55 protein-coding genes and 1 riboswitch (2 of these 56 running past the window's edge) are annotated in these 57,671 nt (G+C 39.5%); of the genes, 20 read left to right on the forward strand and 35 right to left on the reverse strand.

Translation table 11 applies throughout. The annotated features are described in order from the left end of the window. From NSQ62_RS17960 to mutY, 7 genes are all read right to left on the reverse strand, one after another. Positions 1–1,618 carry the 5' portion of an ABC transporter substrate-binding protein gene (locus NSQ62_RS17960; RefSeq protein WP_341323971.1) on the reverse strand. It extends 26 nt beyond the left edge of the window, so 1,618 of the gene's 1,644 nt are visible here — the first part of the coding sequence; it begins with the start codon at positions 1,616–1,618; its stop codon lies off the left edge, out of view. A gap of 37 nt (positions 1,619–1,655) precedes the next feature. Further along, on the reverse strand, positions 1,656–2,633 hold the full coding sequence (locus NSQ62_RS17965) for a dipeptide ABC transporter ATP-binding protein (protein ID WP_341321434.1): 978 nt from the start codon (positions 2,631–2,633) through the stop codon (positions 1,656–1,658). Then, positions 2,608–3,624, reverse strand: coding sequence for an ABC transporter ATP-binding protein (locus NSQ62_RS17970; protein ID WP_341321435.1), 1,017 nt, complete (start codon positions 3,622–3,624; stop codon positions 2,608–2,610). Before NSQ62_RS17970 ends, NSQ62_RS17965 begins: the two co-directional genes overlap by 26 nt. Positions 3,625–3,983: 359 nt before the next feature. After that, the gene (locus tag NSQ62_RS17975) at positions 3,984–5,708 is read right to left on the reverse strand and encodes an ABC transporter ATP-binding protein (protein ID WP_341323972.1); all 1,725 of its coding nucleotides are present in this window, start codon (positions 5,706–5,708) and stop codon (positions 3,984–3,986) included. Between the two features lie 593 nt (positions 5,709–6,301). Next, positions 6,302–6,865 (reverse strand): DUF402 domain-containing protein, encoded by a 564-nt coding sequence (locus tag NSQ62_RS17980; RefSeq protein WP_341321436.1) that lies wholly within the window; start codon positions 6,863–6,865, stop codon positions 6,302–6,304. Between the two features lie 186 nt (positions 6,866–7,051). After that, positions 7,052–7,294 carry a hypothetical protein gene (locus NSQ62_RS17985; protein ID WP_341321437.1) on the reverse strand — a complete coding sequence of 81 codons (243 nt, stop codon included), beginning with the start codon at positions 7,292–7,294 and terminating at the stop codon, positions 7,052–7,054. A 57-nt stretch (positions 7,295–7,351) separates the two neighbouring features. After that, positions 7,352–8,410 carry an A/G-specific adenine glycosylase gene (gene mutY, locus NSQ62_RS17990; RefSeq protein ID WP_341321438.1) on the reverse strand — a complete coding sequence of 353 codons (1,059 nt, stop codon included), beginning with the start codon at positions 8,408–8,410 and terminating at the stop codon, positions 7,352–7,354. 136 nt (positions 8,411–8,546) lie between these two features. On the opposite strand from mutY, the gene NSQ62_RS17995 reads away from it, so the two are divergent. Further along, positions 8,547–9,536 (forward strand): metal-dependent hydrolase, encoded by a 990-nt coding sequence (locus NSQ62_RS17995; protein WP_341321439.1) that lies wholly within the window; start codon positions 8,547–8,549, stop codon positions 9,534–9,536. Between the two features lie 46 nt (positions 9,537–9,582). Here NSQ62_RS17995 and NSQ62_RS18000 read toward each other — a convergent pair whose 3' ends face one another. Genes NSQ62_RS18000 through recX form a run of 3 tightly spaced genes read right to left on the reverse strand, consistent with a single transcriptional unit; the run spans position 9,583 to position 10,985 of the window. Continuing rightward, positions 9,583–9,852: a YfhJ family protein gene (locus NSQ62_RS18000; protein WP_341321440.1), complete on the reverse strand. Its 270-nt coding sequence runs from the start codon at positions 9,850–9,852 to the stop codon at positions 9,583–9,585. A gap of 1 nt (position 9,853) precedes the next feature. Further along, on the reverse strand, positions 9,854–10,183 hold the full coding sequence (locus NSQ62_RS18005) for a YfhH family protein (protein WP_341321441.1): 330 nt from the start codon (positions 10,181–10,183) through the stop codon (positions 9,854–9,856). Then, positions 10,176–10,985, reverse strand: a complete 810-nt coding sequence (gene recX / locus NSQ62_RS18010) for a recombination regulator RecX (protein ID WP_341321442.1) — start codon at positions 10,983–10,985, stop codon at positions 10,176–10,178. Before recX ends, NSQ62_RS18005 begins: the two co-directional genes overlap by 8 nt. Before the next feature lie 107 nt (positions 10,986–11,092). Here recX and NSQ62_RS18015 point away from each other — a divergent pair, with 107 nt between their 5' ends. The 7 genes from NSQ62_RS18015 to NSQ62_RS18045 all read left to right on the forward strand — a co-directional run bounded on the left by NSQ62_RS18015 (position 11,093) and on the right by NSQ62_RS18045 (position 17,826). Beyond that, the gene (locus NSQ62_RS18015) at positions 11,093–11,992 is read left to right on the forward strand and encodes a TIGR01777 family oxidoreductase (RefSeq protein ID WP_341321443.1); all 900 of its coding nucleotides are present in this window, start codon (positions 11,093–11,095) and stop codon (positions 11,990–11,992) included. An 88-nt stretch (positions 11,993–12,080) separates the two neighbouring features. Beyond that, positions 12,081–12,842 (forward strand): polysaccharide deacetylase family protein, encoded by a 762-nt coding sequence (locus NSQ62_RS18020; RefSeq protein ID WP_341323973.1) that lies wholly within the window; start codon positions 12,081–12,083, stop codon positions 12,840–12,842. Positions 12,843–12,973: 131 nt separating this feature from the next. Next, complete coding sequence (rlmD, locus tag NSQ62_RS18025; protein ID WP_341323974.1) at positions 12,974–14,335, forward strand: 23S rRNA (uracil(1939)-C(5))-methyltransferase RlmD; 1,362 nt, start codon at positions 12,974–12,976, stop codon at positions 14,333–14,335. A gap of 173 nt (positions 14,336–14,508) precedes the next feature. Continuing rightward, positions 14,509–15,045 carry a sigma-70 family RNA polymerase sigma factor gene (locus tag NSQ62_RS18030; RefSeq protein ID WP_341321444.1) on the forward strand — a complete coding sequence of 179 codons (537 nt, stop codon included), beginning with the start codon at positions 14,509–14,511 and terminating at the stop codon, positions 15,043–15,045. Positions 15,046–15,050: 5 nt separating this feature from the next. After that, positions 15,051–16,163, forward strand: a complete 1,113-nt coding sequence (locus tag NSQ62_RS18035; protein ID WP_341321445.1) for a DUF4179 domain-containing protein — start codon at positions 15,051–15,053, stop codon at positions 16,161–16,163. 263 nt (positions 16,164–16,426) lie between these two features. Further along, a complete protein-coding gene (locus NSQ62_RS18040; RefSeq protein WP_341321446.1) occupies positions 16,427–17,482 on the forward strand; it encodes a 2,3-butanediol dehydrogenase in 1,056 nt (351 codons plus the stop codon). Between the two features lie 101 nt (positions 17,483–17,583). Continuing rightward, complete coding sequence (locus NSQ62_RS18045) at positions 17,584–17,826, forward strand: carboxypeptidase (protein WP_341321447.1); 243 nt, start codon at positions 17,584–17,586, stop codon at positions 17,824–17,826. A 109-nt stretch (positions 17,827–17,935) separates the two neighbouring features. Here NSQ62_RS18045 and NSQ62_RS18050 read toward each other — a convergent pair whose 3' ends face one another. Then, on the reverse strand, positions 17,936–19,108 hold the full coding sequence (locus NSQ62_RS18050) for an MFS transporter (protein ID WP_341321448.1): 1,173 nt from the start codon (positions 19,106–19,108) through the stop codon (positions 17,936–17,938). A 463-nt stretch (positions 19,109–19,571) separates the two neighbouring features. On the opposite strand from NSQ62_RS18050, the gene NSQ62_RS18055 reads away from it, so the two are divergent. From NSQ62_RS18055 to NSQ62_RS18065, 3 genes are all read left to right on the forward strand, one after another. Continuing rightward, complete coding sequence (locus NSQ62_RS18055) at positions 19,572–19,757, forward strand: SE1561 family protein (RefSeq protein ID WP_341321449.1); 186 nt, start codon at positions 19,572–19,574, stop codon at positions 19,755–19,757. A 186-nt stretch (positions 19,758–19,943) separates the two neighbouring features. Beyond that, positions 19,944–21,485 (forward strand): fumarate hydratase, encoded by a 1,542-nt coding sequence (locus NSQ62_RS18060; protein WP_341321450.1) that lies wholly within the window; start codon positions 19,944–19,946, stop codon positions 21,483–21,485. Between the two features lie 822 nt (positions 21,486–22,307). Continuing rightward, entirely contained in the window at positions 22,308–22,562 is a 255-nt protein-coding gene (locus NSQ62_RS18065; RefSeq protein WP_341321451.1) for a hypothetical protein, read from the forward strand. Between the two features lie 21 nt (positions 22,563–22,583). Here the strand turns inward: NSQ62_RS18065 and NSQ62_RS18070 are convergent, their stop codons facing one another. Then, positions 22,584–23,963 (reverse strand): cation:dicarboxylase symporter family transporter, encoded by a 1,380-nt coding sequence (locus NSQ62_RS18070; protein ID WP_341321452.1) that lies wholly within the window; start codon positions 23,961–23,963, stop codon positions 22,584–22,586. Between the two features lie 316 nt (positions 23,964–24,279). Between NSQ62_RS18070 and NSQ62_RS18075 the strand changes: the two genes are divergently transcribed. Beyond that, positions 24,280–26,181 (forward strand): heavy metal translocating P-type ATPase, encoded by a 1,902-nt coding sequence (locus tag NSQ62_RS18075; RefSeq protein WP_341321453.1) that lies wholly within the window; start codon positions 24,280–24,282, stop codon positions 26,179–26,181. Between the two features lie 43 nt (positions 26,182–26,224). Here NSQ62_RS18075 and NSQ62_RS18080 read toward each other — a convergent pair whose 3' ends face one another. Both NSQ62_RS18080 and NSQ62_RS18085 read right to left on the reverse strand, forming a co-directional pair. Further along, complete coding sequence (locus NSQ62_RS18080; RefSeq protein ID WP_341321454.1) at positions 26,225–27,160, reverse strand: YihY/virulence factor BrkB family protein; 936 nt, start codon at positions 27,158–27,160, stop codon at positions 26,225–26,227. A 22-nt stretch (positions 27,161–27,182) separates the two neighbouring features. Continuing rightward, the gene (locus tag NSQ62_RS18085; RefSeq protein ID WP_341321455.1) at positions 27,183–27,506 is read right to left on the reverse strand and encodes a YtxH domain-containing protein; all 324 of its coding nucleotides are present in this window, start codon (positions 27,504–27,506) and stop codon (positions 27,183–27,185) included. 303 nt (positions 27,507–27,809) lie between these two features. Here NSQ62_RS18085 and NSQ62_RS18090 point away from each other — a divergent pair, with 303 nt between their 5' ends. Continuing rightward, entirely contained in the window at positions 27,810–28,031 is a 222-nt protein-coding gene (locus NSQ62_RS18090; protein WP_341321456.1) for a DUF1128 domain-containing protein, read from the forward strand. A gap of 63 nt (positions 28,032–28,094) precedes the next feature. Here the strand turns inward: NSQ62_RS18090 and NSQ62_RS18095 are convergent, their stop codons facing one another. The 4 genes from NSQ62_RS18095 to motA form a co-directional block, all read right to left on the reverse strand. Further along, entirely contained in the window at positions 28,095–29,003 is a 909-nt protein-coding gene (locus tag NSQ62_RS18095) for a pseudouridine-5'-phosphate glycosidase (RefSeq protein ID WP_341321457.1), read from the reverse strand. Next, the gene (locus NSQ62_RS18100; RefSeq protein ID WP_341321458.1) at positions 29,000–30,091 is read right to left on the reverse strand and encodes a carbohydrate kinase; all 1,092 of its coding nucleotides are present in this window, start codon (positions 30,089–30,091) and stop codon (positions 29,000–29,002) included. The genes NSQ62_RS18095 and NSQ62_RS18100 overlap by 4 nt, the downstream gene beginning before the upstream one ends. Before the next feature lie 257 nt (positions 30,092–30,348). Next, complete coding sequence (motB, locus tag NSQ62_RS18105; protein WP_341321459.1) at positions 30,349–31,113, reverse strand: flagellar motor protein MotB; 765 nt, start codon at positions 31,111–31,113, stop codon at positions 30,349–30,351. After that, complete coding sequence (gene motA / locus NSQ62_RS18110; protein ID WP_341321460.1) at positions 31,097–31,897, reverse strand: flagellar motor stator protein MotA; 801 nt, start codon at positions 31,895–31,897, stop codon at positions 31,097–31,099. The genes motB and motA overlap by 17 nt, the downstream gene beginning before the upstream one ends. A gap of 197 nt (positions 31,898–32,094) precedes the next feature. Between motA and NSQ62_RS18115 the strand changes: the two genes are divergently transcribed. The 3 genes from NSQ62_RS18115 (at position 32,095) to NSQ62_RS18125 (ending at position 34,430) form a co-directional block, all read left to right on the forward strand. Further along, on the forward strand, positions 32,095–33,330 hold the full coding sequence (locus NSQ62_RS18115; protein WP_341321461.1) for an aminopeptidase: 1,236 nt from the start codon (positions 32,095–32,097) through the stop codon (positions 33,328–33,330). Between the two features lie 164 nt (positions 33,331–33,494). Continuing rightward, a complete protein-coding gene (locus tag NSQ62_RS18120) occupies positions 33,495–33,698 on the forward strand; it encodes a hypothetical protein (protein WP_341321462.1) in 204 nt (67 codons plus the stop codon). 165 nt (positions 33,699–33,863) lie between these two features. Further along, entirely contained in the window at positions 33,864–34,430 is a 567-nt protein-coding gene (locus tag NSQ62_RS18125) for a carbonic anhydrase (RefSeq protein ID WP_341321463.1), read from the forward strand. Positions 34,431–34,497: 67 nt separating this feature from the next. On the opposite strand, the gene NSQ62_RS18130 is transcribed toward NSQ62_RS18125, so the two are convergent. Then, a complete protein-coding gene (locus tag NSQ62_RS18130) occupies positions 34,498–35,055 on the reverse strand; it encodes a GNAT family protein (RefSeq protein ID WP_341321464.1) in 558 nt (185 codons plus the stop codon). 83 nt (positions 35,056–35,138) lie between these two features. Further along, positions 35,139–35,999: a polyphosphate kinase gene (locus NSQ62_RS18135; protein WP_341321465.1), complete on the reverse strand. Its 861-nt coding sequence runs from the start codon at positions 35,997–35,999 to the stop codon at positions 35,139–35,141. A 136-nt stretch (positions 36,000–36,135) separates the two neighbouring features. On the opposite strand from NSQ62_RS18135, the gene NSQ62_RS18140 reads away from it, so the two are divergent. Further along, a complete protein-coding gene (locus NSQ62_RS18140) occupies positions 36,136–37,113 on the forward strand; it encodes a papain-like cysteine protease family protein (protein ID WP_341321466.1) in 978 nt (325 codons plus the stop codon). 46 nt (positions 37,114–37,159) lie between these two features. Here NSQ62_RS18140 and map read toward each other — a convergent pair whose 3' ends face one another. Both map and thiT read right to left on the reverse strand, forming a co-directional pair. Continuing rightward, complete coding sequence (gene map / locus NSQ62_RS18145; protein WP_341321467.1) at positions 37,160–37,912, reverse strand: type I methionyl aminopeptidase; 753 nt, start codon at positions 37,910–37,912, stop codon at positions 37,160–37,162. A 700-nt stretch (positions 37,913–38,612) separates the two neighbouring features. Beyond that, entirely contained in the window at positions 38,613–39,173 is a 561-nt protein-coding gene (thiT, locus tag NSQ62_RS18150; protein WP_341321468.1) for an energy-coupled thiamine transporter ThiT, read from the reverse strand. A 101-nt stretch (positions 39,174–39,274) separates the two neighbouring features. Further along, positions 39,275–39,384, reverse strand: a riboswitch (TPP riboswitch). Between the two features lie 117 nt (positions 39,385–39,501). On the opposite strand from thiT, the gene NSQ62_RS18155 reads away from it, so the two are divergent. Together NSQ62_RS18155 and NSQ62_RS18160 are read left to right on the forward strand one after the other, a co-directional pair. After that, complete coding sequence (locus NSQ62_RS18155; protein ID WP_341321469.1) at positions 39,502–39,834, forward strand: DUF4870 domain-containing protein; 333 nt, start codon at positions 39,502–39,504, stop codon at positions 39,832–39,834. 68 nt (positions 39,835–39,902) lie between these two features. Continuing rightward, a complete protein-coding gene (locus tag NSQ62_RS18160) occupies positions 39,903–40,031 on the forward strand; it encodes a hypothetical protein (protein WP_341321470.1) in 129 nt (42 codons plus the stop codon). A 42-nt stretch (positions 40,032–40,073) separates the two neighbouring features. Here the strand turns inward: NSQ62_RS18160 and NSQ62_RS18165 are convergent, their stop codons facing one another. From NSQ62_RS18165 to nikC, 6 genes are all read right to left on the reverse strand, one after another. After that, positions 40,074–43,127: an SMC family ATPase gene (locus NSQ62_RS18165; protein ID WP_341321471.1), complete on the reverse strand. Its 3,054-nt coding sequence runs from the start codon at positions 43,125–43,127 to the stop codon at positions 40,074–40,076. A gap of 2 nt (positions 43,128–43,129) precedes the next feature. After that, positions 43,130–44,290: an exonuclease SbcCD subunit D gene (locus NSQ62_RS18170; protein ID WP_341321472.1), complete on the reverse strand. Its 1,161-nt coding sequence runs from the start codon at positions 44,288–44,290 to the stop codon at positions 43,130–43,132. Between the two features lie 167 nt (positions 44,291–44,457). Beyond that, positions 44,458–45,471 carry a dipeptide ABC transporter ATP-binding protein gene (locus NSQ62_RS18175; protein ID WP_341321473.1) on the reverse strand — a complete coding sequence of 338 codons (1,014 nt, stop codon included), beginning with the start codon at positions 45,469–45,471 and terminating at the stop codon, positions 44,458–44,460. Then, positions 45,443–46,480 (reverse strand): ABC transporter ATP-binding protein, encoded by a 1,038-nt coding sequence (locus tag NSQ62_RS18180; RefSeq protein WP_341321474.1) that lies wholly within the window; start codon positions 46,478–46,480, stop codon positions 45,443–45,445. The genes NSQ62_RS18175 and NSQ62_RS18180 overlap by 29 nt, the downstream gene beginning before the upstream one ends. A gap of 21 nt (positions 46,481–46,501) precedes the next feature. After that, the gene (locus tag NSQ62_RS18185) at positions 46,502–47,455 is read right to left on the reverse strand and encodes an ABC transporter permease (RefSeq protein WP_341321475.1); all 954 of its coding nucleotides are present in this window, start codon (positions 47,453–47,455) and stop codon (positions 46,502–46,504) included. Between the two features lie 13 nt (positions 47,456–47,468). Continuing rightward, the gene (gene nikC, locus NSQ62_RS18190; protein ID WP_341321476.1) at positions 47,469–48,365 is read right to left on the reverse strand and encodes a nickel transporter permease; all 897 of its coding nucleotides are present in this window, start codon (positions 48,363–48,365) and stop codon (positions 47,469–47,471) included. Between the two features lie 401 nt (positions 48,366–48,766). Between nikC and NSQ62_RS18195 the strand changes: the two genes are divergently transcribed. Then, positions 48,767–50,404, forward strand: coding sequence for a glutathione ABC transporter substrate-binding protein (locus tag NSQ62_RS18195; RefSeq protein ID WP_341321477.1), 1,638 nt, complete (start codon positions 48,767–48,769; stop codon positions 50,402–50,404). 388 nt (positions 50,405–50,792) lie between these two features. On the opposite strand, the gene NSQ62_RS18200 is transcribed toward NSQ62_RS18195, so the two are convergent. The 7 genes from NSQ62_RS18200 to NSQ62_RS18230 all read right to left on the reverse strand — a co-directional run. After that, a complete protein-coding gene (locus tag NSQ62_RS18200) occupies positions 50,793–51,644 on the reverse strand; it encodes an SGNH/GDSL hydrolase family protein (protein WP_341321478.1) in 852 nt (283 codons plus the stop codon). Between the two features lie 22 nt (positions 51,645–51,666). After that, the gene (locus NSQ62_RS18205) at positions 51,667–52,896 is read right to left on the reverse strand and encodes an aminopeptidase (RefSeq protein ID WP_341321479.1); all 1,230 of its coding nucleotides are present in this window, start codon (positions 52,894–52,896) and stop codon (positions 51,667–51,669) included. A gap of 3 nt (positions 52,897–52,899) precedes the next feature. Continuing rightward, complete coding sequence (locus tag NSQ62_RS18210) at positions 52,900–54,135, reverse strand: DEAD/DEAH box helicase (RefSeq protein WP_341321480.1); 1,236 nt, start codon at positions 54,133–54,135, stop codon at positions 52,900–52,902. 120 nt (positions 54,136–54,255) lie between these two features. Then, complete coding sequence (locus NSQ62_RS18215; RefSeq protein ID WP_341321481.1) at positions 54,256–55,437, reverse strand: acetyl-CoA C-acetyltransferase; 1,182 nt, start codon at positions 55,435–55,437, stop codon at positions 54,256–54,258. 25 nt (positions 55,438–55,462) lie between these two features. Then, complete coding sequence (locus NSQ62_RS18220) at positions 55,463–56,605, reverse strand: acyl-CoA dehydrogenase family protein (protein WP_341321482.1); 1,143 nt, start codon at positions 56,603–56,605, stop codon at positions 55,463–55,465. 140 nt (positions 56,606–56,745) lie between these two features. Then, positions 56,746–57,651 (reverse strand): N-acetylmuramic acid 6-phosphate etherase, encoded by a 906-nt coding sequence (murQ, locus tag NSQ62_RS18225; protein ID WP_341321483.1) that lies wholly within the window; start codon positions 57,649–57,651, stop codon positions 56,746–56,748. Continuing rightward, on the reverse strand, positions 57,648–57,671 hold the end of the coding sequence (locus NSQ62_RS18230; protein ID WP_341321484.1) for a BadF/BadG/BcrA/BcrD ATPase family protein. It continues 954 nt past the right edge of the window; 24 of the gene's 978 nt are visible here — the last part of the coding sequence; its start codon lies off the right edge, out of view; its stop codon occupies positions 57,648–57,650. The genes murQ and NSQ62_RS18230 overlap by 4 nt, the downstream gene beginning before the upstream one ends.

The following is a 57,671-nucleotide window of genomic DNA, read 5'->3' on the forward strand; positions in this document are numbered from 1 at the left end:
TATCTGAGCCTGTTGGATGGGGTTGGAACCCTTTCACACCAGCTTTTGCTGCCAATAACGGTGTCGAGTGCGCTAAAGGAACCCACGGCGCATCTTCGTGAATAATTTCTTGTGCTTTTTTGTATAGATCAATACGTACATTTTCATCTGTTTCTGATTGTGCTTTGATTAATAAATCATGCACTTCATCATTTGAATAGTATGAATAGTTATTTGAACCGATGTTGTCTTTATCTAATAGCGTATAAATAAAGTTATCAGCATCCCCGTTGTCACCTGTCCAACCAAGCATGAATGCATCTGCTTCACCATTTTTTGCTTTGTCTAAATATGTTGCCCATTCAAACGAAACAATTTTAGATTTCATCCCTACATCTTCTAAGTTCTTCTGAATAACTTCAGCCACTTTTGCTCCGTCCGGCATGTAAGGACGAGGAACTGGCATTGCCCATAGCTCAATTTCCTTGCCGTCATAACCAGCTTCGGCTAATAATGATTTTGCCTTTTCTGGATCATATGGATATGGCTCAATGGCTTCGTTGTAACCACTAATTGACGGTGGCATTGGGTTTGCTGCTACTTGTGCACGTCCTTCAAAGAACGCATCTACAATCGCTTGCTTATCGATTGCATAGTTTACCGCTTGACGTACTAATTTGTTGTCAAATGGTGCACGTGTACTTGTTAAGCCTAGGTAACCAATATTCATTGAAGGACGCTCGATTAATTGTAGTTCAGCATTTCCTTCTACTGTTTTACCGTCAGATGGATTAACCCCATCCGCTAAATCGATATCACCTGCTGTTAACGCATTTAAGCGGGCTGAGTTATCCGGAATTGAACGGAAAATAACTTTATCTAATTTCGGTAACCCTTGTTGCCAGTAGTCTGGATTTTTCTCAATTGTAATAGAATCGTTACGTTTCCAATCTGTAAACTTGAATGGCCCTGTCCCTACTGGATTGTCACCAAATTTATCGCCTGCTGCTTCAAATGCTGTAGGTGAAGCGATACCAAACGGACTCATTGCTAAGTTCTTTAAGAAAGGTGCTTGTGGGCGAGACAGTGTGAAGATTACTGTATAGTCACCATCAGCCTTTACATCTGTAATAATATCTGCACCCTCTGCTTTAAACATCGAGTTGAAGTAGTAGAAATCGTCCTCTGTTCCACCCTTCCAGCGGTTCACGTTTTTAATGACTGCATCGGCATTAAAGTCTGTACCGTCGTGGAATTTTACCCCTTCTTGCAATGTAAATGTGTACGTTAAGCCATCATCGGAAACAACCCACTCTTTCGCTAAACCAGGGTGAATCGTTGTATCTTTCTCACCAAAGTTCAATAATGTTTCAAATAAGTTTTGTGTAACCTTAAATGATTCACCATCTGTCACAATACCTGGATCTAGTGATACAGAATCTGCACCGCGACCGAATACTAACACTTGAGGTGTTGAAGATGTCGTGTCATCTGTAGTCTTGTTATCCGTTTCTGTACCTGAATCCGTATTACCTGAGTCCGGTGTTGATGAATCTGAGTCATCCGTATTACATGCTGCTAAAAATACGGTCATGGTTAAAAGTAAAATTAACGCAAGTAAATATTTTTTTCCTTTCATCAATAAAATACCCCCTATATGTGTTTGTTTGTTTATATCATTGCTGCTGATCATATAAATGACAGGCAACAGAATGACCCGACCTTACTTGCTGTAATTTTGGCACCGCGACTTTACAATGCTCCATCGCTTTTGGACAACGAGTATGGAACGTACAACCAGAAGGAGGTTTGGACGGACTCGGTATATCCCCTGTTAAAATCAGTTGCTCCCGTTCAAATTGTGGATCAGGTACCGGAACAGCTGATAACAGCGCTTGGGTATACGGATGAAGTGGTTCGCTGTACAGCAGCTCACTATCTGCAAGCTCAACCATTTTCCCTAAATACATGACACCGACACGGTCGCTAATATGGCGCACAACCCCTAAATCATGGGCGATGAAAATATACGTAAGTTGTAAATCATCTTGTAACTTTTGCATTAAATTTAATACTTGAGCTTGAATCGATACATCTAATGCGGATACCGGTTCGTCAGCGATAATCAGCTTCGGGTTTGTCATAAGCGCTCTTGCAATACCAATACGCTGCCGCTGCCCTCCACTAAATTGGTGTGGATATCGCTTAGCATAATGAGCGCTTAAACCAACAATCTCTAAATACTCGTGTACTTTCTTTTTACGTTCCTGTGAATTCCCCATACCATGAACAATTAGCGGTTCTTCTAATATTTTTTCAATGGTATGCCTCGGATTAAGTGAGGCGTATGGATCTTGGAAAACCATTTGAATCTCTCGCCTTGCTTTACGCATTGCCTCAGCATTTAACGTTGTCAGTTCTACATCATCAAAGGTAATCGAGCCCGCAGTAGGCTCATGTAGGCGCATAATTGCGCGACCTGTTGTCGATTTCCCACATCCTGATTCACCTACAATTCCTAGCGTTTCCCCTTCGAATAATTCGAATGAAACATCATCAACTGCTTTAACATCTCCTATGTGGCGCGAGAACATCCCATGACGAATCGGGAAATATTTTTTTAAATTTTCAACCTTCAGCAGCACTTTCGCCATGTAATACGCCCCCTTTTTCCTCTAATAAAAAGCATCTTGCTTTATGAACCGTCGATGCTTCATAGAGCATTGGATTTTCTTGTGTACAGCGGTCAAAGGCATATTCGCAGCGCGCTGCAAATCGGCAGCCTGTTGTGATCGAACCAGGCTTTGGTACGTTTCCTGGAATTGAATACAGTGAATCCTTTTTATAGCGCATGTCTGGAACCGATTGAATGAGTCCTTTTGTATAGGGATGCTGTGGGTTCTTGAAAACCTCATTAACCGGTGCTTCCTCTACAATTTGCCCTGCATACATAACAATGACGCGTGAGCAGGTTTCTGCTACAACACCTAAATCATGTGTAATCAGCAATACCGCCGTATGCAATCGTTCATTTAAATCGCGCATTAATTTTAAAATTTGCGCTTGAATCGTTACATCGAGCGCCGTTGTTGGCTCATCTGCAATAAGTACTTTCGGATTACAAACAAGTGCCATCGCAATCATCACACGCTGGCGCATGCCTCCAGATAATTGATGCGGATATTCTTTAATTAACTGTTCTGGTCGAGGTAGCCCAACAAGCTTCATCATTTCAATTGCCCGGACCGTTGCCTGTTTTTTAGACCATTTTGTATTATGGATTAAAATAGCTTCCACAAGCTGATTGCCAATCGTAAATAAAGGATTCAGTGACGTCATTGGCTCTTGAAAAATCATCGCCATGTCATTGCCCCGAATTTTGCGCATTTCTTTATCACTGTATTTCGAAATATCTTTTCCATTTAATAAAATTTCACCATGTGTAATTTTTCCTGGTGGACTTGGTACGAGCCCCATAATCGATAATGATGTAACACTTTTACCACAGCCGGATTCACCTACAATCGCAAGTACTTCTCCTTCATGAATAGAAAAGCTAATAAAATCCACCGCAGCTACATTTCCACTATCCGTAAAAAAGGTTGTTTCAAGCTCCTTTACTTCCAATATAGGCTTTCGTTTCATGTGACCACCTCGCTTCTACAATAATCAAATTCATTTATGATGCATGCTATTATTACAACTATTAAATTTCGATATCATTGTTATATATGCTCATTTTCTATCCATTAAGTACATATTTCGCATGAAACTATTTATTATTTAGAAAAGCGCTAAAGTGCCCTTTAAGCCCCGGCAGGCATTGGAGGGGCCGACTAGAAAGTAAGGGCTTCATCACTTTCGACGGCGGGACCGAAATGGCCGAGGGGCTGGCGCTTTATCCTAGACACACTAAAAGGGTAAAATTTTATACTTACTTATTCTTTAAACAAAAAAACTACCTTTCACCAATTTCTTTGGTAAAAGGTAGTTTCTTTATTTCATTAATCTAGTTTTTGAATTTGGAATAAATTATAGTAGGCACCTTGCTTATTCATTAACTCATCGTGTGTACCTGCTTCAGATACTTCACCATGTTCGATAACGATAATTTTATCAGCATGTGTAATCGTTGATAAGCGGTGGGCGATGACAATCGTTGTACGCTCATTTGCTAAACGATCCAGCGATTCTTGAATTAACGCTTCACTTTCTAAATCAAGTGCTGACGTTGCTTCATCTAATACTAAGATGGCTGGGTCTTTCAAGAACACACGCGCAATCGCCACACGTTGCTTTTGACCACCTGATAATTTCACGCCGCGCTCGCCGACTTTTGTATCATACCCTTGTGGTAAATTTAAGATGAAGTCATGTGCGTTCGCAGCTTTGGCAGCAGCAATTATCTCTTCATCTGTTGCATTTGGATTCCCCATTAAAATATTTTGCTTCACAGAATCACTAAACAAAATATTATCCTGTAAGACAATGCCGATTTGTGCCCGTAATGAGGCAAGTGTCACATCTTTTACGTCAATATCATCAATTCTTACCGCGCCCGCTGTTGCATCATAAAAGCGTGGAATTAAACTAACAATCGTTGACTTTCCGCCACCACTCATCCCGACAAAGGCAATGGTTTGTCCCGGTTCAATCGTGAAATCGACGTTATTTAAAATCATATTGCCGTCTTTTTCATATTCGAATGATACCTGATCAAATTGTAATTTGCCTTTTGCTGTTGGTAAGTTAATGGCATGTTCTTTATCCTGTACATCATACTTTTCATCCATTAACTCAAACATACGATCCATCGATGCGATTGATTGCGTTAATGTTGTCGATGAGCTGACTAAACGACGTAATGGGCCATATAGGCGTTCGATATATGCATAAAACGCGACCATTACTCCGATTGTGAGGCCCTCATTTAAATAAAGATAACCCGCATAACCAACGACGATTAGCGGTGCCATCTCAGTAATCGTATTGACGACCGCAAATGATTTGGCGTTCCAGCGTGAGTGCGCTAGTGCTTTATCTAAAAACTCACCGTTTGTTTCATCAAAGATTTTTTGTTCATGCTTTTCAAGTGTAAAGCTTTTAATAATACTCATGCCGGCTACGCGTTCATGTAAATAACTTTGTACTCCTGCAAGCGCCTGTGAACGGTCTTTTGTTAAACTACGCAGCTTACCGAAGAAGTACTTCACACTAATTGCGTAAAATGGTAGGACAATGAGCGATACAATCGTTAACTTCACATCCATTTTCAGCATAATCCCTATAACAATGAGGATCGTTACTAAATCTAACCATAAATTCATTAGCCCGGTCATGACGAAGTTTTTCGTTTGTTCTACGTCATTGATGACACGCGAAATGACCTCACCTGCGCGCGTATTGGCATAATATTTTAAGCTCAGTTTTTGTAAATGACCGTACAATTCTTTACGAATATCAAAAAGAATATTGTTACTTAAATTTTGCGCAAAGTATTGGCGATAATACTCGATTGGTGGGCGTACAACGAAAAATAGTACGAGTGCTGCACCAATCCATGTAAATAATTGCTTCGTTTTTTCATCTGTAGAAAGCGTGTCATTTAGTAACACATCATCTAAAATCACTTGCAATAGCCACGGTAAAAACAGTGGTATGGCAAACTTAATAATCCCGATAACAATCGTTAAAAATAATAAAAATTTATATGGCTTTACAAAGCGCATATAGCGTTTAATGCTGTCCAATGCAAAAACATCTCCCCTCAGAAAAATTTTGCAACAGGAACCATCATATCATAATTTTCCATCTTTTTATGCATGAGATGCTTATACTGGTTAACTCTTTTGTGCTACACTCCGGGGAAAATGCGTTGAATTAAGTTCATTTTAAGCTCATGTTCGTTGTACTGCGTTCCGAGGCACGCTTTTCTGAGGGCGTGGCTCCAACTAACTTTCGATGCCTCTTAGGCGGCATCTCGCTTCGCGGCACTCTACTTTGGTATAAAAGGCTTTTCTTTAAAAATAATGCGGATCCTTTTAAATCAACACTACCGATAAGCATCACCGAGTATTTCTACTCTCTACCGCCTCGCGTTAGCGCAAGCGGCTTAATTTTACGTTCTTCAACTTCATAACGAGCACAACAATTTGCGATTGGCGTGCCTTGCAAACGGCAATAAAGGCAGTGATAAAGACATGTATCACATGGCTTTAGCGCTGTCTTGCCGTAGCACGCCAATCAAGAAAGCAAAACTTTATACGAAAAATCCCAAAATTTAATTAAAGAGCACAAAAAAAGCCAAAGCAAACAGGATTGTTTACTCAGACTCTTCGATACTTTTATTCGCTTGAATTTCGCTTAGGAGCTCATAGCGGCTTGTCCAGGATTGAATGAAATCTGGTGCGAATGGACCGCGACGTTGTTCAATCCAACTAAGCAACGTTTTGACATTACGCTTTAAAATTTTATCAATCACTTCCGGGTAATCCATTTCCAATTTGTGCTGTTCGTATTCATCTTCATCTAATAACGCATAGGTCATATCAGGGAAAACTTTTACATCTAAATCATAGTCAATGTATTTTAAGCATTGATTATCAAACACAAATGGGGAACTAATGTTGCAGTAATAATAAACGCCATCTTCACGCAACATACAAATAATATTAAACCAATGCTCCGCATGAAAGTAACAAATCGATGGCTCTCGCGTTAACCAAGTACGACCATCGGATTCCGTCACAAGTGTTTTTTCATTCGCACCAATAATAATATTTTTCGTCGCTTTTAACACCATCGTTTCTTGCCAGACACGGTGGATATTACCATTGTGCTTATAACTATGTATTTGGATTGTATCTCCTTCAAACGGTAATGCCATTGTAAAGCCCACCTTTTCGTCTTAGCTAAAAATTCTAGCAGTCTTTATTGTATTATAGCAATGCTTTGGCAAAACTTGTAGTTCCAATACTATAATTTTCAATTTTATGTGAAAAAAGCGTCTTTTCCTTTTCGATTGATTATTTATATAGAAAAAGTGTGCCAACTAGTTGGCACACTCCTTCAGTTAGAAATTATTATTGTTACGTTTTGAAAATTGCGTGTTGCGTTGTTCTTGCTCGCGTTTTTGTTTTTGGCGTTGCTCTTCTAATTGTTCGAAGTTTTGATCGTTACCAAATTCCTCACGATTATTTTGATTTTGGAATTGGTTGTTTTGGTTGTTTTGGTTGTTTTGGTTGTTGTTGTTGAGGTTATTGCTGTTGTTGTTGTTATTTAATTGTTGGTTACGATTGTTTTCATTTCGCTTCATATTTGTCACCTCCACGCCCATTATTGTGGACGGTCGGCGCATAAATTATGCATGAAGCTAATTGATTTTTCTCCAAATTTTCAGCATCGGTACAGGCATCGGTAACTGTTCAATTTGTTCTTTCGTGAAAAATGCGGTGTTTTTCGGTAATTGTTCAGGTACTTGTAAAGCATCGACTAAATAGCTGTCGATTAACCATTTCAAATGCGAAAATACATGCTTAAAACTCTCAAGTGGTACTGCCAGTGCATGATCTAACAGCAGTCCATACTGCTGCTCTGCTTTCGAAAATGAATTTTCATCGGCTACACGTTCAATCATCACAAATTGCCACATATTCGCAAGTAAACCTTCTTCTGCTCGCTTTTCCATTAAAAAGCGCCCTTCTACGTCACGAATCACAAGTACATCATAATCGAGGTTTTTCGTTTTCACCTTTTTTGATTTCACCGGTAAACTTGCCGGATCTCCTTCATGAAACACGGTGCAGTAATCGTGGACCGGGCATAGCAAGCATTTCGGTGAAGTGGGCGTACATATTAACGCGCCAAGCTCCATTAAACCTTGGTTGAATTCAGATGTATGCGCCGGATCAATTAATGCGGTTACGGCCTCTTCAAATATTTTCTTTGTTTTCGGTAAGGCAATATCGGCATCAATGTTTAGTACGCGGCTTAATACACGCATCACATTACCGTCTACTGCATGCTCTGGCTTGCCATACGCGATACTTAAAATCGCGCCTGCTGTATAGGGACCGACACCTTTTAGTTTTGAAATATCATGGCGATTATCAGGTACTTTGCTGCCGTATGTTTCAACAACTTCCCTCACTCCTGCTTGTAAATTACGTACACGTGAGTAATAGCCAAGTCCTTCCCACATCTTTAATAGTTCTTCTTCTGGTGCATACGCTAAGCTTTCTGATGTCGGATATTTTTCCATAAAACGATTGTAATAAGGAATGACCGTATCGACGCGCGTTTGCTGGAGCATCACTTCTGATACCCAAATTCTGTACGGGTCCTTTGTGTGACGCCAAGGTAGGTCGCGCTGTTCTTCTTGAAACCATTCGACTAATGCTTGTCGAAATTGTGTTGTATAGGGATAGTTCACATTGTCCTCCAAAAATTCGATTTTATTTCACGTAAAAAGGGTATATTATAAGGATAAATAGTATTGTTAATTATTTCCGTTTAAGCGCCGTTCTTTTTTTACATGGAACAGCTTTGTCTACGAAAGGATGATCATTTTGGATTCAGGCACACATTTTGTTATGGGGATTGCTATTGGTGGCCTGGCACTTGCTGACCCTGTTGTAGCAAGCCATCCGATGACATTTGCCGCAGTGGTGGCAGGTACAATCATCGGGCAACAGGCACCTGATATCGATACTGTATTAAAGCTTCGTAATAACGCTGTTTACATTCGCCATCATCGTGGGATTACCCATTCGATTCCCGCTGTTTTACTTTGGCCATTGCTCATAACGGGCGTCTTGTCACTGTTACTACCTTCAGCAGACGTGTTCCATGTTTGGCTTTGGACGCAACTTGCCGTGTTTTTACACGTGTTTGTAGATATTTTTAATGCATATGGTACGCAAGCACTGCGACCTTTCTCGAAAAAATGGGTAGCACTTGCTGTTATTAATACGTTTGATCCGTTTATTTTCGGAATTCACTGCCTTGGTATTTTACTATGGGCGTTCGGTGCAGATCCTGTTATTACGTTTAGTATCATGTACGCGATCATTGTACTTTACTATTTCGTACGTTTTGCGCTTCAAAGAGCGGTTAAAACGGCGGTGCATAGCGAAATTAAAGACGAGGAATTCGTTATTGTTGCACCAACGATGAAGTTTTTCCAGTGGAAAGTTGCCGCAAAATCAAAAACACATTTTTACGTAGGCCGCGCTTATCGCCGTACGGTTAATATTTACGATAAATTCCCGATTGAACCGATTCCAAAAACGGACTTTGTCAATGCAGCGTTAAAAGATCCAAATTTAGATGCCTTTTTATCCTTTTCCCCAATTCATCACTGGGAAATCTCTGAGCTGGATAATGGGTTAACGGAACTTCGCTTAATCGATTTACGCTATCGTAGTAATGACCATTATCCATTCGTAGCGGTTGCGCATTTAGATCATGAGTTAAACATCGTGAATTCGTATACGGGCTGGATTTTCACCGAAGAAAAATTGCAGAAAAAGCTGCAGATTGGTGCTGGTAACGAATAAAATGAAGGGTGTGTTAAAGGTTTTTTGCCTTGAACACACCCTTGTTTTAATTTACTGTTTCATCGCCATCATTTAATAAATGTGCATACTTCGGATTTTTCGCTGCAAATAAATGCAACTTATCCCCATAGCTTTCGATTAATTGACTCACAAGCTTTGCTGTATATTCCGCCCCGCGGTAATCTACACCCGCTTTTGCTGATGTTGCTTCAAAGTCACTACATAAAAGCTCAACCCACGTACGTGCACGCCCTGTTGACAATGCTGGATTTTTTGCAAGTAGTTCCTCGGTTAATTTTTGATATAACGCTTCCATCTTATTTCCCTTCCTTCATTGGTCGTAAAATTGAAACCGGTAAGGCCTCTTCAAAACGGTCTGAACCTAAACGATGTCCCCATGCAAAACGTCCTTTTAAACGATCTACTTGGAAAAACTCACCCGGCGAACCTGTCAGGCGATACATTTCACCTGGAATAATTGTTGAAAGGTCTACTAAATACGCTTCTGCCATTAATGCTTTACGCTCATATACCGCGTATTCGTTGACGATTCCTAATTGCTCGGCTTTACGTGCAAGTTCGCGTAAGTTCGCTACTTCCTGACGTAGCTCTGCTTCTGACATTTGACTATATGTTAATTCATTCATCTTGTTGTTGCTCCTTTTGTTCGATAAATTCCGCAATCACTTCTGCTGGGAAGCCTTTTTGATACAGTGCCTGCTTTACCTTTTGATGCAGGTCAAAGCCTGTTAATTTGTTCGCATATTTGCGCCAAATTTTATCACCTTGATTTTCGATTAACGCACTCCACTCGTCTTCCTCGCGCTCTAACGTTAGCTGGCCAAAAATTTCTGAAACGATTGCATACGAATAGCCTTTGCGCAGTAAGACATCTTGGATTTTTTGCTTCACCTGTGAAGGTGTTTTATTTGTATTGCTGCGAATTGCCTTTTCTGCTAATTCCATTGCTAGCTGTAGCTGCTCTTCATGACCAAATGTTCCGAGTACTTCTTGCTGTAAGTCTTTCGCGATGCCTTTTTTCATTAAATCTTGGCGAATCGCTGCTGGTCCTTTTTTGGCGGTACGCTTTCTCGTTTCAAGAAGCGCTTTTGAATAGCTCTCATCATTTAAAAAACCAAGACGATTTAACTTATGAATCGATTCTTGAACAACTGCTTCGCCGTGCCCAGCCTGAAGTAGCTTTTGCTTTACTTCGTGCTCACTGCGCATTTGGTAACTTAAAAAGCCTAATGCCTTATTAAAAGCTTTCGCGATTTCATCTTCATATTGTATTTCATCAATTTCGATTTGCTCAAGTACTTTGCCTTTTTGCAAGCCAAACTTTATGAGTGTACCTTCATCCACTGCAAACGCGTACTGTTCATTTAAATAAATATTGTAACGCTCTTGATTACGTTTTTGACGACCTATTTTCGTAATAACTTGCAAACATGTACACCTCGCTTTACTTCTACGTACATTTTAGTATACATCTTTTTACTTCTAGTTTCATTGCACAGTATACTAGAGACAGGATATTTCGAGGAGGGATTAAAGTGAAAATTGCTATTGCAGGTGGTACAGGAATGGTCGGTAAAAAATTGACCGAGCTTCTATTAAAAAATAATCACGAAGTTATCATTTTAACACGTAGTGAACCGCGCACCGAAAACAACATTCACTATGTACAGTGGTTAAAGACAGGCGCACAACCCGAAACACAGCTTGAGCAGCTAGACGCATTTATTAATTTAGCCGGTGTGTCGCTAAACGAAGGGCGCTGGACCAATGAGCAAAAAGAGAAAATTTATAATAGCCGCATGGAATCAACCGATGAAGCCATCCGGATTTTACAAGCACTTGCGCACAAACCAAACGTACTCATCAATGCAAGCGCAGTTGGCATTTATCCTGTCTCCGAAACGGCCGTTTATACCGAAAGCTCTTCTGAACAAGCCGACGATTTCTTAGGGAGCGTTGTCGCAGACTGGGAACAAAAAGCCGCACAGGCAGAAAAATTAGGGATCCGCACCTGCTTCACGCGCTTTGGTGTTATTTTAGCAAAGGGCGAAGGCGCGCTACCGATGATGGTGCTACCGTATCAGTTAGGTGTCGGCGGTACGATTGGCTCTGGTCAGCAGTGGCTAAGCTGGATTCATGTTGACGATGTGGCACGTGCCATGGTTTTTGTCATTGAAAATGAACAATTACAGGGCCCGATTAATTTTACAACACCTAATGTCAAACGTATGAAAGCCTTTGGACAAGCAATCGGCAAAGCACTAAGCCGCCCACACTGGTTACCTGTACCAAGTATCGCGCTAAAACTGGCACTAGGTGAAAAAAGTATACTCGTACTAAAAGGACAGCACGTACTACCTGAAAAATTGGTAAATGCAAAATTTACATTTCACTACGCCTCTGTCGAAGATGCGATCCGTGATCTTTATAAATGAATAAAATAACTGTTTCCACGCAACCTACCTGTAACAAATATGTGAAAGGAGGTTGCTTTTTTTCGTGAAAAAACATGTGATTGGCATCATGTTCGTTGTTTGCGCAACGTTCATTTCCTATATGACCATTGCCAAAGCCGAAGAATTCCACTGGGGCTTTAAACCAAGCCGCAACGCCGAGCCCGTCGAAATTGGTGAACCATTAGAAGGTTTACTCGAAAATTATGGCGCCATTTATAAAGGAGACCCTGCTAAAAAGGTTATTTATTTAACGTTTGATAATGGCTATGAAAATGGCTTTACTGAAAGCATTTTAAATACGCTGCGCGCAGAAGAGGCACCCGCAACATTTTTCTTAACCGGCCATTATTTAACAAGTGCGACCGATTTAGTGAAAACAATGATTGAAGATGGTCACACAATCGGCAATCACTCAGATGGTCATCCGAATATGGCAAAGCTCACAGCAAACGGCATGAAAGAAGAATGGTTTCGTTTTGATGAAAAGCTCTATGAATTAACAGGCATTGATCGTACGTATTATGCCCGACCACCTGAAGGAATATTTAACGAAGAAGTATTAAAGGTAGGAAATGAGGTTGGTTATCGTCATATTTTTTGGTCCATTGCCTTTAAAGATTGGCTGAAAGATGAACGCCGTGGGTATGAATATGCCTATAATGCGCTTATGGAGCAACTGCACCCCGGGGCGATTATTTTAATGCACACCGTTGCACAGGATAACGCCGAGGCACTACCAAAATTTATAAAGGACGCAAAAGCTCAAGGCTACACGTTCGGTTCAATTGACGATTTAGTACTCGAATATGCACAAATTTCACCATACTAAAAGTGACGTTTCTTTTCTTTCAAGTCGTTGTCCGTTATAATGGAATGATGAAGAAAAACGACTCGGCTCGCACTAGATCTTAGTGCGAGTTGAAGTATTTAAAGGACGTGTAAAACTTGAGTGATGTAAAAATGGAAGTCGGGCAAAAGTTCCCGTTAACGATAAAACGCCTTGGGATTAATGGTGAAGGTGTAGGATTTTATAAACGTAATGTCGTATTCGTAAAAGGTGCGATTCCTGGAGAAGAAGTAACCGTTAAATTAACGAAAGTTTCACCAAAATTCGCAGAAGCAGAAATTCTAACGATTCGTAAAGCAAGTGAATTCCGCCAAGAAGCACCTTGCTCGGTCTACGCAGAATGTGGCGGCTGCCAATTACAGCATATGACGTACGAAGCACAGCTGATCAATAAGCGTGATATTGTTGTACAAGCATTTGAAAAGTTCGCGAAAGAAATCGGTGAAACAACAGAAATACGCCCTACACTTGGTATGGAAGACCCTTGGAACTATCGTAACAAATCACAATTCCAAGTACGTAAAGATGGTAAACGCGTGTATGCAGGTCTGTTTAGTGAAGGCTCACATCAGCTACTAAACATTAATGACTGCTTAGTACAACAACCGTTAACAACGAAAATTACCGTTGCCGTACGTAAGATTTTACAAAAATTAAATATTACAATTTATGACGGTAAATCATTAAACGGTTTAGTGCGTACAATCGTTGTTCGTACTGGTTTAAAAACGGGTGAAACACAAGTTTGTTTAGTAACAACGCGTAACGAATTACCACATAAAGCTGAATTAATCGAACGTATTAAAAAGATTGATCCATCAATCGTGTCAATTACACAAAACATCAACCGTGAAAAAACATCTCTTGTTTTTGGTGAAGAAACGATTTTATTAGATGGTCATGAAGCCATTCTTGAAAAATTAGGGGAATATGCGTTTGAATTATCAACACGTGCCTTCTTCCAGCTGAACCCTGAACAAACAGTGCATTTATATAATGAAATTAAAAAGGCTGCTGCGCTTACAGGTAAAGAAAATGTTGTCGATGCGTATTGTGGCGTTGGGACAATTGGTATGTGGCTTGCAGATGGTGCACGTGAAGTGCGCGGTATGGATAATGTTGATGAAGCCATTGCAGACGCGAAATTTAATGCACGTAATAATCCAAATTTACAGCACGTACGCTTCTTCCCTGGTTCAGCGGATAAATGGTTATTCCGTTGGTCAAAAGAAGGCTATCGTCCAGATGTTATTTCTGTCGACCCACCACGTACAGGTTTAGACCCAGGCTTCATCAAAACGGTACTAAACATTAAACCAAAGCGTGTTGTCTACACATCTTGTAACCCTTCAACATTAGCACGTGATTTAAAAGAATTATCAAAAGCCTATAACGTTGAATACATTCAACCTGTAGATATGTTCCCGCAAACTGCGCAAGTGGAATGTGTTGTGAAATTAACACTAAAAAAATAACGACTTGTTTATAGGAAGCATTCACTTCAATTCGAGCACTTTCGCTCATTTGAAGTGAATGCTTTTTTTAAAATTAAAAAGTCGAGAATAATTTTTAAAATTATTGATAGGATTTATATGGAAGAGCCGTATTACTATTTAGGTACCTAAGTAACTCAAAAAGGAGGGATACATTGAAGATATCCGATGAAAACGTTGTACAACAAATACAACTTAAAAACGAAGAAGCACTGAATTACCTCGTTATAAAGTTTGGTGGCTTACTCAACGGAATTATTAGGAAGTATATTAATAGCCATAATCAAGATATCGAAGAATGCTTTGCAGATGTGTTAGTTTCTATTTGGTTTAATATCGATTCATTTGACGCTTCTAAAAATGAATTCAAACAATGGATAGCTGCTATTGCAAAATATCGTGCCATTGATTATTTGAGAAAACTTGACCAGATAAAGCAACATACTACTACGACTGAAATAACTGACCGTCTCCTAAATCAGCCCGTTAGTAGTAATCATTCAGAGGATATATCCATTTTACTGAACAAATTAAACGATACCGAAAGAGCTCTATTTAACAAATATTATTTAGAGGGTATCTCTACCAACGAACTCGCAAATGACTTACAAGTAAAACCTTCATGGATTCACAATAAATTGTCTAGAGGAAGAAAAAAATTAAAAAACATTCTATTAAAGGGTGAGGTGTAAGTAAGATGTCTATTTTTAAAGATTTGAATCATATCAAGTTAGATGTGAAGGCGTACGAAGAAATTCCTCTTTCAGAAGTTGAACAAAAGCGACTTATTATACGTACACACAAAAAAATAAAGTCTACTAAGGCCAAAACTTTTAAGAGAAAAAAACGTTTTATTGCAGCTTTTGCGAGTATTAGTGCCATCTCATTGATTACTTTAAATATTGCATTTCCAACCTTCGCAGAAAAACTACCAACTCTCACTAATATTTTTGAATTTTTCACGGATAATGAACGCAATATTTTTGATAATTTCAGTGAACATGCAACCTCTATAGGGTTAACACAAGAAAACAGTGGCATTAGCATTACCGTTACAGATGCAGTTTATGATAAAGAAAATATTACAATTGCCTATAAGATTAAAAGTGAACAGGATTTAGGCGAACGGCCTGTATTATTAGGTGATATCATTGTTGATGAATTTGGGAATCAATACGAGCATTCTGGTTATTCCAAAAATTACCTTGTTAAGAAAATAGGAAATTATGAATATGCCGTACTATACGTATATGAATTAATTTCGGGTTCAAAGCCAGAAACAATCCATATTTCATGGCAAGGCGATAATGTACGAAATTTGAATAATGTAAGTCAATTAGTGGATGGTCAGTGGGATTTCGAATTTTCTCTACAAGCACTTGAAAATAGTGTTATAAATTTTACATCTCACAACATACATTCGCTTGATCCTGGTATTAAAATATCGCTCGTTGAAATGACACACTCTCCTATTTCAACAACGATTCAACTCGCCGAAAAAGTAGATGAGCGTCTCATCTCTCAAGAACAAGAAGAACTAAGGCTCGTTTTAATAGAATATTTAGTGTCTGATGATTTAGGAAATAACTACAACATTATTCATTATCGTGATACTGGGCATAGTACAGATTTTAATCCAAATCATATTAGCGCACCTCGAATCACAACGAATCTAATAAATAACGATGCCTCATTCATTACCATTACACCTATTGTAAATGTTTATAAGGTATCAAATAGTCAAGGGCATCTTGAACAAATAGTAAAACCATATGAAATCGAACCAATTCTTGTGCCGCTAAATAAATAACGTTCATTTTAAGCTGTCTGCTATGTATATAAAGTAGACAGCTTTTTTCTACTAGTCCAAGTTCTAGAAAAATTACATATTTGTTCGCATTACACAGTTATGTGAATATACCGAAGACGTCTTCTTTTTCAAGTGTTCCGTAAATAATACACCAAATAGATATAATAAAAATTAACATTATATCCATAAAATCCTTAACCTATAAGCTTTATAATGAAGGTAATACTACGATCCGTAGTAATACGAAATATGGAGTGATGATCATGAAAGCAGCACGTTGGTATAAGGCGAAGGATATTCGCGTAGAACAAATTGAAGAACCTCAAGTTACAGCAGGTCGCGTAAAAATTCAAGTTGCATGGACAGGAATTTGCGGTAGTGACCTTCATGAATATGTAGCAGGTCCGATTTTCGTTCCAGTAGATGCACCACATGCAGTAAGTAAAGAAGTTGCACCAGTTGTAATGGGTCATGAATTTTCTGGTACAGTCATTGAGATTGGTGAAGGTGTCACAAACGTCCAAGTTGGCGATCAAGTTGTTGTTGAACCGATTTTAGCATGTGGGGAATGTGCAGCATGTAAAAAAGGTAAATATAATATTTGTAAGCACTTAGGCTTCCACGGGTTATCCGGTGGCGGCGGTGGTTTCTCTGAATTCACAGTTGTGGATGAGCGTTGGGTACACAAAATGCCTGAAGGATTATCATTAGAGCAAGGTGCTTTAGTTGAGCCTGCAGCAGTAGCCTTACACTCCGTTCGTATGAGTAAATTAAAAGCGGGCGATAAAGCGGTCGTATTTGGTGTAGGTCCAATCGGTTTACTTGTTATCGAAGCATTAAAAGTAGCAGGTGCTTCTGAAATTTATGCGGTAGAATTATCGAAAGAGCGCGGGGCAAAAGCATTAGAACTTGGTGCTACTGCTGTCATTAACCCTGCTGAAGAAGCAGACGTTGTTGCAAAAATTCAAGAGCTAACAAATGGTGGTGCGGACGTTGCCTTTGAAGTAACAGGTGTTCCGGTTGTGTTAAAGCAAGCAATCGACTCGACTTCATTTGAAGGGGAAACAATTATCGTGTCGATTTGGGAGAAAGAAGCTTCAATTCAACCAAACAACATCGTATTATCAGAGCGTAGTGTAAAAGGAATTATTGCCTACCGCGATATTTTCCCAGCAGTTATGCACTTAATGACACAAGGCTACTTCCCAGCAGACAAGTTAGTGACGAAACGCATCACGCTAGATGAAGTCGTAACAGAAGGCTTTGAAACATTAGTAAATGACAAAGACCAAATCAAAATTTTAGTCGCGTCGAAATAAGTAACAAAAGCTGATGAATGGAAAAAATTCCATTCATCGGCTTTTTCATCTCCATTTCCTTACTATTTCATGTAAAATAGAGGGAGCTAGGAGGTATAAATATGAAAAACTTTCTTTTTGTAGTAGTAATATTCGCCATTTCTTACTTCGGAATTTCATGGCTGGGTAAGGTCATTTTCCCAAGCAACGATGAAGCTTCTGCTACATCCGCGAGCTCTTTGCAAGCCGCCGTTACGTTTGGTGGCGTGAACTATTTAAATGTCTTTATGTACATAATTTTAGCGTGTATCGTAACCGCAATTGTTTACTTTACAGCAAAAAGCAAGGATTTGTCCGAGAAGTAATTCTGGGACAAATCCTTGCGCCGAGGATGGTGAATTTATTCTGACCACCGCAGAAGCACCGCACTCAAGCGGATTCTTAATACATGTTATAGCCACTGACCTGATATTTTTACTTTTCGGAAAGAACGACTGCTTTTTTTGATTTCCCGAAGATAATGACAATGAGCGCAACGACAACTAACATCGACCCTACTAACAATAAAAATCCGTCATTTGGGAAGAACTCTAAATAAAGTCCGCCTAAAAACGGCCCACTCAAGCTTCCTAAGCTAAAGAAAATCCCGCACAGTAAATTTCCTGTTGGTAACAGTTCTTTTGGCGTTAAATCCGCCATATAGGTAATACCAAGCGAGAACATCGAACCAACACACATCCCGCCGACAAAGAATACCGCTGCTACGAGCATTTGCGAATATTCAACAAAATTACCGATTAAAAATACTGCACCACCTATAGATAGCCCCGTAATAATGACTTTGCGTCTTCCGATTTTATCTCCTAGCATCCCGAGTGGGAACTGCATGAAAATCGCACCAACTGAAAAACCCGCAAGCATAATCGACACAAACGTTAATTCGAAGTCTTTACGTAGCGCATAGACCGGAAATAGCGCATTTAGTGAGGACTCTAAAAATCCATAAACAAACGGAGGTAAAAATGCGACCCACCCATATTTTACTGCTAATTTATAGCGCGTTAAGCCCTTTTGGTTCGCATCGCCAGCTAAGGCTGCTGGTTTTTCGTTCTTCACGAAAAATACGAGTGACCACGCCACTAAACATAGTGCCGATGACACGATAAACGGCAACGTCTCTGAGATTTTTACAAGTGGCACGAATAACGGACCCACTGCAAAGCCTAAGCCAAATGAAATGCCGTAAATCGACATGCTTCTTCCTAATTTATGCGTCGGGGTTGTTGACGTAATCCATGTTTGCGTTGAGAAATGCAGGGCATGATCCCCGATCCCGATGAGCATACGTAAAACAAACCAAAACAGCACACTTTTCCATAATGGAAATAAAAATAATGAAACAAAAACGAGTGCCCCACCAAAAACAATAATGGGCTTATACCCATATTTACGTAGCGGCTGCTCGATAAATGGCGAAATTAATAAAGTACCTATGTAAAGGCCCGTTGCATTGAGTCCATTAAGTGTTGATGAAACCCCGTCCCCCTCAAAAATCACGGAAATGAGCGGTAGTAACATTCCCTGCGAAAAGCCTGAAATGGATACGATAATGACTAAAATGATAAACCGACGTTGTTCGTAACTCATAATATGTTCTCCTTTTATTTATACGTCTCACATCGTATCACAGCTTTTTATCCGTTGGGGAAACTTTTACAAACATAAAAACCCTAGCTAACTTTATCTCTAAAAGTTAACTAGGGCTTCAATTTTCACTTAATTCCATTTTTACTTTGCATAAACAATCTTTACCGGCAGATTTGCCGAAAAACGTTTAAACTTCCTCCTTTTCATATGGGTTTGCCAATACATATTTTTTTCGACCATCTCCCTCGTATTTAGGTATGACCTTACTTTATCATAACAATTTAATTAACGCAATATTCTAAATACAAAGAATTTTAAATTAATTAATAAGTGCTATACAATTTCCTATTATTTTAAGACTTCTTAATAAAATCCAATTGCATTTCCCTTAAGTTGTCCATTAACTTTTAGAATGGAACGTAGTATAATGTTGTTAAGCAAACACAAAAGGAGCATTACGCACATGAATCCAATTACAAACAAAGAACAACAAGTAACGTATTTAAAAGAACGTTTAGAAATCTTCCTTGAGGTGTTAGATGCTATCGATCCAGAAACAACCGAGTTAGAAGATATCGATCGCTTAATTCAAATGATGGACGATTTAGAACAAAAAATGGACCAATTCCAAACGCGCGAAGAACAATAATATTTCAAAGCAATGCTCCAGTTGGGCATTGCTTTTTTCATTATCTAACATAAATATGCTTTATAAATGGAATTTTTAATAATTTCATTTTCTATTATTGTAAGCGCTCTTTTTTTTCTAGTTTAAAAGAGTTATAATATGGGATGGATTTTAAAACAAAACTATTTTTCTGGGGGGAAAAATCAGATGACATACTTAGAAACTTTAGAGAAAAGTCTTTATTCTTTAATAACTGAAACATCTACGAACTTACCAAAAGACGTTCGTCGTGCAATTAAAGCAGCAAAAGCATCTGAAAACGCGGGTACTCGTGCAGCCATGACATTAGACACGATTACTACAAACATCGTAATGGCGGAAGACAACGTATCTCCAATTTGTCAAGATACTGGTTTACCAACATTTAAAGTATATACTCCGATTGGTGTAAACCAAATCGAAATTAAAAAAGCTATCCAAACTGCGATTGCTGCAGCTACTGGTGATGCAAAATTACGTCCAAACTCAGTTGACTCATTAACGGGTAAAAACTCGGGTACAAACATCGGCGCTGGTCTTCCAGTTGTGAAGTTTGAACAATGGGAAAACGACTACATCACAATTAAGTTAATTCTTAAAGGTGGCGGCTGTGAAAACAAAAACATTCAATACTCACTTCCTGCAGAATTAGAAGGTTTAGGCCGCGCTGGTCGTGACTTAGACGGTATTCGTAAGTGTATTTTACACTCTGTATGGCAAGCACAAGGTCAAGGCTGTTCAGCTGGTTTCATCGGTGTTGGTATCGGTGGAGACCGCTCTTCTGGTTATGATCTTGCAAAAGAACAATTATTCCGTCACGTTGAAGATACAAACCCAATCGAAGACTTAGCAAAATTAGAAGATTACGTTGTAAAAACAGCGAACACATTCGGTGTTGGTACAATGGGCTTCGGCGGTGAAGCAACACTTTTAGGCTGTAAAATTGGCGTAATGGACCGCTTACCTGCATCATTCTTCGTATCTGTAGCTTACAACTGTTGGGCTTACCGTCGTATGGCAATCGATATCGATCCAGCGACTGGTGAAATCACAAACTGGCACTACCAAGATGGCGAAAAAATCACGTTCAAAGACGAAGAAAAAGAAGAAGCTTCTTCTAATAACAAAGTAGTTGAACTAGTTGCACCAATTTCTGAAGAACAAATTCGTTCATTAAACGTTGGTGACGTAGTAAAAATTTCTGGTCGTATGTACACTGGCCGTGACGCAATCCACCACCATTTAATCGGTGAAGGCGTTGAAGCACCAGTAGACTTAGACGGTCAAATTATTTACCACTGTGGCCCAGTAATGGCGAAAGACGAAGCAGGCAACTGGGTTGTTAAAGCTGCTGGTCCAACAACTTCAATTCGTGAGGAGCCATACCAAGGCGACATCATGAAAAAATTCGGTATCCGTGCAGTTATGGGTAAAGGCGGCATGGGTCCAAAAACATTAAAAGCACTTGGCGAGCACGGCGGCGTTTACTTAAACGCAATCGGTGGTGCGGCTCAGTACTACGCAGACTGCATCAAATCAGTTGACGGCGTAGACTTAATTGATTTCGGTATTCCGGAAGCAATGTGGCACTTATCAGTTCAAGACTTTACAGCAGTTGTAACAATGGACTCTCACGGGAACTCATTACACGCTGATGTAGAAAAATCTTCATTAGAAAAATTATCATTACACGCTGAGCGCGTATATTAATTTAAAAAGTGCTAAAGCGCCCGTTCAGCGCCGATAGACATTGGAGAGCCCAACGCAAAAGTAAACGATCCACCACTTTTGCAGGAGGGTTCGAAATGTCCGAGGGGCTGGCGCTTTAGCCTAGACAAGAAATAGCAAAACGACTCGTCCCTTTATTGGAATGAGTCGTTTTTTAGTTGGTACATCACCGTAACAGGGGTTGCTTTTCTAATAAAGTTTTACTGGATTGATTGGCGTGCTACGGCAACGTGATACGTGTCTTTATCACTGCCTTTATTGCCGTTTGCGAGGCACGCCAATCTCAAAATTTTTCCCTCGTTATAAAGTGAAGGAAAAAAAACCTCAATTAAGCCGCTTGCGCTAGCGCGAGGCGACGAATGGTGAAAAATTGATTCTTTCTTTATTGAATATGCTTAAATCAATACTTTGCTGATTGAAAAGTCATTTATCGAAAGAGTTCTTTTTTATTAGCGTTGATTATAAATAGCGCTATTTTAAAAAGAAATACTTTGCTTCACAATTTTTTACAGAAGCTTACCTAATGCCAAAATAGAGTGGCGCGGAGCGAAGGCGGCAGACTCCTGCGGGAACAGCACGAGCGGAAAATCCATTTTTTGTGCCGCCGTTAGAGGCACAAAAAATTAGTTGGAGCCGTGCCCAGCGTCCGCCGTAGCGCAGTAGAACGGACTCAATTAGAAGAGATTATTGTATTTTTATCCTCATCCTTAATTTATGTTGATTAACTCAAATTACGGTAATAGGCCATGAATTCCCTTATCGTACATGCTATACTGAAAAAAAGTAATTTAGTGGAGGGGAACTATGTTTTTTGTAAAGCTACTCATTAACCTACTATTTATTGGCACACAAATTCACGTTAGTACAAAATATAAGTGGAAACGTAGTCTTGCCATCGCGCTATTATTTACGATTTATACAATCATCATGTTCCCTCACGTAAAATTCCACTTTTTCTATCTTTATCTTTGTTTATTTTTATGGGCATTTTTTGTTGCTGCATTTTTTCAGCGCGACAGACTCTATCAATCTAAAAAAAGTCGTACAGAACCTCAATGATTCTGTACGACTTTTCATTTTTTAAACTAGCGGTGCTTTATCCGCTGGTTGATTGTATACTTCTGTATCTAATTCACCTGTTGCACGGCCTGATACGATTCCAGAAACCATTGAGCCACTTACGTTAAGTGCTGTACGACCCATGTCGATTAATGGTTCTACTGAAATTAAAATACCCGCTAAGGCAATCGGTAAGTCCATTGCCGATAATACGATGATTGCTGCAAATGTCGCACCACCACCAACACCTGCTACACCGAATGAGCTAATTGCTACGATTAAAATTAATGTCGCGATAAAGCCTGGTGATAATGGATTAATGCCCACTGTTGGTGCAATCATCACAGCTAGCATAGCTGGGTAAACACCCGCACAGCCGTTTTGTCCGATTGATAAACCAAATGAGCCAGCGAAGTTCGCAATCCCATCTGGAACACCAAAGCGTTTTGTTTGTGTTTGGATATTAAGCGGTAATGCACCTGCACTTGAACGAGATGTAAAGGCAAATAATAATACTTCCGCTGATTTTTTTACATATTGCACTGGGCTTAAACCAGTTAATGCAACGATAATTAAATGAATGATGAACATCACAATAAGCGCTGCATAAGAAGCTACTACAAACTTACCTAAGTCCATAATCGCCCCTAAGTCACTCGTTGCTACTGTACGTGCCATAATTGCTGCTACCCCGTACGGAGTTAAACGTAAAATGATACGTACAACACCCATAATTAAACCGTATAAAGCGTCGATGCCTTTTTTCACGTTGTCTGCTGTCTCTTCTTCTTTACGACGAAGTGTTAAATAACTAAAGCCTAAGAATGCTGCAAAAATTACAACACCAATTGTCGATGTCGCTCGTGCGCCTGTTAAATCTGAGAATGGGTTCGCTGGGAACATCGATAAAATTTGATCTGGCAGCGTTGTTACCTCAGCAGATTTCTCTACCATTGATTCGCCGCGCGCGATTTCAGCGTCCCCTTGCATAATTTGGTTTGCATCTAAATCAAAAACAACGGTTGCCGCAATCCCAATACCAGCTGCTACTGCTGTAGTACCGATTAAGATTGATAAAATAATTGCTGCTGATTTACCAAAGTTTTTACCAATCGTTACTTTCGTAAATGCTGCTAAAATCGAAATGAAAACTAAAGGCATTGAAATCATTTGTAATAATTTCACGTAACCTGTACCTACGATATTGTACCAAGGTACTGTCTCCGTAATCGCATCTGACCCTACACCGTAAGCAAGTTGTAAGCCAATACCAAGTAAAACCCCTAAACCTAAAGCAATAAATACACGATTTGAAAATTTAACATGCTTTGTTTTTAGGAAATATAAAAATGCAATGACAAGTAGTAGCACTGCAACGTTAAGTAAAACGAATAAGTTCACTGTCTATTCCTCCATACTAATTAAATGTACTTCTAATCTTACTTTATAATCCCTATAAGTCAAGTATGATTTAATATTTTCTTATATTATTAGCAGTTTTCATCTAACTATTGCAAATTAGTAAGCTCTTTTTCTAAACAATTTCAAAAAATAAAGAAGTGAAATCAAGTCAGTGTAATGAATTCTATTATTGTTTTTTATTTACAAACTAAGCAACTTAGATTATAATAATTCTAAATAAGAAATAATTATAATCTAATTGAAATTAATTATCAGTTGCCCTAACAATGATATTCATTATCAAGGAGGTACACCCATGAATTCTAATCGAGAAAACTTATCATTAAATGAGAAAATAAGCGAACATAAAGAATTAATCGCCGCGCTTGTTGCTGGCGTAATCATTTTAATTGCATGGCGTATGGAATCGACTGGCCAGATGACCGCAGCAATCATGGCGTATTTATCCGCCTTTGTGATTGGTGGATACGCAAAAGCAAAAGAAGGCATTGAGGATACGTTAGAAAACAAATCCTTAAATGTAGAAATGCTCATGATTTTAGCTGCAATCGGTTCAGCGATTATTGGTTACTGGACAGAAGGCGCCATCCTTATCTTTATATTTGCACTAAGTGGTGCACTTGAAACCTATGCGATGAATAAAAGTCACCGTGAGATTTCTTCCCTAATGGAATTACAGCCTGAAGAAGCGTGGTTAGTGCGTGGTGGCTTTGAACCAATTAAAGTGTCCGTAAATGAATTAAACGTAAACGATCATATTTTAGTAAAGCCTGGTGAGCGCATCCCTGCTGACGGTGCGATTTTCAAAGGAACATCAACAATCGATGAAGCAGCAATTACAGGCGAATCAATGCCCGTTTCAAAAAATATTGGGGATGATGTTTTTGCTGGAACGGTCAATTTAAATGGTGTTTTAACAATCAACGTCACAAAGCAAAGTTCGGATACATTATTCCAAAAAATTATTACCCTTGTGCAATCTGCGCAAAGTGAAAAATCACCTTCACAGCAATTTATCGAACGCTTTGAAGGCGCTTATGTAAAAGGTGTATTACTTGCAGTCGCGTTAATGATGGTAGTACCCCACTATTTACTAGACTGGGACTGGACAACAACGTTTTACCGCGCCATGGTACTATTAGTAGTTGCTTCCCCGTGTGCCTTAGTTGCATCAATTATGCCAGCAACCCTTTCAGCGATTTCAAATGGGGCTAGAAACGGGATTTTAGTAAAAGGCGGCGTGCATTTAGAGCACCTAAGCGTATTACGCGTATTAGCAGTTGATAAAACAGGAACCTTAACACAAGGAACACCTGCAGTCACAGACTTTATCGTTCGTGATGACTTAAACGAAGAACATACATTAGCCATGATGGCGGGAATCGAAGCACAATCCAATCACCCACTCGCTCGCGCCATTACAAACTATGCAAAAGAGCAGCAAGTCGTTATTCCACATGGTCTTGAAATTGAGGATATTCCTGGTTTTGGGTTAAAGGCCATAGTTGAAGGTCACAAGTATGCAATCGGAAAGCCAGACTTTGTCGGGAAAGAACTCGCAATAAATTTTAAAAATGGTGCATTGCAAACATTAGCCGAAGAAGGTAAAACGGTAGTGTTCTTAAAAGATGAACATGGAATCGCCGCACTCGTTGCACTAAAAGATGTCGTACGTGAAGAAGCAAAACAAGCAGTTGCTTCTTTAAAAGAACTTGGCATCGATGTCATAATGCTAACAGGCGACAACGAAACAACTGCAAAAGCAATTGCACAAGAAGCAGGCGTGACAAGCTATGTTGCGGAATGCTTGCCTGAAACGAAAGTAGAGCATATTAAACAATATAAAAAGGACTATGAACACGTGGGGATGGTCGGTGACGGCATTAATGACGCCCCAGCTCTTGCAACAGCTTCTGTTGGGATTGCAATGGGTGGCGGAACAGACGTGGCACTTGAAACAGCAGACGTTGTATTAATGAAAAACGACTTATCAAAAATCGCCTATGCCGTTAAGCTATCACGTAAAATGCAGCGAATTGTAAAGCAAAATGTGATCTTTTCATTAGCTGTTATTACGCTACTCATTATCTCAAACTTTTTCCAAGCGATTAGCCTCCCATTTGGTGTGATTGGCCATGAGGGTAGTACAATTATAGTTATTTTAAACGGCTTACGCATGTTGAGTAAAAAGATTTAATCAAAAAAGTGGCTTTGATTGAAATTCAATCAAAGCCACTTTTTTAAAATACGGGAGATTTTGCGTTTTCTTTGCTTTTTTTCGCCAATTGACGCCTTTGTGATGAGGCATTCAACAGCCCACCAAATATTAAAATCATCCCCGTAAAATACAACCAAAGCATTAAAATAATGACGCCACCAATACTACCGTATGTCGCACTATAATTCCCAAAATTATTAATATAAAACGAGAACCCATACGTTAACGCAAGCCAGCCAAGTGTCGCAAAAAGTGCACCTGGGAATACACTAATAATCGTTAAACGCGGGTCGGTATTTGGCACGATCCAATACATCACTATTAACACTAAAACAATTAATGCTGGTGGTGTAATCCAGCGAATAAACGTCCAAATCGTTTCAAACGATTCGGCCACCCCAAAATAACCGAAGATTAAGTTACCGATTTGTTGACCGAATACGGGTAATACAAGTGCAATTAAAATAACCGCCACTAATGAAACCGTAAAAACAAGGGACCATAAACGATTTAGAAAGCCCGCTTTCCCATCGACATCATAGGCACGATTTAATGCCTTCATCAATGCGTCTACACCCTTAGAGGCTGACCAAATCGTCCCAATTACCCCGATTGACAGTAACCCGCCATTTTGACTGCTTAAAACTTGCGTTAAGGTACCTTCAATTAAGCTATATACCTCGTCTGGCATAATATCACTTAAAAAATCAAATACTTGTCCTTGCTCTAAATTTAAATACGGTAAGAGCGTGACCATAAAAATGAGCATTGGAAAAAAGGATAGTAAGAAAAAGTAGGCTAATTGTGCGCCCATTCCTGACATATCCACTGTTTTTGTACGAAGAATTAAATCCTGGAAAAACCCCTTCGTTGTGAGTATGTTAATTTGCGATGCTTCTGGTGCTACCAATGATTTTATGAGTGCCAGCTTTTCACTTTGTTGAATTTTGTTTTTCATCTAGCCACCACCTTCATGGTTTTCAGCTTATTTGATCATCTTTTTTTGAAAAGGCACTGATTGTTTCTGATACCATACTTTGAATTGTCGCTGGCATTTGTTGCATATCACTTTGCATTAAGGCTTGTACATTGTTGTTTACCGTGCCGTATAGTGACTGCGCTTGGGTTACTTTTGATTCGACTAAAGCGACTAGTTCATCATTATTTTCTGCATAGTAGGCGACCGTGTCCTTTGCCTTTTTAGCTGTTTCGACAGTGTGATCACGCGTTTGCTTGTCTAACATACTGATTGCTGCGCCAACTAAAGCACCTATTGCGATGAACGGTAATAATTTACTCTTCATATGAAATCTCCCCTTTGTATATAATTTGTACATTCCCTTAAAAAATTCCTGTAAAACTTGTTTAATTCATTTTAACGAATGTTCGCCATTTTTAAAAGTATTCACTCAACTTTAACTTCTTTCCGCTCCTGTCCAAACATTGGCTGAAAGAAGTTAAAGCCTCCGGCGGATGAAAGGCGTTCTTTGTACGAGCACAAAGCCAAATCCGGACGTAATTATGCCGAGGTATAATTGAATGGTTGACAACAAGCACGCCTCATGGAATGATAAATTTGTATACTTTGAAAGGTAGGGCACTTAACTATGGATTTATCCAACCCATCATTAGAAAATATCACGTACATGATCGAACAAATTAAAGACAAACTTCGTATGGCAAATGCTGACGCGATGCAAGCAGACGTATTTGATGAAAACCAATACGAAGACCTACAATATTTATATGAAATGGTTATGAAACGTACTTCATTCAGTCCAAGCGAAATGAACGCGATTGCTGCTGAATTAGGTTCACTACGTAAGTAATCAGAACAAAAGCTCGTCGAGAAAATTCGACGAGCTTTTTTGGTATTCCCCAGGAAATACAAATTATTTATTTAATTCAACAGCAATTTTCGCACCAACACGTGCGTTGTTTTTCACTAATGCGATGTTTGCTTCTAATGATTTACCTTCTGTTAATTCTTTTACTTTACCTAATAAGAATGGTGTTACGTTTTTACCAGCAATTCCATTTGCCGCAGCTTCTTTTAAAGCATTTTCGATGATGCCGTTAATGAAATCTGCTTCCATTGAATCTTCCACTGGAATTGGATTTGCGATTAATGCACCACCGCGCAGTCCTAAATCCCATTTCGTACGTAAAATCGCAGCCGTTTCTTCTGGTGAATCTACGCGGAAGTTTACATCGAAGTCGCTTTCACGTGTGTAGAATGCTGGTAATTTATCCGTCGCGTAACCGATTACTGGCACACCTTTTGTTTCTAAGTATTCTAATGTTAACCCAATATCTAAAATTGATTTTGCCCCTGCACATACTACCGCAACATTTGTCATCGCTAATTCTTCTAAGTCAGCAGAAATATCCATAGTTGTTTCAGCATCGCGGTGAACCCCACCAATACCGCCTGTTACAAATAGCTCAATGCCAGCTAACTCTGCACAGATCATTGTAGCTGCTACTGTTGTCGCACCAATTTTTTTCGTTGCAAGTAAGTATCCGATATCACGACGAGATGCTTTCGCTACCCCTTGCGTGTTACCGAACATTTCTAATTCTTCGTCTGATAAACCAATTTTAATTTGGCCGTCGATCAGTGCGATTGTCGCTGGAACCGCACCACCATCACGAATGATTTGTTCTACTTCACGTGCAGTTTTTACATTTTGCGGATAAGGCATACCGTGAGAAATAATTGTCGATTCTAATGCTACGATCGGTAAACCCTTTTCTTTTGCTTCTAATACCTCTTGTGAATATGATAAATATTGTTTCATAATAAATTCCTCCAATTAGTTAAGTTTTCTTTTGTTAAATCCGTACGTACTGTTTTGTCTGACTGCAATGTTTTCGATGCATTGACTAAGCCGAGCTGTACCGATTCTTCTAACGTTTCATTATTTAACATCCCGTATAAAAAGGCACTAACAAATGCATCGCCTGCACCTGTTACGTCAACAATATACTCTGTTGCTACTGCTTCATAATGTGTAATGTTATCTTGATGCCCTACAATGACACCTCGATCACCTAATGTTAACAGTGCGTATTCGGCACCTTTTTCAAGCAAGCCTTTCACTGCCTGCTCATAGTGTTCGAACGTTTCTACTTTTTGCTGTAAGTAGGTTTCCGCCTCGTCCCGATTACAAATCATATAATGTACACCGTGTAAATCACTTGGCATATGAGACATTTTTGGTGATGATACTGGGATAATTGCTAACGGAATCGTACGCTCTTTTGCAAAATCCTTTACAAATTGTACTGTCTCAAGCGGACAATTTAAATCAATGATTATACAGCTCGCATTTTGCAAAGTTGCTTCATGCTGCTGCAACATACTTGGTAGTAATTTATCGTAAATTGCCATGTTTGCCATTGCGATGACTAATTCACCTGTGTGATCTAAAACGGCTGTATAAGAGCCTGTTGCTTCACTTTTTAGTTTTTCGGCTAAATCAAAATTCATGTACGCATCGCTAGACTGTTCGATTAACAAACCATCATGATCCTCACCTAATGTCGTCAATAAAGACACACGATTTCCTAAACGCCCTAGATTCTCGGCTATATTACGGGCAACCCCACCAACACTTTCAGAAACCGATGCTGGATTAGATGTTCCGAGCTGTGTGTTGCCTTCAATTGAAAATTTCCGGTCAACATTGGCACCACCAATGGCGATAATTTGATTTTTTTCGGGTAAAACATAAGCACGACCTATAATTTCACCGCGCTTGATTAACGTCGAAATCATATTTGCTAGCGCTGGCCTTGACATGCCTAACTGCTCCGCCATTTCTAACTGTGATAAATAAGGATTTTTTTTGATTAGTTGAAATACTAATTTTTCTTTTTCATTCAATAGCCTCACCTCACAATCAATTTCTCTTAAATAAACATTTGTTTAGAATTATAAACAAATGTTTAAAGAATGTCAAAAAAAGTGCTTGACCAGAAAACATTCTGGTCAAGCACTTTTTGCGCCGAGGATGGAGACCAGCATAATGCTGGTCATGAATGCGTGTCACAGGATGTGACGTTCTTAGCATTCGTTTTTACTTCTGACCACCGCAGAAGCACTGCACGGAAAGTAAATACTTTTCACACAGCCTCTTTTTTCTATTCTACAATTACTTCACCAGATTCTGTTACACGTGGTTGAACGAGTACCTCAACACGACGGTTTTTCGCGCGCCCCTCTTCTGTGTCATTTGAAGCGATTGGGCTAAATTCACCAAAGCCTTTTACACTGAAGTATTTTGGGTCTAATTCTTCATTACCAGCAACAACTTCTTTCATGAAGTTAACTGCACGCATAACTGATAACTCCCAGTTTGAGTCGAATTCGTTTGTATTAATTGGCACATTATCTGTATGTCCTGTAATAACAATATTACGTGGTGGATCGAACATTAACAGCTGAGACAGCTCATCTGCAATCGTTGCATATTCTGCTTTTAATTCGGCACGCCCCATATCAAATAATACACTATCTCGAATGGTAATCAGTAAGCCTTCATCCGTCATTTTCGTCTCAAATTGCTTTTCTAATTCATTAATCGCGATAAATTCTTCAACGCGATTTTGTGATTCTTTTAAGCGATCTTGGTCTTCCATATATTTAGAAGCACCCGTTTGGAGTTGTGATGTAGAACCATTTTGTGTTTGGACCACGGCTGGGTTATCCATAACGCCTGTCCCACTTGTAAAGATGTCATTGAAGACAGCGGACATTTGGTCCAATTTTTCTTGATCGACTGAACTTGAAGCAAAAAGTACGATGAATAGCGCTAATAATAACGTTAAAATATCGGCGTAGGGTACTAACCATGATTCATCGATATGTTCCTCATGCTTTTTATGTTTCTTATGCTTCTTTGCCAAGGCCACCCGCCCCGCTTTCCGTAATTTGCTTACGCTCTTCCATTGGTAAGTACGAAGCTAATTTTTGTTCGATGACACGAGGTGCTTCCCCTTCAAGTACTGATAGAATCCCTTCAATCATCATGTTCTTTTGTTTTACTTCTGCAGCAGATTTACGTTTTAACTTGTTCGCAAATGGATGCCATAAAACGTAACCTGTAAAGATACCAAGTAATGTCGCAACGAAGGCTGCTGAAATGGCAACCCCTAACTTAGCGATATCCTGCATATCCTTTAATGCCGCAATCAGACCTACTACTGCACCTAATACACCTAGTGTTGGCGCGTATGTACCTGCTTGTGTGAAAATCGCAGCACCACTAGCATGACGATCTTCCATCGCTTCTACTTCTTCAGTTAATACATCACGAATATAATCTGCGTTTTGCCCATCAATCGCTAATGTTAATCCATTTTTTAAGAATGCATCTTCGATTTCTGCAGCTTTTCCTTCTAATGCAAGTAACCCTTCACGACGTGCTAAATCAGCCCATTGTGAAAACATTTTAATTAATTCAATATCACTTGCTAATTTTGTCTCTTTGAATAAAATTTTAAAAAGTTTTGGAACCCGTTTTAATTCCTTCATTGGGAATGCGATTGTTACCGCAGCAATTGTACCAAAGATAATGATTAAAATTGCAGCCGGATTCAATAATGCGTCTGGTGTTACGCCCTTCATAAACATCCCTGCTAATAGGGCAACGAAGGCGACAATAACGCCAACAACTGATGAAATATCCATATGTATTACCTCCAATTACTATGTCTTTTCTTATTTCGGTCTATTTAACTTTTTATTAACTTCCTATACACTAGTATAAAGGCAAAAATTATATTTTTCGATGCATTATTGGATTTTTCTGTCCTTTAAAGTAATTTTGATTACAATGTATCAAAAATAGCCAATTTTTTTAGACAACTATTGGAGGAATGATTCAAATGAACTCAATTTTTGAAAGAAATTTAGCAAAATATGCCGAATTAGCAGTAAAAATCGGTGTAAATATCCAACCAAATCAATATTTATACATCGCCGCTTCAATTGAGGTAGCGCCCTTTGTTCAAAAAATCGCTAAAATTGCCTACGAGAACGGTGCTAAACAAGTATTTGTAGATTTCGCAGATGATGTTATTTCACGTACGCGTTACGAATTGGCTCCTGAGGACTCTTTCGACTTTTTTCCACCATGGAAAATCCAAGAGCGTGAATGGTTAGCAGAGCAAGGCGCTGCATTTATGAGCATCGTGTCGCAAAGCCCAGATTTACTATCAGGGATCGATTCTAAAAAGATTGCTAGCTTCCAAAAAGCGGCTGGTACTGCATTAAATAAATATCGTCAATATGTACAAGCCGACAAAATCAGCTGGACTGTAATTGCTGCACCTTCTGAGCAATGGGCAAGTAAAGTATTCCCTGAATTACCGCAGGAAGCGCAAGTAAATGCGCTGTGGGATGCCATTTTTAAAGCCACTCGTTCAGATTTAGAAAACCCTGTTCAAGCATGGGCAGATCACAATGACAACTTACACGAAAAAGTAGATTACTTAAACAATAAAAAATATACAAAATTACATTATACAGCGCCAGGAACAGACCTTACGATTGCGCTTCCAAAAGGCCACTTATGGTGTGGTGCTGGTAGCGTCAATGAAAAAGGCGACGAATTCATGGCTAATATGCCCACGGAAGAAGTATTTACGGTACCGCATAAAGACGGTGTAAACGGCTATGTATCAAGCACAAAACCACTTAGCTACGGTGGGAACATTATCGATAACTTCAAAATAACGTTTGAAAACGGTCGCATCGTAAATGTAGAAGCCGAGCAAGGTGAAGAAGTACTGAAAAACTTAGTCGCAACCGACGAAGGCTCTCACTACTTAGGTGAAGTTGCATTAGTACCATTTAAATCACCAATTTCTCAATCGAATATTTTATTCTATAACACATTATTCGACGAAAATGCATCAAACCACTTAGCAATCGGCAGTGCGTATGCGTTCTGTTTAGAAGGCGGTAAAACGATGTCACGTGAAGAATTACTAGAAAACGGCTTAAATCAAAGTATTACACATGTTGACTTCATGATTGGCTCTGACCAAATGAATATCGACGGGATTGCTGAAGATGGTCAAGCTGAACCGGTATTCCGCAACGGCAACTGGGCATTTTAATCAACTCGTCATTATAGAGGACATTTAAGAAAGCATCTTAAATTTCAAGATGTCGCCATATTTACAATTTATTCTAGGTCAAATCCATAAAACCCCCTACAATGTTCCAATTGATTAGGTTATAATTGGTTAATGATTCTAATTATAATGTAGAGAGGAGTTTTATGATGTTTGATCACCGTCATCCATTTTTATCTGACTACTACACATTAGTATTTGGATTCTCTATCGTAATTCTTGTTTGTTTAGTTATGTTCATTCAATATTTACGTATGGGCTTACAATCTCACGACTCTGTTGTAGTAGATTCAAAAGCTGGTGCATTCGCGCCAAACGAAAAATCAAAAGATGGCCACGCCCATCATTAATTTTTCATAAACAATCGTCTCTTAATGAGGGACGGTTGTTTTTTTACCTTTTTCGACAAAAGTTCTCTCTATTTTTCCTAGTATTCACTTTAAATGTGTCAATTAATTTGAATTATTCAAATAATATTCTAAAATATAGAGTAGTCGAAAGGGGATAACAAACTTATGTCAGCTTTACAATCAATTCTAGAGTATAACCAACAATTCGTTGATGAAAAACAATACGAAACGTATGCGACAACAAAATATCCTGATAAAAAAATTGTTATTTTATCATGTATGGATACACGCTTAGTTGAATTATTACCAAAAGCCATGAATTTACGTAATGGCGATGTAAAGGTTGTCAAAAGTGCGGGAGCCATTGTCAATCACCCATTTGGCGGGATTATGCGCAGCTTACTTGTTGCCGTCTATGAATTAAAGGCAGATGAAATATATATTATTGGGCATTATGATTGCGGTATGAGTGCCGTTGATCCAGACGTAATGGTCGGTCACATGCTTGAGCGAGGGATAAAGCAAGAAACACTGGATATTTTAAATTTCTCAGGTGTCGATTTATATGACTGGTTACGCGGCTTTGGCGATGTTAAAACAAGCGTATTAAAAAGTGTCGATTTAGTGAGACGCCATCCGTTAATGCCAGCAACTGTACCTGTACACGGTTTAGTAATCGATCCACAGACAGGTAAATTAGACTTAGTCACTGATGGCAATATAGATATATAAGAAAAGCGCTAAAGCGTCCTTACAAAAAGGATTGTACGAAAAATAGTTATTTTTCGTACAATCCTTTTTAATATCTATTTTTAAAATCATTTTGCAGTATGGCGTACATATAATGATCAACCCACACACCATTGATAAAGAGCAACTGCCTTAGTAAGCCCTCACGTATAAAACCTGATTTTTCCAACACCCGTACTGATGCTAAATTTTGTGGGGCAACGTAAGCTTCAATACGATGAATATTTAACGTTTGAAAGCCAAATTCCAGCACTAACTGCACCGCCTCTGTTGCAATCCCTCTTCCAGCAAAACGTTCATCCATCGAATAGCCGACAAAACAGCTTGAATAGGGTAAACGCTTCACCGAATAAAGTGAAATGTGGCCAATTAATTGTTGTGAATCATCATCAAAAATTCCAAATGAAAATTCCCGATTACTTTGAAGAAGCTGTAGGCTCTCTAAAATTTTTTTATACTGTACCTCTTCTGTATAAAACTCGTCTCGATGTAACGGTTCATAAGTAGACCAAAAAAATTTATTGTCTGCTAACAGTTTGGCTAATGCTTTTGCATCCGATGGTGTAAATGTACGTAACGAACAACGTTGCCCATTAAGTTGTACCATTGGACCCTCCTTCTTTTTAAAAAGTTTCAATAGGCTTCTCACGGCGATTCATCCTCACTAAATAATTGAACGATTTCCGAATGTTATTTAGATTTTTTCTTTTTAGCCTTTTTTCCCTTTGAAGCTTCTGTGGCAGTGATTTCTTCTGTAGCCGCTACTTCCATCATTTCAAGCTCATCTATTTCGTCTTGCTCAGGTGCTTCTAATACATTCGTCAGGTGTAACCCACGGCGCTTAGCTTCCTTTTCAATATGAGCAATGACTTCTTTTAATACTTGTACGCGCGCATATAGCTTATCATTCCCAGGAATTAAAAACCAAGGTGCATTTTCTGTATCTGTTTTTGCGAACATTTCATCTGCCGCTTCACTATATAAGCCGAACTTTTCACGGTTGCGCCAATCTTCATCCGTTAATTTCCAAGCTTTGTACGGATCTTGTGCACGGTCATTAAAACGTTTTAATTGTTCTGCTTCGTCGATATGAATCCAGAATTTGATGACAATATAATCTTCATCTGTTAATTGCTTTTCAAAGTCATTAATTTCATCATATGCACGTTTCCACTCTTCTTCTTTCGCAAAGCCTTCAATGCGCTCTACTAAAACACGACCATACCAAGAACGGTCAAAAATCGCGATTTGTCCGTGTTGCGGTAACTTTCTCCAAAAACGGTGCATATAGTGGTAACGTTTTTCATGTGGTTGTGGAGCAGAAATAGGAGTTACCATTAAGCCACGTGGGTCAACTCGCTCTGTTAAACGTTTAATGGCACCACCCTTACCTGCTGCGTCCATTCCTTCAAATGCTACAATTAACCCAATTTTGTTGTTAAATAAAAATTGCTGTGCGTTGAGCATTTCGTATTGCAGCATTTTAATTTTCTTTTTGTACATTTTTTTGTCTAGTTCTAATGATAAATCTAAATCATCTAATTTCTTCATTTATGATTCCTCCTAAACAGTATTACTTCTATTTTACTTTAAAGTGTATGGAAATGGTAATTGATGTTGCACTTAGTTTATCTTCCACTAATTTCTTGTCTGAAAAATACATAATACGCGAAAGGCGGAGTGATAAATGAAAAAAACCCTTACAGCAGTTTTATTTTCTGCACTATTATTAGGAGCATGCTCTGAAGATGAAGCAAAAAATAACGCGGAGGCAGAAGTAGAAACAAAAGCATCAGCCGAAACTACTGTGGCAGTTAACACAAACACAATTAAAGGCGAGGATTTTAATGAAGCTGGCGGTGCAGATGCATACGCAAACGCTGGTGACAATGCGGACTCTCGCTACTACCAAGCACCTGACTTTTTTAATTTAAAATCAGATGAAAACTTAACAATTTTAGAAAAATTCCAAACGATGCAACAAACGGCGGAATGGTCATGTGGCCCTGTTACTGCTTTAATGGTAGCTAATCACTTTGGCTATAATGAAATGACGGAAATGGATATTGCTGTTGCGATGAAAGCTATGACGGATTTAGATGTGGAAGATGCCTTACCTGGCTCAGCAAACAATTTCCACGAATACGGCTCAGACGTAACACAATTATATGAATTCTTTTCAGGTTTAGAAGGCTTTGAAGTCGTTGAATCAAGCTTCCGCGCTGACTATACAGACGCAGATCTAATTCAAGCTGATTCTGGTACGACTGGTGCTAACGTAGGCAACTTACCTGAAACATTTTTATGGAACAGCTTATATGCATCTGAAAATACAGCAGATACTGAAGCTTGGGTAAGCGATGCAAAAGATAGCTATTTCGTAAAATGGTTAACAGGCCATTTAGACAACAATCGTCCAATTATGGTTGAATGGGGTGATTGGGGTGGCCACTGGCAAGCAATTATCGGTTATGACAACAACGGTACACCTGGTATCGGTGATGACATCATCATTTTTGCAGACCCATATGATACATCAGATCATTCACAAGATGGCTACTATTTCTATCCGCTAGAGCGTTGGTTCGGTATGTGGAATGACCGCAATATTGCGCCAAAACCTTTCCAATTACAACCGTACATCGTTGTTGATTATAATAATTAAAAAAAACGTGAAATGCTTTTCTAAGCACTTCACGTTTTTTTATTGATTAATCTTCTAACGTCGTTAAAATAATTGGTTCGCCTTTTGTTACGATAATTGAGTGTTCAATTTGTGCAACTAATGACTTGTCTGGTGTTACAAATGTCCAGCCATCACCTGATTCAACAATGTGTTCAGCTTTTGCAGAAATGAATGGCTCTACTGCTAGCACCATACCTTCTTTCATTAATTGGCCATCAGTTGGATCGTAATAGTTTAATACATGGTCAGGTGCTTCGTGTAATGATTTCCCTAAGCCATGTCCTGTTAAGTTCATAATTACCGTTAAGCCATGCGCATATGCTTCACGCTCAACTGCTTTACCAATTTGGTTTAATTTTGAACCGGCTTTTACTTTTGTCATCGCACGGTCAAATGCTAATTTTGCTACTTCACAAAGTTTCTCTTTGTCCTCGTAGCCTTCACCTACAACGAAAGAAATTCCTGTATCGGCGAAATAACCATCTAAAGAACCCGATACGTCAATATTTACGATATCGCCTTCTTGAATCACTTTGCTGCCTGGAATCCCGTGGGCAACTTCGTGGTTAACTGAAATACATGTGTAGCCTGGGAAATCATATTCGCCTTTTGGACCTGAAATAGCACCCGCTTCTGCAAACATACGCCCAGCAATTTCATCTAATTCTTTCGTTGTCACACCTGGTACTGTCGCAGCTTTCATCGCTTCACGAATTTCAGCACAGATGCGTCCGATTTTTTTAAACGCTTGGATTTCTTCTTGAGTTGTAACAATCATTGTTAAACTTCCTTCCTCTTAAATCTCTACCCTTAACTATAACATACTTGAAATTTGTTGTAAGGATTCATGCTTTTTTTGTACGATTCGTTTATGTAGAAATTTGAAGGGAATATAAAAGGAACTAATTCAAAATAGAGGTGTCAGTCATGCTGCCTATTTATATATATATGCTCACGTATATTTTACCGACTTTTTTACTTATTACTTTAGCAACGTATGTCATTTTACACAATAATCGCGCTGTTGAAAATCGTTTAATCTTTGTGCTCCTCATGATGTTCTGTGTTACATTGGTTGGGGAATTTTTGCGTCATGTATCACCTTTTTCGTACAATCCACGCATCGCTGTTTATGTCGTTGGGTTTAGTACCAGTATTGCAATGGCTATTGTTTTCCATTTACAATTTATTTTACTTAAGCAGCATTGTCCTATAACTATTCATCCACTTGTGCCTTTTTTAGGCTATCTATTCATATCTTTACATGCCATTATTACACTTTTTTTTGTAAAGCTATCCGTAGCTAATTTTTATCAATCAGGAATCTGGACCTATCGCGAAAATATGCTCTATAATTTATGGCTATATGGCATTGTCGGTGTTACATCCATCACTTCATTTTTCCCCTGCTGTATCCAAGCGCGTTATTTTAAAAAAAGGTGTAGCTCGTTAGAATCGAACTACACCTTCACCATTTTTTATTTCATTGTTTTTAATAAGCGTGGTGCTGCTGTAAATAATAACACAGCGACAAGCGCGGTTAACAGGGTTGCTGGTAACATGTAGGACCCATTGTAAATGATTGAATACGTCCATACATTATCTCCACCAGCGTATTCTTTAAAGAACACAACGCCGGCAAGCAAATGCGAAATGAAACGTAATGTTCCGCCAAGTAACGCACCGAGAATAATATAAATCGTCATTTTCTTTTTATCAAGCGCTTTTGCGGCTAGTAGTAACGGTTTACGAATGACTGCGACGAAGCCTACAACTGTAAAAGCTAGACCATAGTCTAAAATCGCCTGCAGCCAGTGCACAATATACGCACCGAACATCATTTGTAATACACCAATAATGAATCCCGTTGCCAAGCCTGCTGTTAATCCCCAGCGAATGGCCATAAGCATAATCGGCAGCATGACAAAACTAATCGAGCCTCCGTATGCCCAAAGCTTAAATGAAAACTGATCAAGCACAAGTCCGATAGCGGCAAAGATTGCAATTTCCACCAGCATTAATAATTTCTTTTTGTCCATAACAATGCTCCTCTCTTTTTTCCGATGTAACAGAAGTTCAGAAGGAATAGAAAACACAAAAAAGCGATAATTAGGATAAATTCCTAACCATCGCTCGAATAGTTGGTTTCTATCCACATCCCTACGCAAGTACTAACTTACAGGTTCTAAGAGTCAGCGCAAAATCCGTGCGCAATCTCAGCCGACTTAATCGGCCCCCCTTGTGGTACATCTCGATATAATTGTTTGAACATGCTCATTGTAGCTGATAATTTTCCAATTTTCAACTACTTTAGTTGAAACTAAGTTGGACATTTGTCCGTATATAGAAGTAAAGGAAGTGAATTTTATGGATCAAAACAAAGGGTTAAGTGCAGTAGGCTATTTAAGTTTTTACTTTATGCCATTTATTTTACCGCTCATTATTTTTTTCGTAGCAAAAGACGATGTAGTGAAACATCATAATAAACGCGCATTTATTTCACAACTTATTCCAATTATTTTAGGGATCGTTTATATCATTCTATTTTTTGTGTTCGCCTTTACAACACCCTCTAACGCGACGCTTGAAGTAAACTACTTATTCGAAAGTTGGATTTTTATCGGGTTTATCATTTTAGCGATTATTATTTTTGTTATTGCCATTTGGAACCTTATACAAGCAATCAAAGTATTGCGCTAATGTTTAGAGATGTACTGTATATGGGTATATTTTTACTAGAATTTACATCTTACTAAGGAGTGATATTCATGAAACTAAACAAAGTAATTAAAACAGCGATTAAATACGGACCAATCGTCTATCCAATCATAAAAAAAATACTTAATAATCGTTCAACAGCAAAGCAACCAACGCCAACACGGACTCCAAAAAGATGAAAAAATGGAGTACTTCATTTCCCAATGAAGTACTCCATTTTTTTATTTAATTAAAATTTCAGTTGTACTATGACCCTCTTTTAATTTCTTCACGTGCAGGATTGCCGGCATCGCAGCCTTTAACTCTGCAACATGCGAAATCACGCCGATTAATCGGCCTGTTTGCTGAAGGTCAATTAAAATATCAATCGCACGTCTCAGTGCCTCTTCGTCAAGCGTACCAAAGCCTTCATCGATAAACATCGTATCAATATGCACGCTGCCCTGTACACTTTGAATGACATCCGCCATACCTAGTGCTAATGATAACGATGCATTGAATTTTTCTCCACCTGACAATGTTTTGACATCACGTGTTTGACCAGTATTGCTATCGTACACGTCGATACTTAAACCACTTTGTGCATTGCCCTCTTTGCGACCCGTTGATTTCAAGAAATATTGACCGTTTGATAACACGCGTAAACGTTCATTGGCCGCATGTGTCACCTTTTCTAAATAGCCAATTTGTGCAAAGCGCTCAAAGCTAATTTTGGCATCATTTTGGCCACGCACTAAATCATATACATGCTCAATTTGCTCTAGTTTTGCTTTATAGCTTTCAATTTGCTCAGCTGTTTGCTCAAGTTTTTCATACGTTGTTTCGCATTGTGTCGCGTAAGACTTTGTTAATTTCATGTTGGCGTAACGCTCATCTTGCTCATTATTTAATGTGGTGATTTGCTGCTCTAGCTCCGTCAAATCTGCTAATTGCTTTCCTTGTAATTGCGCTTCGTCCTCTGCGATTTGTACCGTTAATGTATGCAGCTGCTTGTTATACGTTTCAAGCATTTGACGAATTTGCTGTTGTACATCTGGTGCTACGAGTGCTGCTTGATAGCTTTCAATTGTAAAGTTTTCCTGTTGCAAAGCGTTTGTAAACGCGAGCTGAGCGAGCTGCTGTTCATGCTGTTTTTCTGTTACATGATTAACGGCATGCAACTGATTGACCTCGCTAGAATTTTGCTGTAATTGTGCTTGTTGTAAGGCATCTGCAGCTGCTTTTACTGCATTTTTTAGTGCCTGATACAATTGCTGTTGCTCAATCAGTGCTTGCTGTAGTTGAGCGATCGATGTAAATTGCGGCAATAGTAGTTGTTCACTTTGTTGAAGCTTGCCTTTTTCCTGTGCGAGCTGAGCATGAATATCATGGACATAGGCCTGTCCTTTTTCAATACGACCTTGAATGACCTCACGCTGCTCCGTTAATTGCTCAAGCTTCGTACGCTCAGTTGTTAATTTCTGCTGTTGTGTGCGTAAATTAGCTAATTGAGTTGTAAGCTGTTGCAGGTGCGCTTCATAATGTACTAATTCTTCTAGCTCTAGATGCTGTTGTTGCAAGACGCTCAGCTTGTCGTTAAACGCTGCTTGTTCCACTTCAAGCTTAGATTGTACCTGATAATAGCTTTGGCGCTTCACATCCGCTTGTTGACGTAAAGCATCAAGCTTTGTTTCATCGACCTGTTGTGTTTCACGATTATGAATAGCTGGGTGCTCCGTGCTTCCACATACTGGACAAGCATCCCCGTGCTGTAGAGCTGCGGCTAAAAAGGCGGCTTGATTGCTACGGATTTGTTGCTCTACGGTTTGCAAGGCTTGCTGTGCTGTTGTGGCCTGTTGTTGCTTTTCCGTACAATCTGTTGCTAACTTTTCAACATGCTGTTGTCGTTTAATGGCTTCTTTTACAAGTTCCACATGACGCATTGCAGTTGCATGTGCTTCATAGGTTTCCTCATATTTACTAACAGCCTGTTCCAACTCGCTAACATTTTGCTGTTGCAACTGCTGCTGTTCTTTTAACTGTGTCGCTTCATTTTGTAAATCGGCATATAAATTTTGTGCTTTTACTTGTTGTTGTTCTAGCTGTGCTACCGAATTACGCTGCGTATCAATCGTTTCATAAACAGGGATTAACTGTTCCAGCTGTGAAATATTTTTTGTATACGCTTCAAGTAACGGCTCATCTTTTTGCACTTGCTCATGCATTGCTGTCGCTTCTTGTAGCTGTTGCTGCGCTTGTTGTAAATCTGCATTTGCCTTTTCGGCCGCTGCATTTGCTGTTTGTAATTGTGCTTTCGCTTTTGATAAATCGCGCTCTAACGGTTCAATTTGACTCGCCTTTCGCGCTAATTGTAGGCGCTGCTCTTGCAACTGCATTTCTGCTTGTTGCTGCTGTAAGTTCACAAGCTCTGTCTGACGCTCGATAAAACGCTCAATCCGTTCATTCACAATCTTTTGCTCACTAAATTGCGTCGCCAGCTTCGTCGCCGTTTCCTTTACCTGCTCATACTGCGTAGCAACCTCTTTTGACTGCTCTTCATAAAATTCACGTTCTTCGACTAATGCCTGTTTGACTTGATACATATTAATTGCATCATGACTGATTACTTCAAAAAGTACCGATTCACGCTGCGGTAAACGAGACTTTATTTCTTGAATGGTGTGATCCTGCTGCATTTGGGCATGCTCGAACAATTTATCTGCATGCTTCTTTTTGTCCTGTAGTAACGCAACCATTTTTGTAAAACGTTCGGTTTTGAAGATTTTGCGGAAAATTTCCTCTTTATGCTTTGACTCGGATGTTAACAGCTTTTGAAATTCCCCTTGTGGAAGCATAACAATTTGATTGAATTGCGACTGAGTTAACCCGATGAGCTCCTCTACCTTCGCTTGTACGGGTCTTACTTGGAACTTTTCGACGGCTGGTGTTAGTTGACCACCTGTAATGTCATAAAATTCACGCTGTGCTTTTGCGCCGTCATGCCCAAATTTACGCCAGATTCGATACATGCGCCCACGGACTTCAAACTCAAGCTCTACTTCGGTATCAACCGTGTCATCGGCAAAATCACTCCGTAAAAAGGCCGATTTTTCGCGGTCCTCTCCACTCCCTGAGTCATAGAGCGCGAAGGTGATTGCATCGAAGATTGTCGTTTTCCCTGCACCTGTTGAACCGGAAACAACGAAAATTCCGTGCTCGTGAAGCTTTGTAAAATCAATTACTTCCTTGTCTTTGTACGGACCAAATGCCGTCATCGTTAATTTTAGTGGCTTCATTGTTACACCTCCTGCTTTTCGCGTTCGTCATCAAGTAATTGCTGTAGTACTTCTGTATAAATTGCTTTTGTTTCCACGCTCAGTTCCTTGCCTGTCATTTCGCTATAAAACAGCTCAAATAGCTCTGAATCGTCCATTTGCACGCGGTTCATAGTTGTTGATTGTTGCTCGATTTGTGTAAATACTGCTGTTCGTTCAATATGCAGTGCATTTGGATACACGGTGCGCACAAGTTCTGCCGCGCCCTTTACATAGCCTTCATCTTCTAGCTTCACAAAGACATAATCATCACTTTTCGCATGCTGTAAAATATCATCGAGCACACCTTTTACAATACGCATTTCACGTTTTGGTGTGAACAGCTTCTTCTCTAATGCCACCGTACCATCCTGCGCTAAATCAACGATAAAAAATCCCTTTTTATGTGTTACTTCTGATTCTGAATATTTAAGTGGCGAACCTGAATATTGAATCGTTTCATTGGCAACAAAATGGGCTTGGTGTAAGTGCCCTAATGCGGTATAGCAAAATGGGTCAAATAACGCAGCGTTAATACATTCCGTACCGCCAATGGTTAACTTACGCTCCGAGTCACTTGTGTTTAATTCGGGCATCCCGTCTTTTGTGATAAATGCATGCGCTACAATAACATTGCGCTTTGTTTCGTCTAAATTCCGTTTGATTTGTTCAATAATTTTGGCCATTGCAGCTTCATGCGTCGTAATCGAATCATCGCCAAACAGAATACGTACTGTTGAAGGCTCCGCAAATGGCACTAAATAAAAGTGCACCTCACCAAATTCATCCTCTAGCACGACTGGCTTGATGTTTTTTTCTAAATGTCCGACAAGATGTAAACCGCTTGATTTCATCAGCTCACTACCAAAGTTTAAACGTGTTGCGCTATCATGATTTCCAGCAATCGCCACAATCGGCGTTTTTTCATCGATTAAAATTTGTTTAAATGTTTTATTCAATAATTGAATGGCTTCTGTTGGTGGAACGGAACGGTCATACAGATCCCCTGCAATAATCACAACATCTGGCTTTTCAATTTGAATTTGCTCGATGAACTGCTGTAATATGTACGCTTGGTCCTCTGTCATCGCTACACCTTGCACGAGTTTCCCTAAATGCCAATCAGCTGTATGAAAGATTTTCATGAGCTACGCCTCCTCTAAAAAAATGATACTTTAAGTGTACATGAGCCCATAAAAAAAAACCACAATACACGAATGCTCGTTCGTATACTGTGGTAGATATATCAATTATGCCGAGGCTAACTTTTGTCCAGATTTTTCCGAGGGGTTTGACCCCCTGCTGAATTAAGTTAGTATTTAGCTTTCATGGTTCCTGCAGAAATTTCTTCTAAATAGTGACATGCCGCTTCATGTGTCTCTTTCATGACATCTGTCGAACGAAGCTCCGGCATATCCGTTTTACATTTATCCGTCGCAAACGGGCATCGCGTATGGAAACGGCAGCCAGTTGGTGGATCGATCGGTGACGGTACATCCCCTCTTAATACGATACGATTTTTCACCGCATCTGGGTCTGGTACTGGAATCGCCGAAAGTAATGCCTTTGTATAAGGATGTTGCGGATTTTCAAATAAGCTTAACTTATCGGCAATCTCGACAATTTTTCCTAAGTACATCACGATAATACGGTCAGAAATATGACGTACTACCCCTAAGTCATGCGAAATGAATAAGTATGTTAAACCGAATTCATTTTGCAGTTCCTCTAATAAGTTTAATACTTGTGCCTGAATCGATACATCAAGTGCCGATACCGCTTCGTCACAAATAATTAATTTCGGGTCTACTGATAATGCACGTGCAATCCCAATACGCTGACGTTGCCCACCTGAAAATTCATGTGGATAACGGTCTGCTTGATAAGGACGTAAGCCTACTGTTTCAAGTAATTCTTCAATACGAGCACGACGCTGATCAGCTGGTAAAACATTTTGAATATGCATCGCTTCGCTTAACACGCTCGCTACGGTTTGGCGCGGGTTGATTGATGCATATGGATCTTGGAAGATAATTTGTAAGTCTTTACGGAATTTACGCATTTCACCTTTTGGAATTTTCGTTAGGTCCGTTCCTTGGAACACCACTGAACCTTCAGTTGGCTCCTCTAATCGTAAAATCGCTCGACCTGTCGTTGATTTACCACAGCCTGATTCCCCTACGATACTTACCGTTTCGCCTTCATAAATTGTAAATGAAATATCGTCTACTGCCTTTACGTGGTTGACGGTACGGCCTAAAAACCCACCTTTAATCGGGAAATATTGCTTTAATCCCTCAACCTTTAACAGTTCTTTTTTCGCCATATAGCGTCACCTCCGATTCTCCATCCCATTCATCTGAATACATCCAGCAGCGAATTTGCTCGCCGTTTTCATTGCCTGTTGCTAATAAATCTGGCTGCTTCTGATGACAAAGCTCCGTTGCAACAGGACAACGCGGTGCAAATCGGCAACCCACTGGCATTTCATGGGGACTTGGCACCATTCCTTTAATCGGAATTAAACGCTCTTGGTCGATATCATGACGTGGTAATGAATTCAGTAAGCCTAATGTGTAAGGGTGCTTCGGATTTTTAAATAGCGTGCGCACATCCGAGTACTCTACCACTTGACCTGCATACATTACCGCAACATAATCACATGTTTCTGCTACAACCCCAAGGTCATGGGTAATCATAATTACGGACATGCCTAAACGGTTTTGAAGGTCACGGATTAATTCTAAAATTTGTGCTTGAATGGTTACATCGAGCGCTGTTGTTGGTTCATCGGCGATTAAAATTTCTGGGTCACACGCAAGTGCCATCGCAATCATGACACGTTGACGCATCCCTCCTGACAGTTCGTATGGATATTGTTTTACACGTTTTTCAGGAGATGGAATTCCTACAAGCTTCAGCATTTCGACCGATTGCTGCATGGCTTCTTTTTTCCCTAATTTTTTGTGGATTTTTAGCGTTTCACTAATTTGTTGTCCAACTGTATAAACAGGGTTAAGTGATGTCATCGGTTCTTGGAAAATCATTGAAATTTGATTTCCTCGAATTTCACGCATGCCCTTGTCTGATAGTTTTAATAGGTCTTTTCCTTTAAAAAGAATTTCCCCGCCCTTTGTTTTACCGTTTGCTGCGAGTAGTCGTAAAATGGATAACGATGTAATACTTTTCCCAGAACCCGATTCTCCTACAATACCAATTGTTTTTCCTTTTGGAACGGTAAAGCTTACACCATCTACCGCACGCACTTCTCCACCATCCGTACTAAATGATGTTTGTAAGTTATTTACAACTAAAATATTTTCCATTTCATTCATAGTAACACCTCTTTTCTGTCATTAGTTCAAGTCAATTCGTTTATTTAAGAACTTGTATGAAATATCTACAAGTAAGTTTACGAGTACGAACAGTAAGGAAATGACGAGTACTGTTCCTTGTACGATAGGGAAATCTCGCTGCCTAATCGCATCAATCGTTAAACGACCCATCCCGTTAATTGCAAAAATTGATTCCGTTAATACTGCACCGCCTAAGAAACCACCGAATTCTAAACCGATAACCGTTACAACTGGAATCAGTGCATTTTTAAGTGCATGACGATAAATCACAATACGTTCAGAAACCCCTTTTGCACGCGCTGTACGAATATAATCTTGACCAATAACTTCTAACATTGAAGAACGTGTCATACGTGCGATAATTGCTGCACCACCGGTACCGAGTGTAATCACAGGTAATACCATTTGACGCCACGATTCACCCCAACCGGATGGCCTCATTTTCAAGAATTCTGGTAAATCTATACCAAGTGGTAAATTACCTAAAGCAAACCATTGAATTAATAAAAGACCTAACCAGAAGTTCGGCATTGATAAGCCGAATAAGGCAATAATCATAATTGATACGTCTGTTAGCGTATAATGACGTACCGCTGAAATAATCCCAGCAATTAATCCAAGAAAGACCGCTAAAATCGTGGCATACACCGATACTTCAACAGTAATCCAAAAACGTGCTTGAATTTCCTCCATTACAGGACGACCACTACGCACCGAGTTCCCTAAATCACCTTGTAAGGCATTACCTAAAAATCGACCATATTGAACGTAAGCCGGATCATTTAACCCTAGCTTTTCACGTAAATTTTCTACTGTTTGCTCGGATGCACCTTCCCCTGCCATAACCTGTGCAGGGTCACCAGGAATAAGGAACATCAACGAGAATACTAAAATCGATACCCCAATTAATACTGGGATCGTTTGTAACAAACGACGAATAATATATTTAGTCATTAACTGTTCCCCCCTATTGTTTCATTTTTGGATCGAGTGCATCACGTAATCCATCACCGAAAATATTGAACGCTAATACAACAACAACAATCATTATCCCTGGAATTAATACCATGTGACTTGCGTTATGCATATACGTACGACCATCACTTAACATCGCGCCCCATTCAGGTGTTGGAGGCTGCGCACCTAAACCTAAGTAGGCTAAGCCTGCCGCCGTTAAAATTGCTGTTGCAATACGCATTGTTGCTTGTACCATAATTGGAGACAGAATATTCGGTAAAATATGTTTGAAAATAATTCGTATATCTGATGCCCCTAATGCCCTCACCGCATCGATGTATTCGAGTTTTTTTACTTGTAAGGTCGAGCCACGTACGATACGGGCAAATGCCGGTATCGAGAAAATCCCTACCGCAATAATTACGTTTATTAAGCTACCGCCTAATACAGAAACAATTGCAAGAGCTAATAACATCCCTGGGAATGCTAATAAAATATCCATAATACGCATTGTAATCGTATCAACCGTACCACCGTAATACCCAGCAATAATCCCTAACACAACACCTAATACCCCACCGATAATAACCGATAAGAAACCAACCATTAATGTTAACTTTGTACCATGAACAATCCTTGAAAAAATATCACGGCCAAAGTTATCCGTACCAAACCAATGTTCCTTCGATGGTGCTTGAAGCTTGTTCAGTAAATTCTGTGCATTTGGATCTGTTTTCACTAAAAACGGTCCAATTAAGCCTACTAAAATGATAAAAAGAATAATAAGTCCACCAACTACAGCCGCTTTGTTTTTCAATAAACGTTTCATAAACGTTTTGAAAGCTTCTGCACGAGGACTACTTTTTTGTACATTAGAAGGATTTTTCTCTGTCTGTGTCGTACTCAATATAAACCACCCTTTCAATTTGTAATTTCTAACAAATAAAATATAAATTTCATATAATTACTAGTATATAGAGGAAAAACTATACATTTCAATATATTATTAATTTTTAATAAAATTCTGAATATTTTACTATTAATATATTTTTAGTGCTTTTGACTATATCAAAATAGCGTAAAGTTCTTTGTACTTATTGTTATCACTGGATAAACCCTTGCTACAAAACAATTTTCTGAAAATAGAGAAATTATATTAATATACTCAAATTATCGCGTTTTTTCTCTAATTATAATAAAATTTCTTTTTTCATTGTTGATACTTCCTCGTTAATTGTGATATCATTTGTACAGGAATTTACATTATTGTAATATTCTAAAATAATTTTAAATAGGGGGACTTCCATAATGTCATTTTCTAAAAAGTCGCTTTGGATGTTACTTCTTACGTTTACGCTTGCATTAGTACTTGCTGCATGTGGCGGAGACGATGAGGAAGATACATCAACAAACACGGGCGATACCGGAACTGAAAACACAGATTCGGGCAAAACTGAAGACACTACAGCTACTGGTGGCGGCGATTTAATAATCGCTGAATTATCAGATGCACAATCTTTAGATCCACACGGTTCTAACGACGTATCATCTTCAAATGTTCAATCTAATATTTATGAAACTTTAGTAAATCGTGATGCAGACGGGAACTTAGTACCTGGTTTAGCAGAATCTTGGACACAAGTTGATGAATTAACTTGGGAATTCAAATTAAAACAAGGTGTTACTTTCCATGACGGCGAAGCATTCAATGCTACAGCTGTTAAAACTTCATTCGATCGTATTTTAGATCCAAAAGTTGCATCTCCACGTGCATTCTTATTCGAAATGGTAACGGAAGTAAAAGTAGTTGATGAAGCGACAGTTCAATTTGTTACTGAATATCCATTCTCACCTTTACTTGCGCACTTAACGCATAACGGTGGTGGTATCATTTCACCAAAATCAATTGCTGATGATTATGCAGCACTAACAGGTGATACAGCTGCTGGTTCAGTAATCGGTACAAACCCAGTAGGTACTGGTCCATTCAAGTTCGTTTCTTGGACACCAGGTACTGAAATTAAATTAGAAAAATTCGCTGACTATGCAGGAACTCCTGCAAAAGTTGATACAGTAACAATTAAAGTAGTACCAGAAATGGCTACTCGTGTTGCTGAATTACAATCTGGCTATGCACACATCATTGGTACAGTTGAGCCAGGTCAAGTTGCAAACGTAAACTCTTCAGATGGCGCTTCAGTTTTAGAAACTCCATCTTCATCTTTAACTTACATTGGCTTTAACACACAAAAAGCACCATTCGATAACCCGAAAGTACGTCAAGCAATTTCTAAAGCAATCAACCGTACTTCGTTAATCGATGGTATTTATGAAGGTTACGGTATTCCTGCGATTTCACCATTATCTCCTGGTATCTTCGGTTACACAGAAGATGTGACTTCAATGGCTTATAACCTTGATGAAGCAAAAGCTTTATTAGAGGAAGCTGGCTTCGCTGACGGCTTCTCTACAACAATTTGGACAAACGATAACCCTGCGCGTCAAAACGTAGCAATCGTTTTACAAGAAGAATTAAAGAAAATTAACGTTGATGTTCAAATCGAAGTTTTAGAGTGGGGCGCGTACTTAGAGAAAACAGCTGCTGGTGAGCATGACATGTTCATCTTAGGTTGGTCTAATGCTACTGCTGATGCTGACTACGGTTTATATGCATTATTCCACTCTTCACAACATGGTGACCCAGGTAACCGTTCATTCTACACTAGTCCTAAAGTAGATGAATTATTAGATGCAGGTCGTCGTGAAGCAGATCAAACTGCTCGTGAAGCAATCTACAAAGAAGCGTTACAACTAATTTCAGACGAGTCGCCAATGGCATTCGTATTACACCCATACAACTTAACAGGTGTATCTGATAAAGTTAAAGGCTTCAATGTTGGTACAGACAGCATTTATCAATTACGTGATGTAACAATTACTGAATAATTGATTAAACGAATCCACCTAGCATGCTAGGTGGATTTTTTTTGCTCATTACCATAAGTTGAAGATTACAAAGTTTTAATAAATATAATAGGGATTTTTAAACTTATCCATTCTGCTAAGCTACGGGTATAATGCGTTGATGAAAGATGATTTGTAGGCTCGTGTCCGTTGTACTGCGTTCCGGGGCACGCTTATCCTCTAGAAGTCGGCCCCTCCACTCCGTACACCTCTACTCTTTGAAGCAAATTTATTGATAACATCCCTTCAATTCGCGCCACTCTACTTTGTTATTAAGTAAAATTTGCAAAAAATTTCTAGATTAGGTTATTAATTTATTTTTTCAGCAAAAAAGCATCCCCTGAGATTTTTGTCTCGGGGGATGCTTTTTCTATACATAAATAGCGCGCGGTGCAGTAAGTAAATGCAACGCAACGGGTGTTGTTTGCCTTTGCTCTTGCAGCTCGAGTAGTTCTTCAAATGATTTCGGATTTGGTGGTGGTAAATCGACCTCGCTTAACTGCAAGGAGTCATTTCCACTATAGTTTCTTAGCATCGCATTCGCCATTACTAAATAGCCAAGCTGATTTGGATGCACATCACTGACATTCGGCAAGTAGTTTGCGCGCTCTTGTTCAAAGTCATCGTAGACATCTACAAAGGTTGCGCCTGCTTTTGTTGCCTGCTGTTTTAAAATCTCATTCATTAACTGAAGTGCTGCTGTTGCCCCTGCCATCTGCTCGTTGTGCACACTGACATAAGGGAAATAATAGCCCATCACATAAATCGTAGCATTCGGTGCTTTTTCACGGACCAGCTGCAAGAGCTCATCCATTTTTTCACGGACATGATTTAACGCAAAATTGGCATTTAACTGCGAAAAATTCATCGTCCCCTTTTGCGGATTATGTGCAATGAGTGGCAATAAATCATTAGCCCCAGCTGAAATCGTAATGACCGTTGCTTCTTTTAGTAAAGCTTGTGCCTGCTCGGATTTAACCGTCTCAATGACGTTACTTACTCGGTAACCAGGAAAAGTGAGCTCCTTTGAGAAATGAGCTAACCTTCCCTGACGTTCAAGCTGTAATGCAATAAAATCTGTATAGCCGGCATCGATTTGTGAATACGATGTTTGTCCTGCGGCTAAAGAATCGCCGAGCGCGATATACACTTCACGTTCATTTGCCAGAGCTTGTGTTGGTAACAATAACAAAATTAGTAGCGCGAACAACCACTTGCGCATCACATCACCTCATTAATCGAAATTAGAATGCCCAGTTTCCGTTGCGGAAGATTGGTTCTACTGTGCCATCTGCTAAAATACCGTCGATATTCATCTCTGCGCTACCAATCATGAAATCTTCGTGCGTGATTGATGTATTAATACCTAATGCTTCTAACTGACCCTTTTCTAGCTCTTTGCCACCCTCGTAGCACGTTGGATATGCTTCACCGATTGCTAAGTGATTCGATGCGTTTTCATCAAATAATGTGTTGTAATAAAGAATGTTTGACGCTGAAATTGGTGATTCGTGCGGTACTAAAGCAACTTCACCTAAATAACGAGAACCTTCATCTGAATCGATTAATTGTTGTAATAACACTTGGCCTTCACCTGCTTCGGCTTTCACGATTTTCCCACCTTCAAATGTTAGCTTGAAGTCATCGATAATATTGCCTTTATAAACCAGTGGCTTCGTGTTTGAGACATAGCCGTTTACACCGAATTTTGCAGGTAATGTGAATACCTCTTCTGTTGGCATATTGGCGATAAACGTTGAACCAGCAGGTGTTTGACTGCTGCCGCTTTTCCATAAATGCTTTTCAGGTAATTCGATTGTCAGGTCTGTACCTGGTGCTGTGTAATGTAATTTTGCATATTTTTTTGCGTTTAATTGGTCCGCGCGTGCATGTAAGGTTGCAATATGTGCTTCCCAGTTTTCAACGGCATTCCCTTCACCGATGCGCACTGTTTTGAAAATCGCATCCCATAATGCATCGACTTGCTCGTTTTCCGGTAACTCTGGGAACACTTTTGCTGCCCATCTTTGTGATGGTACAGCGATAATTGACCAGGCAATTGCATCGTTCATTACCGCTTTACGGTAGTTTACTAATGCGTTACCCGCTGCTTTTTGCTGCGCGCCGATTTTTTCTGCATCGATTCCTGCTAATAAATCTGGATTTTCTGCATCGATCCAAAGTAAGGCACCTTTGCGTTCGATTAATTCTTCACGTTGTGCCACAACCCATTTTGGGAAATTTGCTGTTTCTTCAACCGTGACATTTTCATAGTAAGCACGCTCGAAGCTTGCATCTGTTAAGTTCACATGCACACGTCCAGCACCTGCTTCGTATGCTTTTTTGACAACGATACGTGTGAAATCTAACGTATCCGTAGAAGTATTGATTAATAAATATTGACCCTTTTGAACATTAGCACCAATTTTTACGGCTAAATCGGCAAACTGCTCTAATTTTTCTTCAAATGTCATCGCTTATTGCTCCTTCTTCTTGCTGAATGTCATACCCTTTTTATCATTTTTTGCTTTGTACGGCTTTTTTTCTGCTCTTTTTGCTGGTGCTGCTGCTGATTTTGAAGCCGCGACTGTTTTCGCATTACCTTCGATTAACTCACCTTGGCTCCATACTTTTTGAACACCCTTTAATGATAGTTCACGTAACCATTTTTTATACGTTTTTTCATCTTGATACGAAAGTAACGTTAATACTTCACCGTCTGCACCTGCACGACCTGTACGACCAGAACGGTGTGTGTATTGTTCAACTGTACGTGGGACGTCAACATGGACAACATGTGTTAAACCTGAAATATCTAACCCACGTGCTGCGATATCAGTTGCGATTAAAATACGTGCTTCGCCATTACGGAATGAATCAAGTGCTTTTTTACGCTCATCTTTTTTCATATCTGAGTGAAGTGCGACAATCGGTGCGTCTCGGTATTCAAGCTTACTTTGCTTCATTAATACTTGGTCGATGTTGTTAACAAACGCTAAACCGCGCATACCGTCAATGTTTGATAAGCGACGTAGCATATCCGTTTTGTCACGCTCATCTACTTTGATGAATGAGTGTACGACTTTACCAAACTTCACCATATCTTCTGGCTTAATTTGAATCGCTACTGGTTCTACCATTAAGCGCTCTGCGACAAGTTGGATTTCCTCTGTAATTGTTGCTGATACAACAACGACTTGGCGACCAAATGCAGCGTCTTCAATAAATGATTTAACCACTACGCGGTACTCGCGGCTTAGTAATTGATCACACTCATCTAATACAACCGTTTCAATTTCTCTTAGCTTTAATTTACCTTGGCGCGCTAATTCATTTAAACGACCTGGCGTACCAACTACGATAGTTGGCTTTTTCTTTAACTTCTCAATTTGACGTGCAGAGTTTGCCCCACCGATTAATTGTTGGACCGTAATGTCTGTGCCTTCTGTCCATTCACGGATGACTTCAACGATTTGCATCGCAAGCTCTTGTGATGGTGCGACGATTAATGCTTGTGTTTTCTTTTTTGAACCGTCTACTTTGTTTAAAATTGGTAACATAAACGCTAATGTTTTACCCGATCCTGTTGGAGATTCTGCGACAATGTCTTTTCCTTCAATCATTGCTGGAATCATTTCATCTTGGATTTTCATTGTCGTGTCAAACGACCATTTATTTTGAAGTCTTTCATTTAGTAAATTGATAACTGACATATTGTTTTACCACCTTTTATTCGTTGACTTCAGTGTACCATATTCCGTGAACGTAGGTGAAATTTGCATGTTGGGTAAAAGTAAAAGAACCCGAACAAAATTGTCCGAGTTCCAAAAAAATTATACGCGTTCAATTACTAATGCAATCCCTTGTCCACCGCCGATGCAAAGACTTGCCACTGCATAGCGACCATTGCGACGTGCTAGTTCATAAGCAGCCGCTATGATGACACGTGTCCCACTTGCACCAACTGGGTGACCAAGTGCAATTGCGCCACCATTGACATTTGTTTTCTCACGGTCTAAGCCAAGCTCTTTTTCAACGGCGATGTATTGTGCCGCGAAAGCTTCGTTAATTTCGAATAAATCGATATCCGCAATGGTTAAGTCTGCACGCTTTAATGCCTCACGAATGGCTGGTGCTGGTCCAATTCCCATAATCGTTGGGTCCACACCTGTAATTCCCCAACTGACAATACGAGCAATCGGTTTTAAGCCTTGTGCTTGTACAAAATCTTCACTTGCCACTACGACTGATGCCGCGCCGTCATTAATGCCTGATGCATTTGCTGCGGTTACCGTACCATCCTTTTTAAAGGCTGGACGTAATTTCGCAAGCGCTTCGACTGTTGTTCCTTCTTTAATATGCTCATCGGTATCAACCGTAACATCACCTTTACGTGTCTGAAGCACAACTGGTACGATTTCTTGTGCAAATTTTCCTGCTAAACGTGCTTGTGCGGCGCGGTCATTTGAAAGCACAGCAAATGCATCTTGCTCCTCACGTGAGATGTCATATTGCTCTGCTAATTTTTCAGCAGTTAACCCCATGCCTGACCCTGTATATTGATCCGTTAATGTCGCTTGTAACATATCGATAAATTGTAAATTGCCCATTTTTGCTCCGTTAAAACGCTGCTCGAAATTCGAATACGGTGCTTGTGACATATTTTCCGCACCACCGGCTAACACGACATCCCCTTCGCCTAGCTGGATCATTTGTGCTGCTGAAATGACTGACTGCATCCCTGAGCCACATAATCGATTTAATGTTAATGCTGGTACTTCTAGTGGCACTCCTGCATAAAGACCGATATGACGTCCTAAATACGCTGAGTTCGCTCCTGTTGTAATCACGCCTCCGTAAACAACATGGTCTACTTGTTCAGCTCCTACACCCGCGCGTTTTAATGCTTCAATTGCTGTTGCAGTTCCTAGCTTAACTGCATCCGTTGACGCAAATGAGCCACCAAACGTTGTAAATGCTGTACGTGCCCCATCTATAATATATACATTTTTCATTTCTCTTTTCCCCTTTGTGTGTGTGTTATTTCAAAATTTGCTTGGCAATAATGCCCTTCATAATTTCTGTCGTTCCTGCATAAATGGCCGCGACCGGGATATCACGGTAACGCCTTGCAATCTCGTATTCTTCCATATAGCCATAGCCCCCGTGAAGCTGTAGGCAATCCGCGACAACGCGCTTAGCCATTTCACTAATCCACCATTTTGCCATCGATACTTCTTTCACGATTTCTTGCCCTGCAATATGCTTTTTAATCAAATTGTCCACATATGTACGTCCAAGCTCAATTTCAGTTGCCATTTCGGCAATTTTAAATTGTGTATTTTGGAAATCAGCAATTCGGCTACCAAATGCTTTTCGCTCTTTCACATAATTGATCGTTAATTCTAGGCAGCATTCCGCTTCAATTTGCGTTTCAAGTGCGACGATTAATCGTTCTTGCTGTAATTTTTCCATCAAATAATAGAAGCCTCGGTTTTCTTCACCCAGTAAATTTCCAACCGGTACACGTGCATCTTCAAAAATGAGCTCGCCTGTATCAGCGCAATGCATGCCGATTTTATCGAGCTTCTTGCCACGCTTAAAGCCAGGTGTGCCTGTTTCGACAACGAGTAAGCTGATTCCTTTATAGGCTGGTACTGCTTGCGGATTCGTTTTACAAACAACGACGACATAATCAGCATGGATACCATTTGTAATAAACGTTTTTTCCCCGTTTAAAATGTAATAATCCCCGTCACGTCTTGCTGTTGTTTGAATACCCGCTAAATCGGAGCCTGCTCCTGGCTCGGTCATCGCAATCGCCGAAATCAATTCACCGGTTACACTTTTCGGTAGCCATTTTTGCTTTTGTTCCTCGGTACCATACGCTTCAATATATGGTGTTACGATATCGGAATGTAGCGCAATCCCACTAGCAAGGCCCGCACCAACACGCTCTAGCTCTTCAGTTAAAATCGCAGCATAACCGAAATCTAACCCAAGCCCGCCGTATCTTTCTCCTACCATTGGACATAAAAAGCCACTCTCACCAAGCTTCAACCAAAATTCGCGTGGAATATCGCGTGCCTGCTCCCAACGTTCAAAATGTGGGTACGCTTCTTTATCGAGCATTTTGCGTAGCGCTTTTCGAAACATCTCATGCTCTTCTGTGTAAATTTCCAAATCCAACACCCCTTTGTTTTCTGAAAATTACTATACTTTAATTTTAACAGCACATAAATTTGGAAACAACGGTATAAAGAGAAATATTATTGCGCTATACAGAAAAAAGTTGCCATAATCATTCATGACAACTCTTTTCATTAACTACTGGTTAAAAGTAAAATTGCTTTTCTCGTATGGCCGTTTACTTGCTCAAGCGCTCGTATTACTTGTTCATAATCTTGATTAGTTTTCAACATAACGATCGCAGGCTTTACAGCAAATTTCGTTTTGTTAAGCGTTTCTTCCGCTACCTCATACTTGCAGCCTGTCGCCATAACAACAATTCTTTTTGCTCGTTCTATTAATTTTTTGTTACTTGCATGTACATCGACCATTAAATTTTCATAAGCTTTTCCTAATTGCACCATTGATGCAGTACTAATCATATTTAAAATCGTTTTATGTGATGTCGCTGCTTTTAGTCTTGTAGAGCCCGTTAAAATTTCTGGACCTACTACAACTTCTATTGCTTCATCCACATGACTACTTATTTCAGAATTAAGATTGCTTGTTAAGCTTACTGTAAATGCACCAACAGATTTTGCATACTGTAGTGCGCCCATGACAAATGGTGTTGAACCACTTGCCGTAATCCCAATAACCGAGTCCCATTGCGTAATATTTTTTTCTTTCAATTTAGCAATTCCATCTTCTAAAAGATCTTCTGCGTTTTCCACTGCTTGGAAAAAGGCACTTTGCCCGCCAGCCATTACCACTTGCACAAGCTCTGGATCAGACATAAAAGTTGGTGGACATTCAGACGCATCAAGCATTCCCAGTCGACCACTCGTCCCTGCCCCAACATAAAAAAGACGCCCACCGTTCATAAAGTTCTTCACTACTTTTTCAATTACTTTTTCTACTGTAGGTAAAATTTTTTCAATGCTTTTCACAACTTCCAAATCTTCTCTATTCATAATATGAAGTATTTCTGAAATCGGCATTAAGTCTAAATTCATCGTCTTTTCATTACGTTCTTCTGTTGTTAATTGATCGTAATTCATTCCACTTCACCTTCCAATAT

This window comes from Solibacillus sp. FSL H8-0523 (assembly GCF_038051985.1).
Classification (GTDB): Bacteria; Bacillota; Bacilli; order Bacillales_A; family Planococcaceae; genus Solibacillus.

Bases quoted from the DNA above. Each gene is read 5' to 3' on its own strand.
- NSQ62_RS17965 (WP_341321434.1), bottom strand. From the start codon at position 2,633: ATGGCGAAAGTGCTGCTGAAGGTTGAAAATTTAAAAAAATATTTCCCG.
- NSQ62_RS17970 (WP_341321435.1), bottom strand. From the start codon at position 3,624: ATGAAACGAAAGCCTATATTGGAAGTAAAGGAGCTTGAAACAACCTTT.
- NSQ62_RS17975 (WP_341323972.1), bottom strand. From the start codon at position 5,708: ATGCGCTTTGTAAAGCCATATAAATTTTTATTATTTTTAACGATTGTT.
- NSQ62_RS17980 (WP_341321436.1), bottom strand. From the start codon at position 6,865: ATGGCATTACCGTTTGAAGGAGATACAATCCAAATACATAGTTATAAG.
- NSQ62_RS17985 (WP_341321437.1), bottom strand. From the start codon at position 7,294: ATGAAGCGAAATGAAAACAATCGTAACCAACAATTAAATAACAACAAC.
- NSQ62_RS18000 (WP_341321440.1), bottom strand. From the start codon at position 9,852: ATGGAAGCGTTATATCAAAAATTAACCGAGGAACTACTTGCAAAAAAT.
- NSQ62_RS18005 (WP_341321441.1), bottom strand. From the start codon at position 10,183: ATGAATGAATTAACATATAGTCAAATGTCAGAAGCAGAGCTACGTCAG.
- NSQ62_RS18020 (WP_341323973.1), top strand. From the start codon at position 12,081: ATGTTCGTTGTTTGCGCAACGTTCATTTCCTATATGACCATTGCCAAA.
- rlmD (WP_341323974.1), top strand. From the start codon at position 12,974: ATGGAAGTCGGGCAAAAGTTCCCGTTAACGATAAAACGCCTTGGGATT.
- NSQ62_RS18035 (WP_341321445.1), top strand. From the start codon at position 15,051: ATGTCTATTTTTAAAGATTTGAATCATATCAAGTTAGATGTGAAGGCG.
- NSQ62_RS18040 (WP_341321446.1), top strand. From the start codon at position 16,427: ATGAAAGCAGCACGTTGGTATAAGGCGAAGGATATTCGCGTAGAACAA.
- NSQ62_RS18045 (WP_341321447.1), top strand. From the start codon at position 17,584: ATGAAAAACTTTCTTTTTGTAGTAGTAATATTCGCCATTTCTTACTTC.
- NSQ62_RS18050 (WP_341321448.1), bottom strand. From the start codon at position 19,108: ATGAGTTACGAACAACGTCGGTTTATCATTTTAGTCATTATCGTATCC.
- NSQ62_RS18055 (WP_341321449.1), top strand. From the start codon at position 19,572: ATGAATCCAATTACAAACAAAGAACAACAAGTAACGTATTTAAAAGAA.
- NSQ62_RS18060 (WP_341321450.1), top strand. From the start codon at position 19,944: ATGACATACTTAGAAACTTTAGAGAAAAGTCTTTATTCTTTAATAACT.
- NSQ62_RS18065 (WP_341321451.1), top strand. From the start codon at position 22,308: ATGTTTTTTGTAAAGCTACTCATTAACCTACTATTTATTGGCACACAA.
- NSQ62_RS18075 (WP_341321453.1), top strand. From the start codon at position 24,280: ATGAATTCTAATCGAGAAAACTTATCATTAAATGAGAAAATAAGCGAA.
- NSQ62_RS18080 (WP_341321454.1), bottom strand. From the start codon at position 27,160: ATGAAAAACAAAATTCAACAAAGTGAAAAGCTGGCACTCATAAAATCA.
- NSQ62_RS18085 (WP_341321455.1), bottom strand. From the start codon at position 27,506: ATGAAGAGTAAATTATTACCGTTCATCGCAATAGGTGCTTTAGTTGGC.
- NSQ62_RS18090 (WP_341321456.1), top strand. From the start codon at position 27,810: ATGGATTTATCCAACCCATCATTAGAAAATATCACGTACATGATCGAA.
- NSQ62_RS18095 (WP_341321457.1), bottom strand. From the start codon at position 29,003: ATGAAACAATATTTATCATATTCACAAGAGGTATTAGAAGCAAAAGAA.
- motA (WP_341321460.1), bottom strand. From the start codon at position 31,897: ATGGATATTTCATCAGTTGTTGGCGTTATTGTCGCCTTCGTTGCCCTA.
- NSQ62_RS18115 (WP_341321461.1), top strand. From the start codon at position 32,095: ATGAACTCAATTTTTGAAAGAAATTTAGCAAAATATGCCGAATTAGCA.
- NSQ62_RS18120 (WP_341321462.1), top strand. From the start codon at position 33,495: ATGATGTTTGATCACCGTCATCCATTTTTATCTGACTACTACACATTA.
- NSQ62_RS18125 (WP_341321463.1), top strand. From the start codon at position 33,864: ATGTCAGCTTTACAATCAATTCTAGAGTATAACCAACAATTCGTTGAT.
- NSQ62_RS18130 (WP_341321464.1), bottom strand. From the start codon at position 35,055: ATGGTACAACTTAATGGGCAACGTTGTTCGTTACGTACATTTACACCA.
- NSQ62_RS18135 (WP_341321465.1), bottom strand. From the start codon at position 35,999: ATGAAGAAATTAGATGATTTAGATTTATCATTAGAACTAGACAAAAAA.
- NSQ62_RS18140 (WP_341321466.1), top strand. From the start codon at position 36,136: ATGAAAAAAACCCTTACAGCAGTTTTATTTTCTGCACTATTATTAGGA.
- map (WP_341321467.1), bottom strand. From the start codon at position 37,912: ATGATTGTTACAACTCAAGAAGAAATCCAAGCGTTTAAAAAAATCGGA.
- thiT (WP_341321468.1), bottom strand. From the start codon at position 39,173: ATGGACAAAAAGAAATTATTAATGCTGGTGGAAATTGCAATCTTTGCC.
- NSQ62_RS18155 (WP_341321469.1), top strand. From the start codon at position 39,502: ATGGATCAAAACAAAGGGTTAAGTGCAGTAGGCTATTTAAGTTTTTAC.
- NSQ62_RS18160 (WP_341321470.1), top strand. From the start codon at position 39,903: ATGAAACTAAACAAAGTAATTAAAACAGCGATTAAATACGGACCAATC.
- NSQ62_RS18165 (WP_341321471.1), bottom strand. From the start codon at position 43,127: ATGAAGCCACTAAAATTAACGATGACGGCATTTGGTCCGTACAAAGAC.
- NSQ62_RS18170 (WP_341321472.1), bottom strand. From the start codon at position 44,290: ATGAAAATCTTTCATACAGCTGATTGGCATTTAGGGAAACTCGTGCAA.
- NSQ62_RS18175 (WP_341321473.1), bottom strand. From the start codon at position 45,471: ATGGCGAAAAAAGAACTGTTAAAGGTTGAGGGATTAAAGCAATATTTC.
- NSQ62_RS18180 (WP_341321474.1), bottom strand. From the start codon at position 46,480: ATGAATGAAATGGAAAATATTTTAGTTGTAAATAACTTACAAACATCA.
- NSQ62_RS18185 (WP_341321475.1), bottom strand. From the start codon at position 47,455: ATGACTAAATATATTATTCGTCGTTTGTTACAAACGATCCCAGTATTA.
- NSQ62_RS18195 (WP_341321477.1), top strand. From the start codon at position 48,767: ATGTCATTTTCTAAAAAGTCGCTTTGGATGTTACTTCTTACGTTTACG.
- NSQ62_RS18200 (WP_341321478.1), bottom strand. From the start codon at position 51,644: ATGCGCAAGTGGTTGTTCGCGCTACTAATTTTGTTATTGTTACCAACA.
- NSQ62_RS18205 (WP_341321479.1), bottom strand. From the start codon at position 52,896: ATGACATTTGAAGAAAAATTAGAGCAGTTTGCCGATTTAGCCGTAAAA.
- NSQ62_RS18210 (WP_341321480.1), bottom strand. From the start codon at position 54,135: ATGTCAGTTATCAATTTACTAAATGAAAGACTTCAAAATAAATGGTCG.
- NSQ62_RS18215 (WP_341321481.1), bottom strand. From the start codon at position 55,437: ATGAAAAATGTATATATTATAGATGGGGCACGTACAGCATTTACAACG.
- murQ (WP_341321483.1), bottom strand. From the start codon at position 57,651: ATGAATTACGATCAATTAACAACAGAAGAACGTAATGAAAAGACGATG.